Below are 57671 nucleotides of genomic sequence, written 5' to 3' on the forward strand. Positions count from 1 at the left end.
CTACATTTGAACTCTACATTTGAACTCTACACCTTTCTCTTGATTAAATTAGTTAACAACCAATTTAACATAAGAGGCACTAGCAGAGCATTTTTAGTATGATGTGTTCCTTAAAACTTAAAGGATCATCGTTTCATAGTTTTTTAGGCTTAGTTATCGACGATCATGATCCTAAACGGGTTGGGGCGTTGAGATTCTAATTGTTGAAGTTTTGAAATGGAGCTTTCTGTTAGTACATGCCCCTTTGGTAGTAGCATAATCCCTTGAGCGCTATGCATTGCTAAACCGAGTTCCATACCAGGTTTAAGCTGTTGAGCGGTGAGTATACTCATACTTCCGACTTTTTCTGTTTCAGTCTGATCTTTTGATAGGACCGAAAGTAAAGCCTCTACAATTTTAGGGTGATAAAAGCTCCCGCCATACATCTTTATGATCTCTAGCGCATTTTCTTTACGTTCAGACATAGGGCGTTGACTTTGATAAAGATGATCAATGTAATCACGAGCTACAGCCAAAATTTGCGCACCAATAGGGATATCTTTTCCTTTTAACCCTTTAGGTACACCTTGGCCGTTATACTTTTCAAACTGACTGTAAATAGCTTCTGCAACATCACTTAAATGCTGTGCAGGCATTAGCATTAATTGCGCAGTTGATGGGTGAGTTAAAAATACCTTCTTTTTCTCAGGTTCAAGTTCATGAAATGGCTTAGAGTAAAGGGAAGGGTCCATCGCCAATAATCCCACTTGCGACAAATATCCTGCCATTCGCGTCATATCTGCAACTTCCGAACTCAAAGATAAGGCTTTGGCTAATTGAAAGCACACCTTTGCAATATTTTTTGCTTTTTCGGCGTCTAAATAGGGGTTTGCATTAATAAAGTTGTATAGTAATTCAACCGTACTTTTGTGTTCTTTCTTTTCATTTTCGTTGGCAAGTTCAAGTTGCTTCAGTACCTGCCTAATTTGTGTTGTTCTTTTGTCGACTAAACTTTCTAGGTTTGAGTTAAGTTCTTTTAGCTCGTCGTTTTGCAATCTAACTTTGTTTTGCAGTTCATCATTTTGTTTTTTAAGCTTACTTAATTCTGCAGCTTTATTTATTTCTAAAATCAGGTGTTCATTCTTCCAAGGTTTTTGAATATAACCATGTATCCCACCGCCATTTATCGCATTGATGGTATCTTCTATGTCAGAATATCCAGTAAGCAATATGCGCCTTGCATCAGGGGAAATCGCTTTCGCATTAGTTAAAAACTCAGCGCCGTCCATTTTTGGCATTCTCATATCTGAAATTATGACATCGAAAGATACTTCCCGCACACGCTCTAACGCTTCTAAACCCGATTCAAACAATTCAGCTTTAATTCCATTCTGTCTAAGTAGTCTGCCTAATGAATTTAAAACGCTCTTTTCATCATCTAGACACAAAACAAGTATTGGATCATCACTCATAAATTTAGGCAGCTCCATCTTTAATTAAATAGTTTTGTTTATAGTCTTAAAATTAGACTAAACTTCAATAAGAAACAACAAAATAGGTTCACTAAATATGATAAGGAAAGCTTCTAGGGTCTTAATTATAGACGATGATAAATTGATGTTGCGCGCCTTATCAAAAGCAATATCAAGAAGCTTAACTGTATCAGATGTGGTAACTCTAAACGACCCACTGTTAGCCGAAAGCTACCTATCTACAGAACAAGCAGACTATGATCTGATAATTAGTGACTTTCAGATGCCCCAATTATCAGGAAAAGAGGTTCTAACAATCGCAAAACATTGTAAACCCAAAGCGATGAGAATAATTGTTTCTGGAGACATTGCTGAAAACCTCATTTCTAAAGATGAAGTACCTGCGAACTATTTTATGCAAAAGCCTTTTAGTAAGCAGGATTTAAAATTACTCGAGGAATTTCTGCAAAGAGCTGCGCAGCTTAGCTATTCGGACGAGCAACAAATAATTTTGGGTATGCTCCCTTACTTCCCTTTTCCAAGCTATGAAGTAAATGAAACTCTAAACCAGATAAGCTCACTTAATAACATACATGACAACCAGTTACTTAAGCTCATAGAAAAAGCGGTCAATGTATTTAAGACGGAAAGCGCTAAACTTGACTTCACACCCAATATGGTACGTTTTGTCGCTACAGCGTATTTTATATCTATCGACCTTATGCATATTATTGGTGTCGGTCAGCAATATGAAGTCATTAATGATTACCTGACATGGTCAAGTCAAGCCTATTCAATAGCCAGTGATACAGGTAGTTCAAACGAGATATGCGAACTAGTTTATTTGACTGTATTTACAGGTTATATAGAGTTTTTGATACAACAGTACTTTTCAATGAAGTCGAATATTGATTACGAAAACAAAGCTCAATTGTATTCTAAATTTTTATTAATTTGGGGTATAGATTCCCATGTAGTTGAGAACAGGTTAAAGCTTATTCAAACTTCTTCTCACGAAAAGTACGAAGATCTTATTTCGAACTTGTTTATCAAATTAAACCCTCACCAAACTGCCATTAACATCTCGCAGGTCAATGAAAAAGGGACTAGTAACGGTAAAATGGTCACGGTAATTGAACATCTACGCAATAAAAAGCTCGTGTTGGAGGAGGTATAATGAAGGGTATCATATTTAGATGTCTTGAAGAGCTTGTAATTGAGACAAAAGGAATGGATATTTGGGAGCAACTCTTGGAGCAGCATTGCCCCGAAGATCGTGTGTATGTTAGTGCTAAATCTTACCCAGATGAAGAATTATTTGGCTTGGCAACGAGTGTTTCTCAAGCACTTGGTTTGTCGATGCCAGAAACACTCAAAGCATTTGGTACATACCTCTTTGGCTTTTTGGCCAAACGTCATAAGTCTATTATCCAAGAGTTTAGTTCTTTTGAGCAATTAATCGTTTCAATTGACGAGGTGATTCATAATGAAGTCAGAAAACTATATGAAGAACCCAATTTACCAACAATAGAAGCAAAAGTTCAAAACGAGGGCACTATACATTTAGTCTATCGCTCACCGAGAAAGTTGTGCTTTTGTGCTGAAGGGCTCATTTATGGCTGCGCAGAACATTTTGACAAACAAATTCAAATAGAACACCCAGAATGCATGCACAATGGCGATGAAGCCTGCTTTTTAATCATAACCTATTAATAATATGCAAAATTACTATAAAGCTTATCTGAGAGAAAAGACCGCTAGAGATGAACTAGAGGAGCTGCTTGAGGAGAAAACAAGTAAACTCTATGCGCTAAATGTTGAACTAGAGAAAAAGCTAGCGCTTTTGCAACAGCAGCAGCTGGCTGTTGTTCAATCAGAAAAAATGGCAACACTAGGGACCTTGTCTGCTGGGGTTGCACATGAAATCAACAACCCGCTCGCTTATTTGACATGCAACCTAGAAACGCTCTCACACTATAAAGATGATATTACTCAGTATTTAGAGCTAGTTGTAAAACATAAAAATGAGAGCATATCAGACAGTGCGCTAATTGAAGAGCTGCAGAAACTTAATAAAACTGTCGATACAGAAGAACTAATTCAAGATTTAGAAGACATATCTGAAGACTGCCAAGAAGGTTGTAGCAGGATATCAAGTATTATTAAAAACTTATTAGACTTCGCTAAGCCAAAACAAAGTGACGAATCAGAGTTTGAAATCATCGACGTAATAGAACATGCAGCTAAATTACTAGAAAACAAACTCAAACAAATTAGCCTTGAAGTGTCTTGTGGCCCAGGTTACTTAATAAGTGGTAGCAAATCCAATATCACCCAAGCGTTCATTAATATCTTTGTGAATGCGATAGATGCTTGCCGAGAAGCAAAGGAAAAAACAGAAATTGATAGAGGAACCATACATGTATCAGTTTCTGGTTCTGGTGATAGCTATATAATCACATTTCAGGACAATGGAATCGGCATACCTGAAGATGCAATCCCGCATGTTTTTGAGCCATTTTATTCGACCAAACCTCTTGGCGAGGGCACGGGGATGGGCTTAGCTGTTGTTTATGGCATTCTATCAAACCATCGAGCTACAATTTCACTGGTCAATAATGCGAAACAGGGTGTCTCAGTAACAGTAGTAATTCCTAAGACTGCGCAATAAAATTCTACAGCACTTATATACCTAATAACTTCAAATGCATTAGTGGTTTAGACTTTAGTCTATACCACTCGGCACTCTATTTTGTTTTCAAATTGGTTCCGCACTGATTTACGTCAATTTAAAAAAAGATTTCTTTACTAAATTATATAGCCATTGATTATATGTTATAACCAAAATAAGTTTACGTGTACGTCAACATTCGGATTAGTTAAACTTATGTGAAAGTTTACATTTAGGTCAAACAAAGGTACAACCTTTAACTAACTGGCTGTTATATATGCAATAGTATGTATTTTGTTCATTTTTTGAGATGAATTCGATTCATATATTAAGCTAGCGCATCAAAATCAATTATTTTCACTTTGCACCAAAAAAATCACACCTTTAGTATTAGAAAGCAACCTTCAGTGATTGTTTTTTAACCAGTGACACATTGACGTGTTTAATTTCTATGTTAGGTTTATTTAACAAATGTTAATCACAATTAATGTAAAGGTTGGTGATAAAATGAAAATGAGAAATCATATTAGAAATGTGCTCAAGTTAAGCACGCTAGCAATTGCGATTAGTACAACATACTCGCATGCTTATGACTGTACAGGTCTTGCTGAATGGCAACCAGGTGGTACTTATGTTGGTGGCAATAAAGTGCAACAGAGTAATGTCGCTTATGAAGCTAAATGGTGGAATCGTACAGAACCTGCAAGCCACTCAGGTCCTCATCAAGAGTGGAAAAAACTCGGTGATTGTGCGGGCTCTGGCACAAATACGCCTCCTACAATAAGCCAGTTATCACCACTAGACGGTTCTCAATTTGACCAAAATGACAGCGTTGCCATTAGCGCAAAAGCGGTTGACGTTGACGGAAACGTAAGTAAAGTGGAATTCTATGTTGACAATACATTGATAGCGACTGATACGACTGGTGTTGCGGATATGTTCGATGCAGTTTGGACAGCTGGCCAACCTGGTGTATATCAACTAAGTGCAAAAGCATATGATGATAAAAATGAAGCGTCACAAACGATTACTAACTCAATTACTGTCAGAACGGGTACACCTGTAAACGAAGCACCAACAGCCACACTAAATATCAAATCAAAACCTGTAGAATTGGTAGTTGGCAGCAGCGTAGTATTCTCTCTCGCAGGCAGCGACACTGATGGTACGGTCAATAAGCTTAGCTTTGCAGTGAATGGCGTGGAGCTTGTATCAACTAATGGTGCACCTACAGAGCATACATGGGTTGCAGAAGCCGATGGCAATTATACATTCACCCTTACAGCAACAGATGACAAAAATGCATCGACAAGTGTTAGTACCCAATTAACCGTGGGTGCACAAGTCCCAGGAGACCGGGATGCGTGTAAGCCGGCAGGTTTATATCAAACACCTGGGGTGAATACACCTTACTGTACTATCTATGATGCGAATGGTCGTGAAGAAATGGGCGCTGACCACCCAAGAAGGGTTATTGGCTATTTCACGAGTTGGAGAAATGGCGCTAACGGCCAGCCTTCATACTTGGTTAACGATATTCCGTGGGACAAGATCACGCACATTAACTATGCATTTGCACATGTTGATGCAGCAAACAAAGTCTCAATTGGCGATCCAAATGCAGCTGGTAACCCAGCAACTAACATGGAATGGCCAGGTGTCGCAGGTGCAGAACTAGATCCGACTCTACCGTACAAAGGTCACTTTAACCTTCTAAATAAATACAAAAAACAGCATCCAGATGTTAAAACACTAATCAGTGTTGGTGGCTGGGCTGAAACTGGCGGATTCTTTGGCCCAGATGGCAAGCGTGTTAACAGCGGTGGTTTCTACACGATGACTACGAATGCTGATGGTTCTGTCAATAACGCTGGGATTGAAACATTCGTTGCGAGCTCAGTAGACTTTATTAGAAAGTACGGCTTCGATGGCGTCGATATCGACTATGAATACCCTTCTTCGATGAAAGATTCTGGCCATCCAGACGATTTCCCAATCTCTAACGCTAGAAGAGCGGGCTTAAACGCTTCTTATCAAATCCTTATGAAGCGCTTACGTGAAGAGTTAGACAAAGCAGGTCAACAAGATGGCCAACACTACATGCTAACAATTGCTTCGCCATCTTCGGGCTACTTATTGCGTGGTATGGAAACATTCCAAGTAACTCAGTACCTAGATTACGTCAACATTATGTCTTATGACTTACACGGTGCTTGGAACTCACACGTTGGTCACAACGCGGCATTGTATGACACAGGCGAAGATTCTGAATTAAAAGCATGGAACGTATACGGCACTAAAGAGTTTGAGGGTATTGGTTACTTAAATACTGACTGGGCAGTTAAATACTTCCAAGGTGGCTTGTCCGCAGGACGAATCAATATCGGTATTCCGTACTATACACGTGGCTTTAGGGATGTACAGGGTGGTACGAATGGTCTTTGGGGTCAAGCGCCCCTGCCTAATCAAGCTGATTGCCCTCCTGGAACAGGGTCTGGTGAAAAGAACAAATGTGGTAATGGCGCCGTAGGCATCGATAACTTGTGGCACGACAAAAACGATGTCGGTCTAGAAGTACCAGCTGGCTCAAACCCTCTTTGGCATGCCAAGAACTTACAAAATGGTGTTCTACCAAGCTACCTAGGGGATTACGGTCTCACACCTGATACGGATCCAGCAGATCAGTTAACGGGAACTTACGCACGTAACTACGACGCTGTGGCGGTTGCTCCTTGGCTATGGAACGCGCAAAAGAAAGTATTCATTTCTATAGAAGATGAAGAGTCAATGGGTACCAAAGTTGATTATGTAATCAATAAAGGTCTCGGCGGTATCATGTTCTGGGAACTTGCTGGTGACTTTGATTATGACGCAGCTAAAGGTGAGTACTTCATGGGCTCAAGCATGACGACTTTGGCTTACAACAAGTTCAAACAGTCAGGCGCTCAATACGATATTCACAGAGGTGATGTTGCTTTCCAAGTACCAACAGAGCAGGTCAACGTAACATTTGATGCGAAGAGCTTCCCAGTAGGTGATGACAATTACCCGATTGCACCAACGTTTGCATTCACAAACAACTCGAATATTGACTTGTCGGGCGCAAAAATTTCGTTTGACGTACCAGTTTCAACTTCAGCAATCTTTAAGTCTAACTGGAATGCTCAAGAAAAACTCGGCATGGCAGTGGATGTGAATAACTCAAACGCAGCTGGCAACAATATCGGCGGATTCGATAACGATTTCCATAGATTCTCTATCACGCTGAAAAATGAGTGGGGCAATACTCCTAAATCGTTTGCACCTGGAGAAACAGTAAATGCTCAGGTTATGTATTACATGCCTGTAACTGGCCCAGTAAACTTCACAGCTGAGAAAGATGGCAAGCGCTATGCGTTTAAATTTGAGTATCCGACATTACCAGCAGCAACACCTGGTGATGGCAATGGTGGTCCGATTACACATTGCGAAGGTACACCGATTGCCGACATCTCTGTTTATCCAACATTCCCAAGAGGCACCCATGCCGGAGCTGGAGATTTAATTATCGACGGTAACGGTGTTTACAAGGCGAAGTGGTGGAGCAATAAGCAGCCATCAACAAGCGCTGATTACCAGAAAGTTTGTAGTTTATAAAACGTAAGTTAAGTGGAGGCTCCCCCTCCACTTATTTCTGACAAGCAAATTTCTTTTAATAAAAGCGAAAAGCTACAAGAGGTGAGCGCGATGAACGTTCTACAAGGAAAAATTTTAACTGCTCTATCAATTGCATGTACTACATATGTCTCTATTTATGCGCCTTATTCTAGTGCGCATGGTTTTATGGATTTTCCAAAAGCAAGACAATCAATCTGTGAAGCCCAAGGTGGCTATTGGTGGCCTGATGATGGCTCAAATATTCCTAACTTAGCTTGTAGGGCCGCTTTTTTAGAATCCGGCTATGTTCAGTTTGTTCAAGAACATGAGTTCGCGTCACTTATCGCTGATTACAACAATCAAGCTGCTGTCGAAGCAGCTGTACCAGACGGTAAACTTTGTGCAGCTGGGTCGAATGAAAAAAGGGGTATGAACCTTCCGCATACGGAGTGGCAAACCACAGACGTAAAACCAAGCCCAAATGGTGACCTTGCCGTTAGATTCAGAGCAACTACACCTCATAACCCAAGTTTCTGGAAATTTTATTTAACAAAGCCAACGTTCAACGCAACGACGGACGTTTTGAACTGGGCTGACCTAGACCTGATTACCGAAGTAGGCAACATCAATTTTGTTACTGACCCCGATGGCAAAAAGTTTTACGAAATGACCGTTAACATACCTCAAGACCGCAGCGGGCGAGCTATTTTATATACTCGCTGGCAGAGAAATGATGTAGCCGGTGAAGGTTTTTATAATTGCTCTGATATCAACATAGTAACTGATTCAAAACCAGTAGATTGGGTTTCAGCTGGGTATTTTGTCAAACAAGGCCAAGATGCACAAGTTAGCGACACTGTTTGGGCTCGCGTGTTTGACAGTAACGGACAAGAAATAATAAAGCAATCTCTCAAGATTACAGACACTAATGTAAACACCTGGCAAAAAGATCTCGCAACCATTCTAAACACTAATTTTGCGTCTGATGTTCAGGTGGGCGTAAAAGACAGCGCTGGTAATATTGCTTTTGACGAATTGAACCTATTGAGTAACGAGGTATTTGTAACAAGTGCATCAAATACTTATAACCTGACCATTCAGGTTCAACAACCAAACACGCCACCAACGGTGCACAAGCCTGATCCGATAACGATGAATGAGGTATCTCAAACCCAACTTCATGTACATGCTTTCGATGATTACACCATGGACTTGACTTATGTTTGGGATGTTCCAGCAGGGCTGACATTCTCAGGTTCGGGCGCAACAATTACTCTTTCAGCAGCTGCTGTTGATAAAGATATGGTTTATACCGTGGGTGTAACCGTGTCCGATGGCACGCTGTCTAGTTCAACATCTGCACAAATAACAGTAAAAGATGTGCCAAATACGCCAGCACCATGGCGTGCAAACGCAACCTATGTCGGAGGAGACAAAGTTTCCCACAACAACAAGGTATATGAAGCGAAGTGGTGGAACAGAGGCGAGGAGCCCGGCACAACTCAGGTTTGGAAAGAAATTCAATAAGATGTAAAGGTCACTCCAATTCGTTGGGGTTTGGATATAACATGTAAAATAAGGTTGAGATAGTAATGAAAATTAATAATTTAACAGCAGCTATAGGAATAGCGTTAATGTCGGCAGGTGCCATCGCAGCGCCTTCTGCACCACAAATTAGCTGGGAACCACAAACATACTCATTTGTTGATGTGAACCTTGATGGTAACGGCTCATACAAGCAGATTGTTAAAGCGAAAGATGTAGTAACTGTAAACATTAAATGGAACTCATGGAGTGGTACAGGCGGAGATAGCTATAAAGTTTATTTCGACAATCAAGTGGTCGACCAAGGGGCTCTTGCCGCAGGTACAAAGAGTGGTACTGTCAGTTTCCCTTATACGAAGTCAGGCCGCCATACACTGTATCTAGAACTTTGTGATGCAACAGGTTGTGCAAAGAGCGCTGGTAAGCCAATTGTAATCGCCGACACTGATGGCGGGCACCTACAACCGTTAACTATGGACGTAGATCCTAAAAATAAAAATAACGGTACTATTCCTGGAATGGTGACTGGTGCATATTTTGTAGAGTGGGGTATTTACGGAAGAGATTTCGACGTTTCAAATATTCCAGCACATAACTTGTCACACCTTCTATACGGGTTTATTCCGATTTGTGGCGCAAATGAATCGTTAAAAGAGATTGAGAATGGCAATAGTTGGAGAGCATTGCAAAAAGCGTGTGCCGATTCACAGGATTATGAAGTTGTCATTCACGACCCTTGGGCTGCGGTACAAAAAACATTGCCAGGTACTGACAACAATGATCCAATTCGAGGTACTTATGCACAGTTGATGGCATTAAAGCAACGCTACCCAGATCTTAAAATCCTACCTTCAGTAGGCGGCTGGACATTATCTGACCCTTTCCATGGCTTCACAACTAAAGCGAATCGTGACACATTTGTCGCATCAATGAAGCAATTTTTGAAAACTTGGAAGTTCTATGACGGTGTTGACATCGACTGGGAATTCCCTGGCGGCGACGGTCCAAACCCTAACCTAGGCGACCCAGTAAACGATGGTCCGGCATACATTGCATTAATGCAAGAACTAAGAGCGATGCTTGATGAACTTGAGCTTGAAACTGGTCGTAAGTACGAACTAACTTCAGCTATTGGTTCTGGTTATGACAAAATTGAAGATGTTGATTATCAAGTTGCTCAGCAGTATATGGACTACATCTTTGCGATGACTTACGATTTTTACGGTGGTTGGAACAATGTTACGGGTCACCAAACGGGTATCTACTGTGGCTCACACTTGAGTCAGGGCGAGTGTGACGGTACAGGCTTAGATGATAACGGCGAGCCTCGCAAAGGCCCAGCATACACGCTAGACAATGCGGTTAAAGCACTACTAGCACAAGGTGTAGACTCTAAGAAGCTTGTTGTTGGTGCAGCTATGTACGGCCGTGGTTGGGAAGGTGTGTTTGATTCAAACACGACTATCCCTGGCAACCCTGTAACAGCACCGGGTAACGGGAAATATGCAGGTTCTACAAGTGAAGGTGTTTGGGAACCTGGCATAATGGACTACAAGGCCATTGCTAAAAATCTAGTTGGCGCGAATGGCACCGGTATTAACGGATTCACAGCTGGTTATGACGACCAAGCAGAAGCTGCATGGGTTTGGAATCCAACGAGCGGTAAGATGCTAACTTACGATAGCCCGCGCTCTGTATACGCTAAAGGTCAATATGTTAACCTACACAATTTAGGTGGCTTGTTCGCTTGGGAAATCGATGCCGACAACGGTGATATTCTCAACGCAATGTATGATGGCCTAACTGGTGGAGTTCCAACAAACAGACCTCCTGTTGTATCTGTTGATGCAAACTTAACTCTTAACTCTGGTCAATCTGTAAACCTAACAGCCACTGCGACTGACCCAGAAGGCGCGGCAGTAACATATGCTTGGACAGCTCAAGGGTTAACATTAACGGGCGCAAACACAGCAACGGTTGGTATTACTGCACCTAATGTAACAACCGATACTACATTCTCATTGAAGATAGCGGTGACAGACGATAAAAATGCGACAACAGAAAAAACTGTTTCTGTACTTGTCAAAGCTGAGGTACCAGCAGGTGCGCCAGTCGTATCGCCAATCGCTAATGCAACTGTAGAAGAGAATAAATCGGTTAACGTGTCTGTCGTAGCAACTGATCCAAACAATGACCCATTAACGTACACTTGGAACGCACCAGCAGGATTAACCGTTTCAGGCAATGGTGCAAATGTCTCAATTGCAGCAGGTGAAGTAAGTCAAGACACTACGTATACAGTAACAGTTGATGTATCAGACGGAACATATACAACATCTGTGTCCTTTGATGTTACGGTTACTGATACTGCATCTAGCGTAGCACCTTGGGATCCGGGCAAGGTATATGTTGGTGGAGACTTAGCGTCACACAACGGTAAAGTGTACCGCGCAAAATGGTGGACAAGAGGCGAAGAACCAGGAAAAGCGATGGTTTGGCAAGCTCTTTAAACGACTATGGGTTGATATTTAGAAAGCCTTTTCTAAATTGACAGATGGACAGGCCAACCCCCAATAAAAACAAAGGTGCTATGCACCTTTGTTTTTTCTCCCAAATCTTTCATACTATGTAAATGTCTGACAAACGTATACAAATGTGAAGCGCCTTTTATTACTTGTAGCCTTTATCTCATTTTATAGCTCTTCCAATGAGCGTTGCCTATCTGAAAAAAAGATAGGTATTGGGAGTAGTTGGCCGCCATACGTAATGTACAATGGCGACAACCCGTTTGGCTTAGATATCGAAATTACAAAGCTGGTTTTTAATAAAGCGAATGTCTGTTTTAAATTTGTTAGGCTGCCAACATCTGCAAGAGGGTTAGCAGAGTTATACAAGGGTTATGTCGATGTGCTCCCCTCCGCTAGTTTCAATATAGATAGAGCCAATAATGCACACTTTAGCGTCCCCTACAGACGTGAACGTATGAGGTTATTTACTCGCCTTGAATTGCCACCAATCAAAAGCCTCACAGAGCTCTTCGCAGATGAATATACATTTGTTACCAACCCAGGAGCCTATTATGGCGAAGAACTGAGGCAAATATTACAAATTAGTTGGTATCAACAGCGATTGGTCGAAGTGGCTAGCGTATCAAGGCGTATTGAACTAGTTAATAAAAAAAGAATAGACTTTTTAATCGAAGATGAATATACAGGTTACTATTATATCAATCGATTAGGTTATGAACGGTTAAGGTTACACTCATATATTGTCAACGATAATGCCATTCACTTTATGCTAAGTCGGATAACTTTTAAAAAGAATGAAATCAGCGCAATCAACGAAGCGATAGAACAATTACAGCCAGATATTAAAGCCATATTAGAAAGAAGACCTACCTCCGCACAAACAAAATAACGCATGGAGATAAAATTGATAAAAGTACTCTTACCATTGGTTATGCTAACTGGGGTTGCCCAAGCCAAAACCGATAAACCATTTACAATAGACAATACACAAATATATACCGACACTACATTATTTTATAGCGACAAGAATATTCGCCCCCAAAATAGTGATTTTAAGGTAAAAAGTGCCATTACTATGTCTAATGAAGATGGCGAGCGCGCCGTTTTACTTAGCGTTGAAAACTTATCGTCCGGCAGAAGGATCCTCGAACCACACCATTTAATGGTAACTTACGCAGATGGAACCGCAAAAGTGTTGAATAGCTTACCAGATAAACTGTCGTTTAAAGGCGGTGAAATCATAAATGTCACCGTGAACTTGGGGAGCAGTCTATACCCAGTAATTTCGTTGGTAACGAGTAACAACTTACGATAGCAATTATGAACCCATACATAAAATCTCTATACGCGCTCAGCGCAAAATCAGATCGAATCGTGCTTGGCTTGATGAGCGGAACATCTCTTGACGGTTTGGACCTAGCCCTGTGCAAAATATCTGGGAGTGGCACTGATACACAGTGTAAAGTTTTAGCGTTTGAAACTGTTGATTACACTCAAGAGACAAAATATAAAATATTGCGAGTATTCGCAAAAAAGAACGTGGACTTACAATATTTAACGCTGCTGAACCCTTGGTTAGGTGAATTGCATGCCGACATTATAAACAAACAGTTAAAAGCGTGGGGTGTTTCTAATAACGAAGTAGATTTAATTGCTAGTCATGGCCAGACAATATATCACTGCCCTAAGCATTTTCACGACCTTCCTGAATTTAGTAACGCCACTTTGCAGTTGGGGGATGGGGATCATATCGCTGTCAACACAGGTATCATTACTATATCGGACTTTAGACAGAAGCATATTGCTGCAGGCTATGAAGGTGCACCGCTCGCACAGTATGGAGACTTTTGCCTTTTTGGAAGTGATACATCCAATATACTACTACTGAATATCGGTGGCATAGCAAACTTTACTCTTATCAAAAAAGGGGCATCTCTCGAAGAGGTTATGTGTTCCGACATAGGTCCTGGGAACACAATGATGGACCAATACGTCAATGCGCACTTCAATTTAGCGTACGATCGCGATGGCCTTATTGCTGCTTCGGGCAAAGTGAATAATACGCTGTTAACAGCTTTATCTAATATCGATTTTATAAATCAACCAATGCCAAAGACCACTGGTCCAGAGCTTTTTAACCTTGAATTACTGAACAGCTGTATTAACTCGGCATCGCCTGCCGATATAAGTAAAGAGGACACAATGGCAACACTGAATGTGTTTACAGCTCAATCTATTGTTGACCATATCCATACACTTAACATATGCGGCGAACTTAAAGTTTTAGTAAGTGGAGGAGGGGCCCATAACAGCACTTTAATGAAAAATATCGCACTTTTGTTAGACGAAAATATCTGTGTCGATAAGTTAAATTTAAGCGGGATTAATGCTGATTCTAAAGAAGCAGTTCTTTTCGCGATATTAGCAAACGAATGCGTTGCCGCGGATAGCAAAAGTGCGAGTGGGTTATCCCTAGGTAAGATAAGCCTACCAACAGGCGGTTAAGCCATTAGCAAATCGCTTTTCCACTCTTTTAGCTTAGATACGATTGTTTTAATTGGGCTATTCTCTTTGTAAGTTGTCTTACTGCTTGAGTCCAATTCTAAAATTGGGTGTGCAAGTTCTACTTGCGCATCCACAACATTTTTTACTCCACCGGTAAGCCCTGTCAAACTTAGCTGTGTCATATATGTGCCAGCTTCACCATGGCCTTTTAAAATAAGCTCAATAGTACCAGTATTTATATCTTGCTCTTTTAATTCATAACTGCCACTAAAACTTACATCTCTTTGTAACTCATGCGTAGCTGTAGCTTCGATCACGTTACCCGCGGCTGCGTCACTAGGTAAGAGGCAATCGAGTACTAACTCTTGGCCCTGTGTATCGAACTTGATTTCATCTATTGCTGACGCGCTACCAGTCGGAAACATTGGGTCACAATGTGTGTAAAGTTCAAATTGAATTGTTCTAGAAGTTGCCATACTTGAAAACTAAAGTTATTGAATCAGTGTTAGTGTGCACAATATTTATTGCATATATATGAACAAACCCCAGAAAACATCATTATGTTTTCTGGGGCAGCTAGTATTTGCTACTGATTAACGAACAGCTAGCATGATAAGACCTGGAACAACAAAGAATGAACCTAGTACATATCCAAATGCCGCCGTTTTGTTTCTCGCACCCACTTCAGCAAGCTTCTCAGCACACTTAATTGGAATTTCACGAAGAAGCGGTAAGCCGTAGATAAGTCCAACAGCGAACACATTAAACATTACGTGAACAAGTGCTACAGTAAGTGCTACTTCGCCAGCTGGGCCAGTAATTGAAGTGGCAGCAAGTAACGCAGTGATAGTAGTACCAATGTTTGCACCCAAAGTGAAAGGGTAGATTTGACGAGTTGTAAACACGCCACTACCTGCTAAAGGAATCATTAAACTTGTAGTTGTAGACGAAGATTGAACCATTACAGTTACAACAGCACCAGAGCTGATACCAGCTACCGGTCCACGACCAATTGCACCGTGTAATAGATCTTTAGCTTTACCAACAAGTGCTTGTTTAAGAAGCTTACCAAGTGTTGTAACTGCAAATAGAATCATCGCAATACCGATTACAACCATTGCAACGCCAGCTGCTGTACCTTCTAAGAAACTAACACCATCTTTCACAATGCCTACAGCAGGCTTAACTAACGGCTTAACAAAGTTGTAGCTCTTAAGCGATAGGTCAGCGTCGCCAACAAATAGGTGCGCTAAACTCGCTGAGAACTTCTCTAGTAAACCAAACATGATTTCTAACGGTAGGAAGATTGCGACAGCAAACAAGTTAAAAAAGTCATGTACTGTAGAAGCTGCAAAAGCTCTTTGGAACTCTTCCTTTGAACGAATATGGCCAATTGATACAAGTGTATTTGTAATAGTGGTACCGATATTTGCACCCATTATCATAGGAATTGCGATTTGAAGCGGTAAACCACCAGCAACTAGACCGACGATAACAGATGTAACAGTTGAAGAAGACTGTACTAGTGCAGTAGCAAGTGCACCTAATAGAAGGGCTACAAATGGATTTGTAGCAAAAGCGAAGATTTCTTTAGCTCCCTCGGAGCCGCCTGACGCAAGTTTAAAACCACCGCTTACTGTACCAACGGCTACAAGTACCAAATAAACTAGAAATGCAATTGCACCCCAGGTTAGTAACTTAGATGGAAATGACTTTTCGCTGTATTCACTCATTGATTTATCTCGTTGTGTCAATGCCGTAACTTTATGGCATTTTGATGACGTTTTTATTTCAGGACGCATTTAACCAGAGAAATATGACAGAAATATTTCAGTTCGAATATTCACACCAATCAATACTGAAGGAAGTGAACCTAGTTGTATACTTTACGTATACGGTTGGCATTCTAGGGCAAGCACCCTCTTGATTATAATGAAGTTTTTATTAAAACTTACTTGTTACAATCATTTACAATTAGCTATTGAGTAAACAGCAATCATTCTCAACCTCCATATTCTCTACATGATTCAACGCTAAAATTAATAAAAAATAAATAAGAGAGCGAGTAATGCGTAGTTTGTTACTGATACTGATTGGTTTTTTTCTCATTCCAGCAGCTGCTGATGTACTACCAAATGTAAAACCAACTAGTGTTAACAAAGACACGCAAGTCGTAGCGATTAATAAAGCAGCGCGCTTCTATTTCGATTACGATGAAGAATTTCACAGCGCCTTTGACTTTGATTCCTTTTCACAGCAATTTAGACCAATCAATGACTTGAATAAAAAGCCCCAGAAAGAAATTTACTCTAAATGGGTCTACTTTAAAGTTGATAGAAAGACAGAAATTAGTGATTGGATGCTATCGTTCGGGTTTCCGAGGTTAGCGAAAGTGTCTGTTTATCAAAAGATGCCTTATGGATGGTTAGATGTCATAAATCTCACTGAAGCTGACCCTTTTAGTAAAAGGCCTATACAGGATCCACAGTTTTACTTACCACTAAAATTACATGAAGGGGAGAACACATTCCTCATCGAATATCAGACTTTTGCAAATGCACCTGCAAATATCAGATTGCACTCAAAAGAAAACTTTCTATTAGAATCACACAAAAGTCTAATAACCAACGCAAGTTTGGCGGGAGTAATCGCTGCAATTTTATTAATTGTATTGGTAAACCTTTTCTTCAATAGAAATAGCACTAATGTCTATTATGCGACATGGACTTTGCTGTTTTTTATGATCGTCATAGACACTGCTGGGTTTACATTCCAATACTTTTGGCCTGAACATAATGCATTTTCAGGAAAATTTTCGATTTTCTTAATGGCAACGGTCCCGCTATTTCATTTACTGTTTGTGAGAGGATTTTTGCAGCTTAAGCACTATCACCCTACGCTGAACAGGGTATATTGTACATTTATCTGTATTTACGCGGCACTCGTGCCAATCGCTTTATCTATTAACAGCGTATATTTTAACCTAATTCTGAGTACACTAGTCATACCAGTATTTGCATATACTTGCATGTGGAGTATAAAACAGAAAGGTCCTGGGATGAGGACATTTACATTTAGCTTGTTAAACCACTTACTGTTTTTGAACATTTTTACAATCGTTGGCGCAAGCTATGGCAATTTCATAGATGTGTTCGACATAACGTCATTTATAAAGATTGGGTATTTGATTGAGGTCTTGTTATTCACAATAGCACTTGCACTTCAACATAAATCATTACAGTCAAGATTACTTCATCAACTACAACATCAAGTACACGCTCTCAACCAGACTGTTAATACCAAACACAAAGAGGTAAATGACAAAGAAGTTCAGTTAAAAGCCAAAGAAGAAAAGCTATTTACTGATCTATCTCACGAACTGAGAACACCGCTTACCGTCATGAAAATTCAAGTCGAGTCTTTGCAATACAATATTGTCGATAACGTCCAAGACTCATACAACAAACTCATGACCAAAATCGACGAGTTACACGCGTTTATTGATCAACTAATGTTAGTTACAGACGATAAAGATATAGCAGCGTTACTGAACAAAGAGACCCTCAATGCAAAGGTATATATGAATGAAGTTTTCCAAACATGTATACAAGAAGGCGATCCTAAAAAGTCTAAGTTTAGCATCGCAAACTTCGTTGACGACCAACTTTCCATCACTGTCGACAAACAAACAATGGAAAATGCGATTCTAGAAGTTGTAAAGAACGCCTTGCGATTTGGCGGCGAAGATGTGGAAATTTCGCTCACGACATTGCAAGATGGGCATAATCTTATCGTCAAAATAGAAGACTCTGGCATGCCTTTATCCTACGAAGCACATCAGCAGTTATTCCAACCTTTGTTTAGAGACGAAGTATCTAGAAGCGCTATGCTTGGTGGTAAAGGGATGGGGTTAGCAGTTTGCAAAAAGATTATAGAATCCCATGAAGGTAAAATTGACTCTCACAATAGCTTACTCGGTGGGCTATGTATTGAAATCTCTTTACCAATTGAGGGAGTCTCCCAACAAAACTACGCTGTTGGCTAATACTACGAAGTTTAAATTTTTGCGCTATAACTTTTGTTAAAGTAGAATTCACCGTTCGAAAATTTGGGCGTTAAGTATGAGTAGTGTAGAGTTTTGGGAATCCAAGTCATTGGAACAAATGACAACAGCTGAGTGGGAGTCAATATGTGATGGTTGTGCAAAATGCTGCCTACATTCATTCATTGATTCGGATGAAGAAGACGATTTTGAGAGTACGGATTTTCTAAGAGAAGGTGAAGAGCTTTTATATACTAATGTTATTTGCCAATATAGCGACATAAATACGGGCGGATGCACGAGATATAGTGAACGACAAACGCTGGTCCCTAGCTGCGTTCAACTTACCAAAGAAAATTTGAAAGATATTTTTTTCATGCCCAAGTCGTGCAGCTATCGACGACTATATGAGGGAAGGGGGCTGGCCTCATGGCACCCACTAAGACACCAAGGTTCAAAAAGCGTAATGCACGACGCAGGTATTAGCATTAAAGACAAAGTAATTCTCGAGACCCAAGTTAATTTGGAAGAAAACTTTGAAGATCATATTGTAGAATGGCCTGAGCACGATCAAAACTGACACGACTTCGGCAAATCAAATCTATAAAATTTGTGTTCAATGTCTAGTTTGTAACTACAACTTAAAAGTATGAAAAAAGGTAGCTTGTTAGCTACCTTTTTTCATTTACTTGCTTTCGTCATCAGGCAAAGTTACGTTTAGCTCTAAAACGGCTAAATCGTCTTCATTTTGCTCAAACTGCACGTTTACAGCGTTTGAATCAACTTTTACGTATTTGCTGATCACTTCTAATATATCTTGCTTCAGTTGCGGCAGATAATCGGGCGTTCCCCTTTTAGAGCGCTCATGCGCAACTATTATCTGCAACCTTTCTTTTGCTAAAGAGGCGCTGCTTTTTTTCTCCGAACGGAAATAATCTAGTAAAGACAAATTAGCCTCCGAATATTCTTTTTAGTAAACCTTTCTTCTCGACATTTAAAAATCTAAAGTCGATTATCTCGCCCAATAAGCGATCAATTGCATCACTATAGGCTTGGCCAGCATCTGACTCGGAATCTAAAATGACTGGCTGACCAGAGTTAGACGCATTTAAAACAGCCGTTGACTCTGGAATAACACCCAGTAAGTCTATTGCTAAGATCTCTTGCACGTCTTCTACCGACAACATTTCACCTGTTGCCACACGCTCTGGATTATAGCGAGTTAATAAAAGGTGCTCTTTAACTGGTGACAAGCCTTCTTCAGCTCTTTTAGACTTACTTTGCAGGATACCCAGAATTCTATCCGAGTCACGAACTGATGAAACTTCTGGGTTTGTAGTAACAATCGCTTCATCGGCGAAGTAAAGCGCCATCATCGCACCCGCTTCGATACCAGCGGGAGAGTCACAAATAATAAAGTCGAAGTCCTCTTTTAACTCATTGAGTACTTTTTCGACGCCCTCTCTAGTTAGTGCGTCTTTATCACGCGTCTGAGAAGCCGGTAGAATAAACAGCTTTTCGACTCTTTTATCTTTAATCAGTGCTTGATTTAGGTTTGCTTCACCATTTATTACATTAACGAAATCATATACTACGCGTCGTTCACAACCCATAATAAGATCTAGATTTCGAAGGCCAATATCAAAATCGATAATGGCTGTTTTATACCCTTTAAGCGCAAGCCCAGTACCGAGCGCTGCACTTGATGTAGTTTTACCTACACCACCTTTACCGGAAGTTACGACAATAATTTTTGCCATTAGATTTATCCTTTGACCAAAGCTGTTAATTCTAAAGATTCATTTGTTTGGGTAATTTGACAAGGGTTACCCCAATACTCTCCCTGCAGAGAGTCGCTGATCCAGTAACTGCCGTTTACAGATACTAGTTCAGCTTCCAATTTTTGACAGAAAATACTTGCATTATCATTACCCTGTGCGCCTGCAATGGCTCTTCCACGCAATGTTCCGTAAATGTGAATATTGCCATCTGAGATAACTTCAGCACCATGACTGACCGCACCAATGACAATCAAATCACAGTCTTTCGCATAAATTTGTTGACCAGAGCGTACCGTGCCGTTGACGATCTTAGCGGGAACATAAACTTGTTTTTCAACAACTTCTGTCGTGGTTTGCGTTTTGATACTAGGTGCAACGTCTTTTGTGTAATTCAGAACAGACATGCCAATTGACTTGGCTTTTTCATTATGTTCTTCATTACCATTGCAAATACCAACAGGGTTTAATGACAAGTCACATAAAATGGATTTTAGATCAGACAAAACCAGTGGTTCGTCTTGAATCTGTGCTAAGTTAATGACGATTGGCGCACCTTTGAAAAATTTAGGCGCTTGCGATATTTTTTCACTCAGTTGTTCTTTTACAACATTCAAATCAGCGTTTAATAACTGCAGCACTGACAAAGTAAAAAGGTTTCCCTTTAGTTCAAAAGATTGTGTAGACATAAGCGCTCAAATATAACTGCGTACTCTTTATTAAATCTTATTCTGACCCCGTACTGTGTACGTTTGAGAGCAGCAAAACTTTCCAATTACTATATATGTCATGGTATAGTGCTGCTCTAAGATAAGCAAGAATTTATAGGGTTATAATGCTAAGTGCAGTTTATAAAAGTAGTAAAAAAGCCGATACCTACCTTTTTATTGAAAAAAGAGACGATTTCAGCAAAGTTCCAGCGCCTCTAATGAGCACTTTTGGCACCCCCATATATGTAATGTTAGTTGATCTTGCGAAAAGAGAAAAACTTGGGGTGGCAGATTTGGCATCGGTTAAGGAAAAATTAATCGAACAGGGCTTTTACTTACAGATTCCACCTCCACAAGATAACCTTCTGGATGAATTTAAAAAACGAAATGGAGCCAAGAGTGACTAAGACTTTAAAAGTATTACTTACTTCTCTGTGTTTTTCAGCTTCAGTGAGTGCAACAACACAAGCTGAATTTGATCTTTATCTCGACAAACTAAAAGCAGAAGCAATTCAAAAAGGGTATGAACAAACGCTTGTTGATACAGCCTTCGCAACTGCAAAATTTAAAAAAAAGGTCATCAAAGCTGATAAAACACAGCCTGAAATTGTAGAAACACTCGAAACCTATCTTCCTAAACGAGTTCCCGACTGGAAAGTCAAACGCGCAAGAAAACTCTACAAAGAAAATAAAGAGCTTTTAGACAAAATAGAGGCAGAGTTTGGCGTACAAGGACGATTCATAATCGCCCTTTGGGGCCTTGAAAGTAGCTTTGGACGAGTGCAGGGTGGTTACCCGGTAATAAGCTCATTGGTCACGTTGGCATTCGACGGACGAAGAGAAGCACTATATAAACGACAACTGTGGGCCGCGTTAGATATATTACGAGACGGCCACGTTGAAATAGACAACTTTAAGGGTTCATGGGCCGGAGCTATGGGGCAAACCCAGTTTATGCCAACGTCTTTTAAGTCATACGCTGTTGATTACAACAAAGATGGTCGTAAAGACATTTGGACTACCAAAGAGGACGCATTTGCATCAATCGCTAACTACCTAAAAAGTGTCGGCTGGAACAATAATCTAACTTGGGGAAGACAAGTTAAATTACCAGACGGATTCTCAGAAAACTATGTATTGAAACGCGGTACGCGTAACCATAGTCAATGGCTAGAATTCTTTTCGAACTCTGAGCGCACACTTGAAGATTGGCAAGCACTCGGTATTCGCCGTACAGATGGTACTGACCTTCCAAAAGTGAATATCACAGCAGCACTAGTCATGCCAGATGATATTAATGGTCGTATGTACCTTGCTTACGACAATTATAAAGCCTTGATGAATTGGAATAGAAGCTACTATTTTGTAACTAGTGTGGGCTATCTATCAGACAGGATTGGCTACCCAAAAATCTAACTCGACATTTTAAATGTGATAAAAAAGGCAGCTAAACTTCGCTGCCTTTTTGGTGGGCTAAAGAATGAAATTAGTAGTAAGTTAATTCTTGTGTTTTTCCCCAAAATACACGGTATGAGAAAATAGTGTATCCAATGATCGCTGGCACAACTAAAACGACCCCACATAACATAAATGTCAGCGCACTAGGATCAGCCAGAGACTCATATATCGTTAATTCATTTGGCACAACATAAGGGAAAAAACTGTACACTAAGCCGATGAAACACAATACGAACACCCCGCAACTCAAAGCAAAGGGCTTCCAGCTACCTTCTTTAGCACTGACGTTTCCCAAAATAGCAAGTACTCTGTCTTGAAATATAAACAGAGCGATACAAGCAAAAGGGATAGGGAGTAAGAGTACAGATAACTCAGTGCCAAACCATTTATCAGCTACAAAATCGTTGATAAGTGGGTTAACTAACGACACAGTAACAACACCGACTAGTGCAACCACATTAAAGCGTCTGCACCAATTTATTGACCGCTGATACACCGCGCCTGAAGTTTTCATTACTAACCAAGCCGAACCAATGAGCCCGTATGCGGCAATCACACCGATGCCACTTAACAATGCGAATGCATAGCTTTGTAAACTTGTATCAAAAGACATTACATACAAGCCAAGCATAAACCCTTGAGAAAATGCTGTAATAATGCTTCCGACTTTAAAGCTTACATCCCAAGCATCTCTGTATTTTGTTTTCGCTTTGGCTCTAAAATCAAATGCCACACCTCTTAATATTAAACCAAGTAACATCACAGCGACTGGCAGGTAGAGTGCTTGTAAAATAACAGAATGAGCTAAAGGGAAAGCGATAAGAGCCAAGCCAACTGCAAGCACGAGCCAAGTTTCATTAGCATCCCAGAAAGGGCCTATAGACGCTATCATGGTATCCGCTTGAGACTTATCATCTGTTGGTAACAAAATACCCACACCGAGATCATAACCATCGAGAATGGCGTAAACGAGTACAGCAAGAGCCATAAGCGCACCATAAAATTGTGCAAGAAAGTCAGCACTAAGCATATTGGCCTCCTCTGACATTGTTATTTAATTCATACTCTTCAACTTCAACGGCTTTATCAGCGGTATAGAATAACGTTTTAATATAGGCTGCTAGTAATAGCGCATAGACACTGAGGTAGCCAATAAGTGTGTATAATACGTGCTGGGCGGGTACCTGTGTCACTACCTCGTCGATACGAAGTAACCCCTGAACCATAAACGGCTGTCTACCAATTTCTGTAACATACCAACCAGCAAGCGTTGCAACCCAGCCAGAAAAGGTCATAGCAACGAGTACTTTTAATTGCCACTTAGGAAGGTTATCTCTCCTAAATAAAACATAGCGAGTAGTAGCAGCAACTAAAATCATTAATAATCCAAGACCGACCATGATTCTAAACCCAAAAAACACTGGCTTTACGGGCGGGTGCGCTCCCTCAAATTCATTAAGACCTTTAATTTCGCCGTCCATTTCGTGCGTTAGAATTAAACTGGCTAAGTTTGGTATCGCTATTTCGAATTCGTTTTCTCTAGTTTTCTCGTTCGGTATTGCAAATAGTAGTAGTGGAGCCCCTTTTTCAGTGTCCCAAACACCTTCCATTGCGGCTACCTTTTGTGGTTGATGATTAAACGTATTTAATCCATGTAAATCGCCAACAAAAGCTTGCAATGGCGTTAGTATAACAGCAACCGTGAGTGCTACTTTAAGCGTTAGCTTTGGTGCATGTTTATGATCATCTTTCAGTAATCTATAAGCGCTGATCCCTGCGACTAAAAATGATGCAGTAATCCCAGATGCTAATAACATGTGGCTTAAGCGATAACCAAACGACGGGTTAAAAATAATTTCAAACCAATCCTTCGGGTAAAAAACACCATCTATAATTTCGTGGCCTGTAGGTGTATGCATCCAACTGTTGAGAGATAAAATCCAAAAAGCAGAAATAGTGGTGCCAATTGCGACAATAACTGTAGAAAGGGTGTGTACCGAGGGGCTTACACGCTTCATTCCAAATAACATTACGCCTAAAAATGTCGCTTCCATAAAGAAAGCAGTCAGTACTTCATATCCAAGCAGCGGTCCAGCAATGTTACCTACGCGCTCCATAAAACCAGGCCAATTAGTGCCAAACTGAAACGACATAGTGATGCCACTAACAACGCCAAGCGCGAAGGTGAGGGCGAAAATTTTCACCCAAAACCGATAAGCCCGGAGCCAAACGGGCTGATTTGTTTGAATATATCTGACTTTAAAAAAAACCAAGAACCACGCTAAAGCAATGGATATGGTCGGGAAAAGTATATGGAAGCTTATATTAGTCGCGAACTGAATTCGCGACAGCAATAAGGTATCAAGCATGACACACCTCTGTTATTTACGACTTTTTCAATAACTTGTCCTTGAGGTCGATCACCTTACTTACTGATGAGCCAAGTTTCATCAGTGATTGCAATTGTTCAGGTGTCAACCTTTGCAATTCCGCCGACCACTTAGTTACTGTTTCAAGTAGATCGTGTATGGATTGCATTTGCTCCTGAGCGTACTTTTCTTCTGGTGAATTTGCTGAGTCCAATATTTGATCACGCAGCAATGTGAGAGTAGGGTCGATTTCTCGCTTACGTCTTTCTTCAAAAACTTTGTTAGCAAGGTCCCATATAGTACCGTTCGGAGCATAATATTCTTTTCTATCGCCAGGAACATGGTGCACTTTGACTAATTGCCAGGACTGCAACTCTTTAATACCCATGCTCACGTTACCGCGAGAAATTTTTAGCGCTTCAGCTATTTGATTCGCAGTGAGTGGATGCTCATTTATTACAAGCAACCCAACCATTTGCCCAATCGTTCTGTTAAATCCCCAACGACTGCCCATTTCACCGCAATGGAGCACGAAGTTTTCGATTTTTGGTGATAAGTTCATAATTCTAAACGTTCAGTAATTATTGAAAGTTAAATATATAAGGGTATTTGACTCAGATCAACTGAATTTTCAATTTTTTTTGAAAGTTCAACAAATCAACTTGTGTTTTATTTAACACAAATGAGCCAGTACCCATTCCCAGACTGTAATCTAGTCGCTTTTGCATAGTTTGTATATTGTGAAAGACACAACTTTTACATGTTTTGGTAAATATTGAAATTTGTGACGGATAATTAACCAAGTTTGTCTAGTTTTGGGTTTAGATTCTAAAGTTGAAGCGCTTGATAAGGAGTTTTAAAAGAGGTGTCTAGCGCACCTCTATTCTTGAATTGCGTTGCTTAAAAAAGCGAATTGTGATTATCGAAAATCAGCTAATCGACCAATTTTCCAACAAAAAAAGACTTTGAACAAAACACGATTACCCTTGAATAGAGACAACCTTTAGATAAGTTTTGTTTCTTCTAATTTTCTTAGCGCAAACCTGCCTCTTTCTGCTACGGCTGTAGATTTATCTGAGGCAAAAACGCTCGCAAAGTAAAACGCTTCTTCGCCCAGATTTTGAAGGTCTCGAATTAACATTTCTGCCGCAACGCGCCTAACAATCGAAGACCTATCAGAAGCAGAACTATTTAACAATTCGCTAAAAGATATATCAACATTAATTGCCCGCTTACCAATTACAGGTTTCATTTCCTGTTTGCAGAATCTTTTGTTGGTCCACTCTAACTGTCGCCTTTCTAACCATACCATCTTTTTCTCGAATAGGCTTCGATAAGCCCTTCCACGCACTGATGGCTGTATTGCATTTAAAGCTATTTCCATTAAACAACTGTCTAGTACGTCGATGCGCCCAATTTGCGCCATAAGATAAGTCATAGCCCCAGAGGTCGATGAAATAATTACCCCTTTCAATTCTCGAGCAATCATAGGCTTAGATACTATTTCCATAATTACATCTTTGTCTTGCTGCTCGATCCGTCCCCAAGAACTCCAAGTAAATAAAGTCGCTACAATTGCTTGTGCTACGAATTGTGGTTGCGAGTGCTCAGCAACTAATGGCAGCTGTCTTCTTGCTGCGCTTCGTACCTCAGATGACCAATCGTTTAGCCTTCTAAGTGCTAACGCGAAGAAAAAACTGTTAGGGGCTGGACTGCACAGTGCGCCAATTACATATTCTCTTTCAAACCCGTCTTTACTGATTAGATTTAGCCATGTCACCATGGGTTGATTTACTGATTTGTAATCGGTAAGAGAATTGTTACATTCATTCGTGTTTTCATGATATGTAGAACGTATTAATCTTTCCCAATAATCTAATTTAGTCAGTGGGATGCGGTCCGTGGCCTTTATAAGTACTGCCATATCGGACACGACTGTATTTCTTAAATTTATGCTCTTTGTATAATATGTAACCGCAGATAACACCGCGCGCTCTAGGCTCTGGTCACAAAGTTCATGCTTACTATTTATGTGTAATCGCTGCCCAGCTGCAATGTTAGTTTGTGCAAAATCAAGTTCCATACCTTTATCTATATTCTGAATTGAAGACGCTATGTTTTTAAAGCTGATAATAGTATCTGAAATAATTTTGCTGTATTGCAATTCTAGCTCGGATTCAGGTTTTGGGTGCTTATCGATTGTGTTTTCTAAAGTACGTTCAATTTCACTCGAAATTTTTTTTACTCTGTTTAAAGTCGTGACTAATTGGACATGCTGACGTAAAGCCGCAAAAGCAAATCTAATGACAAAAAAGGCGAAAATGCAAAAAGCGAGAATATGAAGCTCGATAAATCCCATTAAAAGTTGTCTTCTGATGTATTACACTGCAACGGATATTACAGACTTAATCACAATACACAAACTCCAAAAGCCAAAACAAAGCTATTGGCTCGCATTTAACAACATGGGTTGGCAATTCCATTCTAAGTACTTGTTGTGTAGTACGGACCTAGGCAGGGCGACTTCCAATAGTTTTAATTGTAAGAAGTCCATATTCGCCTCCACCAGATTCTAGGCGCTTTTTTATCCGTTGGTTAGTTCATAGCAAGGCCAATACTTTTTAATTCCCTTTATAATTTCACTCAGCTTATAATTAAACGCAACAGGACACTGCAATAAAGAAATCTATGGCTACAAAAACCTCTGAAATAGCACAGCTAGGACACCCAATATTGATGGAACACGCTAAGGTAGTTGAGGATATTAGTTCAAATCAATGTCAAAGTCTTATATCCGAAATGATGCGTACCGTTGAGCAAGCTGGTGGGGTTGGTATCGCCGCGCCACAAGTTTTTAACAGTGTGCGAATTTTTATTGTGTGTTCAAAACCTAATGCACGCTACCCAGATGCACCTTTAATGGAGCCAACTGCGATCATTAACCCAGAAATCATTGAATTTAGTATCGATAAGGAGAAGGGTTGGGAAGGGTGCTTAAGTGTACCGAGCATACGTGGGTTGGTGCCAAGGCACAAACAAATCAAAGTAAAATACTACGACCAACTGGGTCAACAACATCACGTAGTATACTCAGATTTTATTGCGCGAGTTTTCCAACATGAAATGGATCATCTAGACGGTTTAACTTTTGTAGACCGAGTAGAATCTGTACGTGACCTAGTGAGTGAAAGCTATTGGTATGAGCACTACGCACCGAGTGCATAGGATGACACTGTGTCGTCAAATCATCCCGCATCACCTGAATCACGCGTGAATTAAACTCTTCACCCAAAAACTGCTGCTAATGGTCCACGTTTTCAAAACTATATAAATGTATTTCTAAACGCATTACAACAGCCAAAGTTTAGGAATTTTAACTCCCATAGGAGTAAACCGTTTCTAATAAACTAAAATAAACAGATTAACCAGATGCCCATTAAAACTGAAAACATGCCTAACACGAACAAAACCTTTTTTGAGGCAGAAATTGACAAAATTTATGAAAGCGGTCCCTTTAGTCGCCAAATGTATTTGCAAGTAAGGCAATCTAAACACTTTATGGAGCTTTACTATATGAATAAACTAGAACTAGATGACCTTGCTAACGCGGCTTTTTTATCGCGCTTTCACTATGTAAGAGTATTTAAACGTATGTACGGACTAACCCCAAGAGTATACTTAAGGAATTTGAGGCTTAACAAAGCCAAAGACCTTATTAAAAATGGAATTTCTATAACGACTGTTTGCTTCGATATTGGCTATGAGAGCCCATCGACGTTCTCTTCAGTTTTTAAAAAGTGCACAGGCTACTCACCCAAGGAGTATCAGCAACTACATAGCGCAATCTAGAATAAGTTTTTTATCTAGGCTCAAGTTAACCTAAGGCTGTAATCATCATCAAGATTAAGGTACTAAACATGTTGAAAATCTATGTAACGAGCATTCATGTCGATAACCAAGAAAAAGCGTTAAATTTCTATACTAAGATTTTGGGTTTTATCAAAAAAAATGAAGTGCCGTTAGGTGAACACAAATGGTTAACCGTTGTTTCGCCTGATGAGCAATTAGGTGTTGAACTTTTACTAGAGCCAATGACCTTTGAACCAGCGAAAGTGTATCAAAAAGCCCTCAAAGAAGCTGGAATTCCTTGCACTTCATTTGAAGTTGATGATTTAGAGAGAGAGTTTGAAAGGCTAAAGCTATTGGGAGTGCAATTCTCCATGTCCCCAAAGGAGGCGGGGACAGTAAAAATAGCAGTACTAGATGACACTTGCGGTAATTACATTCAACTAATGCAGCAGTTGTAATTTTCAACCAAGGTAGCTTATTTGATGTACCGAGAAAAACTTCAGTCTTGGGCACTGCCGTTGAGGTCGTTGGCTATAATGGCAAAGTGATATAGCAATACGAAGATTAATACTAATTGAAGTCTAACTTTAAGTCCTGCAGGTCATTTCTCACTACTATTCAATACGTAGCTGGTTAGATAAAAAGGCTCACCCGGGCGAGTGAGCCTTTGGTCGTTGAGATGTAAAGGTTAGATTATTGATGTTTTCCAACTTCCCAGTTGTTCTTATGTAATAGAGTTTCACCAGCGTCTATTGCACCTGACTCAAGCGTTGTGCCCATCGAGTCATTCCAGCGGTTTAAGTAGCCAAATAATGATATTACACCTAGGATCTCGACAACTTCACCATCATCCCAGTGTTTCTTAAGTTCAGTTTGAATATGCTCATTTACAGCGTTAGGGACACTTGAGGCTGCTAATGCAAATTCGAAAGCTGCTTTTTCAGCTTCGCTAAACACGTCATTTTCTCTAAACTGCCAAATTTGCGCGAGCCTTTCATCTGTACCGCCATAGCGCTGCGCAGCTAGGATTGTGTGGGCTTCACAGTAACGACAACCTGTATTGGCGCTTGTAATGTAACCGATGAAACGTTTAAGTTCTGACGTCACTCTTCCGTGATTTTCCATAACCGCTTTATTTAGATTAATAAATGCGCGCGCGATTGCTGGCCTAATCTGCATCGTCAACACACTATTAGGACAGAACCCCAATGTTTCGTTAAAGAATTTTGCAAGCTCTGTCACTTCTTGGTCATGATCTTGTGAAAGGGGTGTCACTAAAGGCATAATCAGCTCCTGTTGAATTTCATTTTTTGTTGCATATGCAACACAACATAACCTCGGAGAAGTAAATTGTCCAGCGATAATCCATATAAAAACTCATTAAATAATCGACTTAAGGCATTTGAGCTATCCGATTCAGAGCAGAATCAACTCGCATTAGATACGCACATTCCCTTTCAAATAGCCGTTGTTAGTAACTTACTGTCAATTTCTAGAGACCCAATTATTAGAAACTTAACAGACTTGGATACACGAGAGCTGCGCATTTTGGTCAACATTGGGTCATATGGGCCAATCGCTGCTTCTGATATTGCTTATCAATCTAGACTGGACCCTTACTCAATTACGAGAGCCATTGCCGCTTTAGCAAAAAAAGAACTTGTTACATATCAAGAAGGCGCTTCCAGAAGCAAGCCTGTTTTGCTTACCGACCGAGGCAGAGAAATTTACGAGAAAGTGATTGAACATTTGAAAGCGAGAGAGGAAAAACTGCTTGTCCCCCTTTCCGTAAACGAGCAACAATTATTGCGAGATTTGCTACAAAAACTAGAATTAAACGCTGAAGCTTTGCTAGCGACGGAGGTTTCAGACTGTCAAAGGGAAGGGCTAAGTGTCACGCGAGACCACAAAGAAATTGAGCGTTGGTTCAAACGGACTAAAAAATGACCAATTAACACATAGTTAAAAAGCGTACACACTTTTTGCACATTAAGTTGCCACTCTTTAAAACAGCAATATCATTGAGGGGCAACACATGAAAAAGTTTAAATTAAATGCATATGGTTTATTATTGTGTGCAGTAGCACTCAGTTCAGCTGCTTTAGCCAAACCCGAACAGCGAAAAGACCGTACTAACAAGAGGCACGAAAAGCAACCGATAGGTGTCTCGCTTCCGACTTTTAGCGAAGAAGACCTAACACTTCAACAAATCATTTCTAATCTGAATTTGGTCGAAACCATACCTGATGTTAGTAGTTTGCCCCATATTTCTGAGCCCATACCTCAGCTGGGTATGAAATTATTTTTTACCAAATCACTAGGGGGCGAAAAGACGGTCGCGTGTGCAAGCTGTCATCACCCCCGCTTAGGTGGCGCCGATGGCCTATCGCTGCCCATTGGCACCAATGCATTAGAACCAGATGTTGTTGGGCCGCTTAGAGTTGTAAATGGAGAAATAAATATTCCAAGGAATTCTCCAACCATTTTTAATTCAGGCCTCGCTGAATCAAGTTTATTTTGGGATGGCAGAGTCGAGAAGGTAACATCAACAGATAATTTGGGGAATGAAATTACTTTCATTAGTACACCAGATTCTGGCTTTGGTCAGCCGGACAACAACGCAAGCTCAGACCTGGTCTCAACACTTTCTCGTTTTCCGGTTACGTCTGTAGAAGAAATGCGAGGCGCTGCATTTCCGAATGCGCAAAATAATGAGTCGGTGCGAGAGCATATAGCGGCGAGATTAGGAAATTACGGCTCTGGTACCAATGATCTGGAAAAAAACACATGGTTACAAGAATTTAGAAAGGCATTTAATAGTCAGCAAGGCGCCGAATCACTCATCACCTTTGATAGTATCGCAATGGCACTTGGACAATACCAATCTTCGGTCAAGCTCGTCAATACACCTTGGCACAAGTATTTGAAGGGAGAGCTAAGAGCGCTTAGCGACAAACAGAAAAGAGGCGCGTCGCTCTTCTTTACTCAAATTTCAGAAGGTGGAGCGGGTTGCGTAAACTGTCATGGCGGGACGAGATTTAGCAATGACAGATTCTTTAATCTCGCATTTCCACAATTTGGTATCGGATTAGACGATCAAAATACAGACGTCGGAAGGTTCGCTATTGACGCACAACAACAGCATATGTTCGGTTTTCGGGTACCCAGTTTGCTAAATATCGAGCTTACAGCGCCTTATGGACACTCAGGCGCTTACGAGTCTCTAGAGGAGGTCGTAGCCCATTATGTAAACCCAGTAAATGCCATAGACGCTTTTTTTGCAAAAGGCGGGGCGTGTGGACTAGCGCAATTTAAACATGACCCTAATTGTGAAACGTTAAATGTTAACGCCATAGAAAACAGCCAAGCAGCACTTGCGCTTTTACAGCTTTCACCTTTTGTTGCGCCACCACTTGATTCCGAGCAACAATCTGATTTAGTTTCGTTCTTAAAGTCGCTCACCGATGATTGCGCAAGATCGCCCCGATGTGTTCGTCGTTTTGAGCCTGGCCCGCACACTTTAGATCCTGATAATTTAAGATTACGAGTCCAAAACGCACTTTTAGGAAGAATTTAAACACCGTGGGTGACAACACACGACAAATGCAACAGTCTATAATTGAGCTTGATGAATGCATTATATTCTCAAGCTCACTCCCTCTAATCTTTGGTTTTTTCTCCTACACGCTCAATCCACTTTCAATGATTTAAAAGTAGCGGCACTAAAATATACTCTAAAGTTCTCCTTGCGCAGTACAAGATGCCAAACGATAGGCGTGCTATCAATTAAGTTTAATAGAGTAAGGACTATTGCCATCTATCAACGCGCTTCATATCTTTGGCAAAAGTGGACGAAAATGCCCGCATCTTGGCCTTTAATAATGACTCTCTACCCATAGCATGCCTTGTATAAATCAATTCAGCCGAGCCCACATACTTAATCCATGCCCGGACAAAAATTTCGGCATATTCTTTTTTAACACCAATAACGTTCGGCACTGCATGATAGTCTTTTCGAGCCCACCCCAAAAACGCGCCCTCGCGAACAACTAGATATCTTGGGTTATCGATTGGCGCAAGTACTTCTGCTACCGTATCTGCAAACAACGATGACTCATAAAAAGTGCCCCCCGTTAAAGCAATCATTAAACTACCATCTGGCAAAGACGCAGTTTTTACGTCTAACGACCTCAATGGGGTAACCAGTTTGTCGGTTTTGGCGAGTGACTCCAGTACCGCTTTTCCGATTTGCGCGAGAGAACCATCAACAGGCAAATGCAGCAAAGCAACACGAATTGCACTAATTGTACTCGGTAAATTTGCGACAAACACATAGCCTAAACCGGCTGCTACGCACCAAAGCGCGACTGTCAGCGAACGAAAATTCACTAACATCGAAGCACCCGTAGCCAACACACTGCACGAGCCTAGCACTAATTCCTTAATCAGATACTTGAATGTATTTTTCAACTGATATGCTTTAAAACTTTCAAGCTTTGGTGTTACTACCGAGGGCAGTGTTCGACCACTTGTTTCCACTACCAGAGCATCACGCCATTTAGACGGCAATGATTCTATACGGTTAAACCGCGAAAGCATTTGCTTGTTATTTGCATAAACTGCATATTTATTTCGCTTGTGGTTGTTTAAATACGTGGACAGTTTAGTATTTAGCCTTTCAAATCCGCTCTCTATAGAGTTGCCTTTCTCAGACAAACCAACAAAAGTTAAAAATCGTTTTTGAAGATTGTTAAAATCAATCAGACCAGAATAGCTCTCTCTATCGACCGCCACTAAATGCCAAACACTACTGACCTTGTCAGTATTTTCTTTGTCAATCCTTATTGCTCTGCCTCGCATCTGGTTAGTGAGCATGAAAGACCCAACCGAACTGGCTAAGATTAACGAATTAACTGCGGGGGCATCCCAGCCTTCTCCCAGCAATGCGCGAGTACCAACCAGTGTTTTAAGATGGCCACCACACAGTAACTTGGTAAAGAAAGTGGTAAGTTGATTTAGTGGCCCTTTAATTTCATGAAAATCCAACAAATCGTTGATCGGTACAGATGACAGCTTACTTGCGTTCTCTTCTAACTCAATTAAGTGCAGTTTACTTTTATGGATAATAGATAATCGACCAGTTAGCAATGCGATGTCTTCGCTTGCAGGAGAGCTCTGGACCAAACGTTCAAAAATAGGCCAACTACCGAGGTTTACTTTACCTATGTTTCTGTCTGCTGATAGCGCTTCATCTCTGATATAGTCGGTTAATATAACTTGTCTTAAATTGCTTGCTCTTTTTTTTAACTCTACTCGGTGAATGTCGAGACAGCCATTAATTTTAGCCACACTTAATGACAATGATCTTTCAAGTTTTTTTGAATGCTCTAGCGTGAGCTCTCGTTTATAGAGTAACTCTGCCGCTCTCAACTGCTTTTTCAAATCTACCACGAAAAGGCTCTGAGTCTCATTCAAATCAAAGGTAGATGAAAACAATATGCCTTCGATTAATTTTTGCCACCAATGCCGACTCAAATGTGGAATGTCTCTATGCTCTAAGTCTAAGAGCGCAAGGCAAGCCTTGGAAACTTGGATTTGCTTAAATTTTAGAAGTGACAAAATAGCTATTAGCAGGTTTGGGGTTTTTACAATATCTTTTGCGTACTCCTCTGGTTGCTTCAGCCATTTATGTTCCATGCATAGTTCAAGAAGCGTTTCATCGTTTAATAAGCTGTCACACAACTGTTTAACACGGCCATCGAATTCTCGTATCTTTTCCTTTTCGCCTGCGGTCACATCAACTGCCCATACATAGTCTTGGTGTGGGCATAGGGTACGGGCTTTAACTAGTTCAGGAACTGAAATCTCTTCGTCGATTGGACCGCAAAGCTGCTCATATTTACTCCATTCATGTCCACTAGCGTCGTAAGGTGGGGTAGCTGTTAGTGACACCAATATGATATCTGGAATTGCTTCAAGAACGTTAATCAGTGCTTTCCACCACTCTTGCCTCAAGTGATGTGCTTCATCTAAGATCAGAACTTTAATATTTGAACTTTTAAGGTGGGCAATAAAATCGTTTAACTCCTTTGTATTGAGACAAGCTGTCTCCGATTCTTCGTTCAAATCATCATCGATGTCATCAACACCCTTCATCTTTGCATGTAAAGCTTGATAGGTTATGGATGTAAAAACTTTTGGCCAATCTAAATTATTGCTAGTCCACTCCAACTTAAAAGGGTCGTCGCAATCAATAAAGTCTCTGAGTCTATCTATCCATTGGTCCCGAATAACTCTGGTTGGAGACAATATTAATGCGCGCTGCCCAAGCCTTTTGAAAACTTCTATCCCTAATGTCGTCTTACCAGCTCCAGGCGCTGCGACTATATGCAGTTTTCTGTCATCTAGGTGCTCGTTTACAGCATTTAGTGCACGCTCCTGATAGGGACGCCAATTAAACTTGAAACTTAATTGATTGAAATCCATATAAAATACAATACCTTTACCACGTTACAACAATGGTAAATGCTTCTGTCGTTCATTCCAACAACTGTATTCGCTATTTTATGTCGGGCTATCATGCCAATAGCAAATAATGCCTTGTTAGATAAATAAAAGGGGGCAATGAAACCACATTGCCCCCTTTTATTTATCATTAAGCCCTGTCTATTGCTTTATTTAAATCGATTATTTAGAAATACGATAACTTAAAGTCACATTCTGATAGGGTAAAAAGCCTCTGATCCCAACATGCCAAACCCCTGGCTTTGCATTTTCAATGTTACAGGTTTCGCGGCTTCCCCATTTATACGGTCTGCAATCGAACCTAAAGAATCGCGGTTTTTTGTTGTTTCTTAAGTACAGATCGGCTTCACCCATACCATCTATCGAGACTTCTAAGTTAGAGTAACCTTCCGGTACCTCAAACGAGAACCTTTGCCACCAAAACCATCCAAATAAACCTTCTACTTTACCTTCAATGGTAGGAAATGGATTTTCGGTCTGAAGCTCAATAACTATCGGGTCGTGATCTGAAGAGCGATAGCTGTGCTGCGCATATAACGACTGAATGTGTTTATCAGATTTGTACTCAACATTGTAGTCAAGTGCGACAGGCTCATCGGCATTGATATGCCAATTGGATACGGCAACGACTTTATCCGCCATAGAACTGCTTGCGAACGCATGATCTAAACTGCCAAGGCGGCCCTTAAACACATAAGAGTAACCAAGGCTATCACTCGTTAAGCGTGAGCTTAGGTTCTCATAGCCCAAATTTACCATTTCAGTAATAGGGTCTTCCATCGCATAGGCGTTAAAGTCACCTAACACAATGGTATCTTCGTCAATAACATCTGTTGGATTGGTTGCTATCCAGCGGTTGAATTCGTTTACCGCATTAACCCTTGTTTGATTCCAGCAACCTTGTCCATCATTTTGATCCTGATCCAGTCCTTCAGCTCTACTACAACTTCCTTTGGAGCGTAAATGATTCACAGCTACATTGAATACATCCCCTGTGGCTAAGTCTTCAAAGCTTTGAACTACTGGTGGGCGATTTCCATAATCAAATGGAACTGCGTCGGTGTAAGCCGCTTGGCCTACTTCTTTGACTTTGTTAGAACGATAGACAATGGCAGACATAATCGCGTCTGTGCCTATCTTTTCTACATTAAATTTTACGTACGTGTAGTCATTGTTTGGGTCGTTCTCTGATAGTGTTCTGGTAAGTTCTCCAAGCGCGCTTAAATCACCAAAGCCATCGTTTTCCATTTCAAGAATACCGACAACGTCAGCATCTAAGTTTATCATTGCATTGACGAGTTTCGCTTTTTGACGCTCGTACTCTATTGCTGAATCGGCACCGCGTTCCGTCGGAAATCCACCACCTAAGCCATCGCCATTAAAGAAGTTGAGTACGTTGACACTTGCAATACGTAAGTTGCCATCTGCTGCTAAAACAGGCTGTTCCGGTCTGTTATTTGTGCTAATAAACTGTGGTGAGCTAACTGGGTGAACACGGTATTGCCCGTAGCTGTATCCAATAACACCTTCAATATTTGTTACTTTATCTCCGAGTCTAACTGTATTGTAAGCGTCTAGTTCAGGAGTAGGGTAGGGAATTACCTCTGGGTTTTGTAATGTAGAACCATCATCTAGTGTAATTTCTTTGAGTTTATTTTCAGCCTCGATACGGTTTGCGACCTCGCCCGGCGCTCCGACTTGGGTTCCCTGATACAGTCGCTCGGTACCTAGCTTTATTTCGCCATAGCGTTTTAGGCCATAAGTATCATTCACGACCATATCATTGGTGATATTGACAAGCATGCCTTCATACGGTTCTAATCCATCAGTTGAAGGGAGAGTGACGTTCGAGCTAACCACAGGTGCACTGCCACATAACGCAATACCTGTGACATTATTGAGTTGAGTTTGTCCATAAACTTCCTTAACCGTACCCGCTACTTTTACTACATCGCCAACATTTACGGATTCAGCCGAATAATTTACAAAAACCCCCTCAGAGGTCAATGCGTTGTCATCTTGATCATTAACTTCTTCTTGCAGGAAAAAGCCTTTTAGCTGATTGTCCTGTTGCAAAGATGCAGTAACTACACCTTGCACCTGAACCATCTCATCTATGATTGGACTTGAATCAAATTCACCCTGTATATCATGAATAAATACATTCTGTTCGTTACAAACAATTGTTGGAGGCTCTACAGGTCCGCTAGAATTGTGTTCACCAACGTTAGAAAAGTCATCCTTATCTAGTGCAATCCACTGCACTGAAGGAATGAATTCGTCACCAGGGTTGTTATCACCTACCGCAACCGTACTGGCTCGAACCAAACTCTTGTCTTTTGTAGATACACCTTGATCTGACCAAGCAGAACCTGGGTCTACACCCACTTGGCCGAGACTGTCTATTACAACGCCGTTATGTTCTAAGGTGATTGCATCATCACCATTGTACCAACTGCCATCTTTTTGTTGTTGTGCTTTTAATCTCAATGCATCAGTTGCCCTTGCATGAGCGATGACGTAAGTAGCTTTTGGTTCAATGCTACCTTCTAAAGTAATTGTATTTCCCGCCGTACTTTTACCGTTAAAGTAAAACTTTAACGCATATTCACTTAAATCAATTGCACTGTCGGATGTGTTGTAAATTTCTATCGCTTTGTTGTAACTACTTCCTTCAACATATTCTGACACTATAAGTGACGCTTCTGCCGGTGCCATCATGCTCGCAATGGCCGAAGCCAAAAGTGTTTTTTTTAACATAGTTATTTTTCCATTTGCTTAAGTTAGGCATAAATAAATTAATTTCCAAACACGACACTCTATATGAAAAATATTTCATTTGTAATATTTTTGTACATTTTTTGATAACTTAGAGCACGCTTTTAAAGTTAAAAATCTTCAGCTTGAAAGGTTAAGTAACCACTAAGATTGGCAAGTTTTAGGAGGTAGCATTTAGAACCTTTCATATTTAATCAACAATAACATGGAGTTGTAATTACAATTTGTTATTAGGCCGCAGCGAACAGCCATTTTAAAGTAATATGTTATAACAACCTATTCCAACACATGTGTGTATATTTTTTGACCGAACCTTTCTTCTACGTTAGTGTTTTAAAGTCAAACCAATTGACTAATTATGAAGCGGGTTTGACAACACAACAACATGTAAAACTTATACAGCATTAAAAGGAAAAATTAATGAATCCGATACGACTAGCTCAGCTTGGTGTGGTTGCCACCTGTTTTTACAGCACAGTATCAGTCGCACACACCGATGACGTTCAGCTTACTCATCACCGGCCAATAAAGCAGATTACCAAAGAGATTAAATGCACAAATAATCCACAAGCGCTAAGCAACGCGCTCGAAAAAGCGTATCAGTCGCAAAATATACGATTTGTGATTTCAGGTGAGTGCCGTGGACCTATCAAAATTCAAAGATCTGGTATTGAAATTGTAAACGACAGTGGCATGTCTGGCTCCCTGCGAGTCCGCGCTAGAGACAAAGGGGTGGGCAGTGCGATTCTCATAGAATCTAGCTCTGTAAAGCTGGACAACTTTAATATCGATGTGCCAAATGGTGTGGTAGCTGTTGAAGCAAAAGCAAATGCAACGCTGACGCTAAACCATATAACAACCAATGCGAAGGCCGCTGAGCAAACCCCATTTTATCAGTTTGTGATCAAAGACAATAGTACAGCCTACCTATCTGAGCTTTCTGGTAACACAGTCGGCATATACAACAGTTCATATGCAAACTTTATTGAAGACTGCGACCAAATAAAAGTAGATGTTTATGACACCTCTGCGGGATACTCAAAAAGTGAAAATCACTTTCGCTCAGTGCAAGTAGCAGGAAATGGTTATTTTTTAGCTGATGATGAGAGCCACATTAACTTGCTCATGGTTTGGAGTAAAGGCGCCGCTGAAATCAATAATGAGAGTAGTGTTGGAGCACTTCAAATGGGAGGCCAAAGCCTCTTTGCAGCATATAAAAACTCAACAATTTCTGGCCCTTATAGCTTATGGGGCAACATTGTTTTCGAGCTTGAACACTCAAAGGCCTACAACTGGAAAGCGGTTACCAAACCAAATTCTATTATTGCTGGGCATAACGCGACGGTAAATGGTATTTTTTATCCAGATTGGCAGTGGACAGGGCAAGATAGCAAATAACGACTGTTTATGTATAAGCGCCTCTCGGCGCTTTTTATACGCTAACTGAGGTAATCAATATAAATACAGATCTTCGCACATTGTGCACTAAAAGAGGGAGATGCCGTGATGACCGCATTATGCTCTTGCTCTAACCAGTCTTTACCTTTAAACAATGCTATATCACCATCACATAAAGAGTTAACATCACTGCTTTTTGGCTGAATAATAGTTGGAGAAATTTGGTTTTTCTCTAGTGGTGCATATTTAATAAACTGTTTTTCTACCCATCGCTCACCACTACCGCCCAATGTTGATACCATTTTAACAACCCCATTTTGCTCATGAAACGCAGGGCTTAGACCTTGTATGCATGGTAATATCCTTAGGCCTATTTCCTTTGGTTCCAATAGTGCCTCAAACATTTCACACATTAACGCGATATGTTGATAGATTAAATCGCCATGAGTCGTGGTCTTAAAAAGCAATTCAACTTCTTTTAACAGCTCTTCACTGATTGTACCTTGATATTGAAACCCTTCATAATTTGCCTTTTTAACATAACTCTGGGCAGCTTGAGTCAGAGCCCAAGAAGAAGAGGAACAATAACACGCAAGCGACGTATCTATGTCATATATATTTGAAAGTACGCCTGCTACTTCGTCGATAAGATATTTAGGGCCATTTACCACTTCTGTGGCCTGTGCTGTGTCGAGCATATAAAATTAATTGTTATGTGATAATGTTGCAACATTAGCATTTAATGACGCGCTAATAAAGATAGCAAGTTAAATTAATTACGAATAGGAATTAATATCATCAAGAAAGGTAACAAATGTCGCCAAAATTAGCTTGGCAGACTTAAAATCTGCCAAGCCAGTATTGATGTGTCTATCAGACCAAAACGCTTATAACACGTACACGCAAGAAGAGTGCACAATGGATAATTAAATTAATCAATTTTAAAGTTGTCCATGGTCCGCTGCAGCGTATCACTGTTCAATTTCATGTCAGCAAACAGTTTCTTCAATGCAATAGACGTTTCGAGCTCATCATTAGCAGCTTCCAAAACTGCGGTGGTGCTGGTGGATATATCTTGCGCTACGGTAGATTGCTGCTGCGCAGCGGTCGCAACCGAGGTGGTAAGTTGTTCAACATGTGTACTGTGTTGGCTTACCTGCATCGAAACGCCTCGAGTTTCTTCAACTTCTTTCATTATTTCACCAGCAAGCTCGGTATTATCTTTAATCGCATTTACAACGCTTTGACTGATATCGTTGAGGTCGCTGAGTAACGACGAAATCTGCTCCGAGGATTCTTTACTATTATTTGCAAGCCCTCGAACCTCGTCAGCTACAACGGCAAAACCACGCCCATGTTCACCAGCCCTTGCAGCTTCGATTGCAGCATTCAATGCGAGTAAATTTGTCTGATCAGCAACACTGCGAATTGAGTCCAAAATGGTGTTAATTTCACCCACTTGTTTTTCCATATTCGCGGCCAGCTCATTTACATTGTCCATGCTATCAGACAGCGTATTCATTGCGTCTAAGTTTCTTTGATTGTCTTCTAGAAGCTTTTTAGACTCATTATTTAATTGATCACTCGCATTGAGGGTATCAGATGCTGAGCGAGCAATTTCCTCACTCGTGGCAGCCATTTCTTCTATCGCGGCTGCAATACTTGACGCCATGCTTTGCGTACGTTGAGCATCTTCATTCACATGACTCGCAGCCTTATCCATCTCTTCACCTAATTGGGTCCCTACATTTATGGATTTAGACAAACCAAGTAACAAATCCTTAAATGCGAATACAGTATTATGGATAGATTCTGATATTTGACCTAGCTCATCACTGGTTTTCAATCGAACATCTAGGGTTAAATCACCTTCTTTAGCCACCTTTTCCAAAATACCGGTTAAATGGTTCAATTCATGTTTCAATGATGTGACTAAATGTAGGTTAATCATGATGATGACAGTCATCGCAATGATAAATGCCACAATAATAAATAGGCTTTGCTCGGTCAGCTCGCCTTTAACAGCAGCGCTATGCGCCACAGTCAACGCCCACTGGTTTTCGAGCACTTTTTTCACCGCCACAATTTGCTGTGTTGCTTTTGGAAACCATTGCGTACTAGGAAGTAGCGAGTCAAAATTAGGGTTATCTTCTTTTATTAGGTAGTTAATGACGCTATCGAGTTCCTTTGCGCGGCTGTCAGACATTGCTTCTTTGTATAAGCGTAATTGTTCTCCCTCTAATGCAGCTTCTAGTTGTTCCTTCAAAATTCCTAGCTGTGTTTGAAAGTAAGTCAGCTCTCCACGTACCTGAGAGTTAATCGTTTTTTTAGCAAGCACACCATTTATCTTTCCTCTAAGCTGCCCTTTGCGCTCTTTGCTCTTTGCGAGTAAAAATGCCAGTGACAATTTTGAGGCTAAGTCCCGATTGCTGATATATGCCTGCATTCTCGTTGCGGTATCAATTGCAACCTGATTTAAATGACTGTAGTACTTAAATGCGTTTTTTCCGTTTTGCCTATCAACTTCACGTCTAATTGCAGCTTTCTGGCTCAGCTCGTTAAAAAGAAAAGGAAGCCACTTTTCAACCTTTTCATCATCTGGAAACTGTTCTTGAACCATACCTCTTACAACTCTTTCAGACATATCTGCTTTAATCCTTTGCGCATCTACTAATTGCTTTTTTTGAGGGGAGAGGCTTCCGAGATAACCTGCTGTTAGTCCTCGTTCGACAGCATGATGATGGGCTACTTTTTCTATCGCATCTAATAATTTAATATACTCGATGTCTTGGTTAGTAGATGAAAAATCTTGCCAATACTGAGTCGCCACTTTAGCAAGCAGAATAAAAATAAAAGCGATAAGGGCAAGAGAGCTAATAATTGTAAGCTGCAAGATTGATAAGCGCTTAAGAAAGTGCATTTATTTCTCCGAGGCGTTAACCAATGCACATAAGTACAGCAATGTGCTGATAATTTTTCCTTAAATATAAGATAGTCAAAAATCGCTAACCTATATAATTTTCATTACAAATTTCGCCGTTCCACACCCATCATTAGAAATGTTAACACTATGTAATAATATGTAATAGCAACGCAATATGCTTTCGCTACACTCCCATGTGCAACATTTAATTAACTTATGTTTTCAACGAGTGTTGCAAAAGCTCGCCTCCTATTAGAGGCATTTTTTATATGAACAAGGAGTTTCATTATGAAAGTTTTAACTGGTTTATTATTCGGCACTTTGGTGTCTGCTTCATTCTCAACTCTAAGCGCGCCTGAGTCCTATGGCATATTGTTTTTGGACAGAAGTGGTTCAATGATGATCAAGCGTCCAGACAACCAATCTCGTTGTGCTTTTTCTAAACAGCAGGCTATCAGTAAAATGAGTAAGTTCTTTCTAGATAGCTCTATTAATGGCCAAAAGTTGAACATCAAAACGTTTGCTTCTGGTGGTCAAATCCAATCAATCACCAATGGCTTCGTTGATTTTTCATCAGCATTTATGGCGCTTTCACAGCTAGATGGTGAGGGTTGTACTGGTATGACGGCCTTAGCAGAGGCAATGTGTGATGGTGCAGACGAACTGCGCTTAAACTACTCTGTAGAAGCAAGCCAAGGCGCAATTTTGCGCGTTTATGGTTCAACTGATGGCGATGAAAATCACAGCCCAGTGAGTAACTGTGGTGGCAGTGGCTGGCAAGCAGAAGTCGCAAACAAGTATTTATATGAACAGCCGCCTGTACAATTTAACGCTACAATCTATACAGGTACGGTTCAATCCATTGCAAATCTCAATAATAAAATGGACGCTGCGATAGCAAAAGACTTGCCTGCTTACGCGCTTGCACCAAAGCATTACGCACAGTCTTTACCAACGTTCGATTTCTTGAAGAAGCTAGCCGCTCAAACAGGTGGTACAGTTGAAGAGATCAGTGACAATGACGGTAACCCAGGTGAGTGGTAAGAATTGCCTGTTAACTTAGAGCTATCTTAGAGCTATAGTCGACATAACAAGGGGTATCAAGAATGGTACCTCTTGGGTCGCTGTTCTTAACTTATTGAATTGGTGTTATTTACAAATACGTTTGGTATATTGGGACTAATAAGAAAAACACCCATACAACAATGATCAAGATAACCCTGCTTTTTATTTTAAGTTTCGCTTCGTTTTCTGTCGCTGCACAACCTCTCACGGTCACTGATGTCAAATTTGTAGAAGGTAATCGACACCTCAATCAGATCCTCATTACTTTCAACCAAGCAATAGCAAAGCATGGGCAAGTACCGACATCAGCACAAATAAGGGCAATAGAGCTAGACGAAAAACTCAAAAAGCAATGTCGTTGGCGCTACCAGAGGTTAAATCAAATCAGTTGCGATACTTATGTTAAAACACCAGCTTACATGCCAATAAAGGTAGCAGTGACAAAGCATTTTGTAGGTAAAGGCAAACAAGTAAACAACCGTTTTCAACACATATGGGTGAACAAACGCTTTCCCGTAGATGAGACTAAAGTAAATGAACATGAACTCTCTGTCACTTTTACAACCCCGTTTGAAGCGGATCAACAAGCAATTGCAGCCATACTCGATGCAGTGCGCATTAAACTCGACCGCACAACTACAAAGCCCTCAAATACTGAGCTGATACGTATAAATGACACACAAACAAAGCTTGTTTTCAAATTTAAAGAGCCTATAAACAAACTGAATATTGAACTCGTATTACCTCAAGGGTTTAAAGCGACAGAAGCTCATCAAGCGACGTATTCAAAAACTGTGTTATATCAGCAAAAAGCTTATTCAGATACCCCGAAATTTATTGGGCTTTTTTGTGAGACGTCACATAATGATAGGACTAATACACGATTCACTTTAATAGAGAGCGCGAGCGAGAAGTCCTGTCCACCAGAGAATCTAGCATTTGCATTTACACATGCACTTAGCAACAAACATGACTTATCAAAGGTTATAACTACATCTTTGAATTCACACCCGATAAAAGTAAACAAAAAGTCTAAAGAGGATCGCTTTCACTATTATAGTGTTAACTTACAAGGCGACACCGAATACCAATTTGACTTATCAGCCTTGACCACGGCGGGGGGCGAGGGCTTCGAAAATACAGGTTTATTACTTTCATATAAAACGGGTAAAGAAAGTACTTACTGGCGCACGCGTGACTATTTAGGCAAGCAGTTTAAATCAAACGAATCCGCGACACTTCGCCTTGAGCATAGAAATGCAATGGATCTCAAGGCACAGTATTTTCCGGCCACAAACGCGACAGAATTGCTAAATTTTCTGAACACTAACAATAAACAAAGTTTATTTACGCCCACGCAGCTAAATTCAGCAAATGACAATAAACTTCGTCATCAACACCTACCAGTCGCCGAGCACCTGAGTCATTCTAGTGGTGTCATCATTTACAATTTGACAGGGCAGAGTAGTAAAAGTCAGTCTCAGTCCGAGACAGGCTTTAAGAATAAAAGCGTCGCGTTAAGTGTTTCAGATTTTGAGTTAAAAGCGTTTATGGGTGCTGGGTTGTATGTTTCAACAACGAGTTTTGAAACAGGTTCGCCAGTCCAAGCAAAAATAAAGCTTGTGTGTCCGAACATGTATAAACCTGCATTGATTGGTTCAACTAACGTTGATGGTGAACTTAATATCTCTTATACAAGTTGGCTCAAATTTGAGGGCAAATCAATGCAAAATTGCTGGCTTTGGGCCACCAGCAAAGAGTCAAAAGCGGTATTGGAAATAGAACAACGCCCTGAAACAAAAATTGTTGCCAAGGCTGTTTTTAGCCAACCCGTTTATACCCCAAATACACCTATTGATTTTACTTTGCTTGCAAAAAGGCACACTGAAAATGGCTTAAAAACGCTCAAAAACAATCTCAATATCACCATACACCGGTTCAACAATAAGCTTCACACGCCAATTGAAATAGAAGCGACCGCAATATCCGAACACGGTTTAATGCAATTCGAGCTACCCGAAGGATTAAGTGAAACCGGGGTTTATTGGTTAGAAGCTCAATACAATGGCTCACCCACAAAAGTAAACGGGTATTTCAAGGTTACGGAATTCATTCCACCTGAGGTTGAATTTAACTGGCGTCATTCAGATAGCGCAACAAAGTTGGCACCTTTTACTGTGCAAGTGACAGGCAAAACCTTTAATGGATTTGCTGTTCAAAACTTTTCAGGCGTACTTAGCCATCAATATGACCACATGTACCGAGCCCCAGATGGCTGGCCTGCGAATTTTGAGTACAGTGATCGCGATGAGTTAGCAGCCAACTTAAGAAGGGCTGTAAAAACCGAATTGCAATCAAAAGGAGAAGTCGGTGAATTAAAGTTAAAACTAAAACCAGATCTACCTCTAGTCCAAATTAGGCTAAATGGCACCGTCATTTCTGAAACTGGGGAAAGTACGTTTTACAGAGCAAGCATACCTTATTTTTCTAGGGAACATTATATCGGCACAAAACAGCAAAACTATCAATTCGATGTCATTGCAGTAGAGCCGTCGGGCAAACAGATTCAAACTCAAACGCACGTCAATATTGTTCATGAAGATGGGAAGGCCACCGAACTATGTTCTGGGAAGACCCCATTTAGTTGCGAAATACCTGCGGATCTTTCGGGAAGAATCACCTTTGAATTAGTGAGCGCTGATGGTAAGTACACGTGGTTACGTTCACATTATGTATACCCAGATCAACCAGATGACGAGGTAAAAACAGCCCCCTTAGAGCTCGAGGGTAAAGCACAAACAGTGGTGGGTAGCGATTATGAACTCAGTATAACGTCGAATAGAGCAGGGGATGCACTCCTTTTCATTAATGCGGGTGAATATAAAAAAATAAAACACATACATTTAGTTGAAGGCAGTAACTCTGAACAAATAAACATTTCTCAAAAACACCTGCCAGGAATCAAGATTCATGTCTTTATGCCTTTTAGCCCCCAAGCGCAAGCGGAGCTTAAATCCCTGCATAGTGACCAGCTCAAATTGCTGTTCGATAAACTTAAGTCACAATACGAGCATTTTCCAACAAGTCAAAACAACTTTGTATTGCCCAAAAAGCCAAGTATTTTGGGCGAAATAGACAGTAAACGCGTTAGCGTCATTACAGCAGACCCCCTCGAGCTAAAGGCTACTCACGCAGTTACAACAAAATCAAATAGTGTGCTGTCAGTGACGCTTGAAAGTAATCAAAACACAGACGTGCAACTTTGGCTCGTGAACGATGCGCTTTTTGATGTTAGCTACACCCGCGCCGAAGATGTTTCTTTTGAAGATTTATACAACGCGTATTTGTATGAGCTGCCTTTTAAGCCAGCCCATAACTTAAAAGAGTGGATGATTGCACCTGAATTCACTGAGCACTCCGAGATGCTCGCGCATTTTGCGTCCACGCATCATGACGTTCAAATGCGAAGGCGGTTAGCTTCTATGCCTCCCTCTCAGTCTATGTCGCCTTTAGCCCAATCGGTATGGCTACCACCAATTACATTAAAAGCGAAAAAGTCACGGACGATAGACGTGCCGTTACCACAGTTAATTGGACGTTGGAAACTATTTGCACTTGGTGCAAACGAGACGAACCATGCAAGATATGAGGGGGATATAACGACTTCAGCCGCAATAGAATATAGCCTTTACGTACCACCTAAGGTTTTTAAAAACGACAAAGCGGTCATGAGAGTCGTTGCAACTAACCGCACAAACCGAGTATTACAAGACCGGCTAGATATTTCCATAAACAACAGTGGCGCTAAAACATACGACATTGACCTGCATAAACAACAAAGCTTCACACTCGACATACCGATCAAGACTTCGGACATGGGTCACTACCAAATTGCGCTTAAAAGTGAGCAAGACAGGACACGAAATCAAATCGCTAACTACGAAGTTTTATCAGCCACATACCAAGACCTACGCTCGGTAAAAATGGCTCCGAGCCAAACAACGCCGAGCATTATGCTGCCCTCCAATGAAAAAGTATTAAAAAGCTATGCAATTCCAACTAATCAACTCGCACCGGATTGGTCGGGGCTTTTGAAGTACCACACTCGTTATCCGCATCAATGTTGGGAGCAAACACTATCTAGAGCAGTCAGCCTCACCAATAACCCAATGACTAGAGAAACGAACGTAGCTTTGCATAAGACTCTACATGCTAGCAATAAACACAATGCTCGAAATGACGGGTATAGCTACTTTCTAAACGCCAAAACAGACCCTTTTTTAACTGCTTATACGTTATTGGCAAATCAGTGGTTAAAAGACTCTGCCTATCAGTTCAATGTAGACAGAAGTTTAATCGACACGCAAGTCAATAGGTTCTCAGATACAGATACAAATCAAACTCAAATTGCTTATACGTCTAAACTAACCCCCTATGCAAACGATTGGTTATTGTGGGCACTAGCAGAACAGGGAGAAATAAATTTAAAGGACGTTAAGAGGGTTAGGGCAAAAGGCGTTTTAGATAGCACAAGTAACTTGATTCAATTGCTGGCGATGAAATCTGCTGGTGGTGATCAGGCTCAAATTGAAAAAGCGTTAGAGCGCATTGTATCTGACGGTTATCAAGACAGTAGTTATACATCTTTAAATTCTAATCAAGATAAGTGCTTGGCCGTTATGCTCACTGAACGCCAAAGCCTTAAAGACGACCTTGCCAAACAAGTGATAAGCAAACAAATTCAAGTTGGGCACTTCGGCAACACCTTAAACGATGCACTGTGTACAAGAGCACTTAAAAATAGGCCTGTCACAGAGGCTTTGCACGTAAACCTGCGCGCAGAAAACACCCACAATAAGGTGACCGAGTATAAAATACATACGAACCAAGTTAATGCGGGTTTTTATCTCAATATTGACTACGAAAAGCACTATATTAGCGATAAAGCGTCGTTCAATGGCGTTGGCATTTCCAAAAAATTTCAAGTAATGACTGGAAAGGAATGGCAAGAAGTTTCTGAAAACGAGATTAAGGTTGGCCAATTGGTTAAAGTGCGGCTTTCTGCGTTTAGCCCAATTCCACGAACCCATGTCCTAATAACGGATACCCTGCCAAAAGGTCTTGTTGCCCTAAACCCTCTACACAGACAAAAGCATTACGCGAATTGGTTAGGAGAAAGTACTGTACAAACCTTGCCGAATATAAACAGCAAGGGGCAAATAGTCTGGCACAGGTATCAGATTTCGGACGGCGTAACAATATTTGAATACTTGGCTGAAGCAAGGTTTAATGGAGACTACATATCACCAGCCGCGAACATCGAGCTTATGTATGCCCCAGAGATAAACGGTAATTCAGACGCTAAAATGATAGCAATTCAAAGAAAATAGCTGGGTAGTTATAACAAGCACGTGTTTTCAATTTTCGTATTCAATGGATTTAATAATGAAGAAGTTTTTATATCTTTTAGTTTTTTTATTTTCGTCTTTTCAGTTACATGCCATGGATTTGTCTGACACCGCTGCACAATGGAAGGCCCGATGTGCAGGTGAAAGTCAAAATGAACTAGAGACACCACAAGCGGCAATCTATATATGCACAATGAGCTTCGTTTACTATTTAACAGGGTTAGTTGCCCCCAATATTCCAGCAGAAGAAATGCTAGTGCCCTGCGCTGAATTTGATATAACTGAAACTGCTCCTGAATTCGTGAATTTTATAGAAAATAATAGCGCATATGAGCAAGAAAAAATGGCCGATGTATTACCCAAGTTCTTTCAACTAAGTAAAAGTTGCACATAAAAAGTTAAAATAGCATGTTGGTTCAAAGGAGTTGATAAAGCATTGCTAATGTGCTTTATCGTGGAATATAAAATTTAGCAATATCAGTTTACGTTCTAAAAGAGGTTAAAGCGAGATGCAGGCCTCTGATATTACTTGCTTAAAAGAGCTTAAAGATGAACCCCATAAACACAAAGGTATGTTTAAGAAGCCCCGTTTAAAGCCCCGAGCCAATGGGTTATCTTGAGCTAGCAAAGCTATTAACAATCTATATTAAAACTAGCAGTTACAAAAGACCAACCGAAATAAAATGATATTGTAACCTTCACTCAAAAAGCTAAATGCCTCTTTACTCACTTAATGCTACAAAATATAATTCGCGCCCCCCAATTTTGCAAAAATATTATATGAGATTAATTTTCGCGCTATTTTTACTTTTATCTGTATTTAGCAAGCAATCTATTGCTAAAACAACATGGATACCAGTGAGCACCGATTCTATTATGGTACTAATACCTTTTGTCCCTAAATACCAGTTGCCTGCGACCACCAGTATTAATGTCGAAACCTTAAACGGGAAAAAGACATTAGTCTGGGATGATGTGCTTCATGCTAGTACTTATGTAATTGAAGTATTAGACCAGAATGGAAACTGGTTGTACAAAACAACCACATCCCAAACCTACATCGTATTGGATGAAAGCTACTCTTCTTATTTCCAAGTAAGAGTGCAAGCTTGTAACTATTTATCATGTGTAAATACGGGCATACCTTCCGCTGGTAAAACAGTCGGTGAAAACGTTATTTATATCCACACTGACCTTCTCGGCAGCCCACTAAAAGAAACTTACTAAGAATCCGCTCAAATTTAAAATGAAAATAAAGAATGTAATTTTTGGCGCAATAGCAGCGAGTGCGTCAATTAATGTATCTAGCCAGACACTAACTTATCTCGAAAAAGATACCGAAACTCGCGCATTAAGTGCAACTGCAGAGAGTTCAAGTGGTGACGCTTATGACCCCATCAGTGGTTCGTTAAGTTTTGCTGTAACTGATGTGTCTTTACCAGGTAACTTCGAACTACCCGTAGAGTTTAGACGTACTTTTAGCCCTTTTTCTTTTCAGTCTGCTCTTGGAGATTTGAGCTCAACAGGAATGGGGCAATGGCTAATAGATGTGCCCTATATTCGAGCACATTATGTCGACACCAGTGAAAATATCTATAACTATAATTTATACAAAAGTGGTAAAGGGTGGGGTAATGGCTATGAATGTACTCACACTTCAGAAGAGTACACATATTCAGTGAGATCTGGCAGCCAAAAACAGATCTATCCCCATACATTTTGGCAGGGAAAATTATTACATATCCCGAATCAGATTTCAGAGCCGTTAGTTAAAGGCAAAGGTGAGTTTGAAGGCAAGCAAATCACAAAGAGCCAGTACCTAGTTTCGAGTTGTTTTACTCGTACAGATGGAGACGGTCAAGGTTTTATCGTTACGTCACCCAATGGCGTAAAATATACATTTGATCATGAGATAACTCGGCCCCACGGCTTATCACCTCCAATTGGCAATGCAGGTCGACGTGGCATGATGATGGCCACAAAAATAGAAGATAAATTTGGTAACACTGTTCATTATCATTATTCTGGCAATAAATTAAACAAGATATCGGCATCGGATGGCCGTGTTATTACAATACACTATTCAGGCGATATGATATCGAGAGTGTCAGCAAATGGCAGAAGTTGGTACTATGGTTATATCAATAACAAACTCAGAACGGTAACATTACCAAATAATACGAGTTGGACTTACCCGTCAGCATTTTACGAGCAACAATACCGTGCAGTGGCGAAAACGAAAAGCGCCTCATATGACAATCCTGGTGTATGTGATATCAGTGATACACAGGATACCAGTGTAAAATCGTTTACGGTCGCTACGCCTACTGGGTTGAACATTAAGTATGGCCTGCAAAACATATTTCATGGCAGGCATGATGTTTTCGCCCATGTAAATAACCCCAACCACTTAGATTCTATACCGACTTACTATTTCACTAATTTAAATTGTAGTGTCAGACGCAACCTTGTATTCAAGTCAATCTCGGGCAATATCGACAAAGATATTAATTGGCAATATAGCTACTCGCAAAATGCGGGTCTTTACCAAAGCAATGGCAACGACATTCCAAATAAAGTCAACAGTGCGATTACTCGCCGTATTGACGTCCCCATGCCCTATGGTAAGCCTGACTCTATATCCTCTGCTAATGATGTCAAAACAGTGACCATTACGGGGGAAGGCAAAAAAACTGTTTTTTATATCAATAGACATACTAACAGTTCTGTCGAAAATCGCATCGTAGCTGAAGACCATGTAGAGCTAGAAAGTAATAAATTACTAAAGCGGGTAGTGTACAACTTTAAAATAGGTGATAACTTTTGGGATACCTGCGGAAAGTTAGATGCCTTGAACTCTTCTCTACCGTTTTGTGACATGGTGACGAACGAAGCTGCGCTAGATAATCGAATTAATTTATACCAACGTACTGAAAAAATTTATGACGATTCAGCCAGCTCATCAACGGTATATAAAACGACTTACAAATCCTATGACAAATATGGCTACCCGCTAACCATTATTTCTGGGAATAATAAACCAGCTTTAAGTAGCAGGCCAAATCGTTATGATACATATAGTTACCAACACAACACAGATATCTGGGAGCTTGGGAATATTAAATACCACCGAGTTCAAAACTACGAAACACTTGGTACAGCGGTAAGTCATACAAATTATTATTCTTTTGCTCCTTACAATGTCAAATATATTTCTAAGTATGGAAAAGTTCAAAAGCGTTTTGTTGCTTATCACACTGATGGAAACATAAAACGTATTGAATTACCAAATACGCTTAGCTCTGGATCAGGGAATCAGTACGTTGAATATCAACTCTACAAACGCGGTATACCTAGAAAAGTAGTAGTACCTGAACCTAAATCAAGTACACGCATGGCCAGATTTACAGAAGTTGATGACAATGGGTGGGTTACTAGTGAAACAAACTTTAATGGAGTAAAAACGAGTTTCGACTACGATTCGATTGGAAGGTTAACTGCCATTGACTTTCAAAACGACGATAAGAATACATGGCTTGACTATAAAATCACTTGGAGTGGTAATACACAACAAACAATTGAGCGCTGTGCACTAAACTCATATAAGACTGCTTGTAGTACAGGGGCGAAATTTAGAACGATTAATCAGTTTGATGGTTTAGGTCGGCTTACTAAAGTTACTGACTCTGACTTATCGGACCATAGGGCTCCTCTATACAGAACACGCTACAAACGATTTAAATACAATCATTTAAATCAGAATACGTTCACCTCTTATGTTTCTTCATCAGCAGTCGAGTCTAAAGGCATCACAACTACTTTTGATGCCTTGGGAAGAATAAAGACATCATCTAAAGCTGGAATGGGAACCGTAAACTATGAGTATATATCAGGTCATGAAGTTAAAGTAATTGATGCAAAAGGGAATGAAACAAAAAATACTTATCATGCATATAGTTCGCCCGATTTCAATAAGCTGCGATTAGTTGAGTCTCCTGAAAATGTAACCACAGAAGTTCAATATGATGTTTTTGGTAAAGTCAAAAGAGTTACCCAATCTGGAAATGGCATTTCTTTTAAGGAAACTCGATATTACAACCCCGCTCATCAGTTATGTTCAATTGTTCGCAGCGATACTGGCAGTACTACATACTTCAAATATACCGATGACGGACGCCTTAAATGGAAGCAGGTCGGTGATAGTTTAGGCTGTAATAGAAAATCGTCGGCTGCTATTACTTATACCTATAACAATCTTAGCAAGATCGACTCTATTAGTTACCCAAAACTACCAGATACCAAATTTGACTACGACAAGCAAGGAAACCTTATATCCCTAGTATCTGGAGGGATTAAACAAACCTACAACTACAACGGGTTAAACCTAGTAGAAAGTGAACAACTGACAATAGATAGTAAGCCAACTTTAAACATAGAATATGGTTACGATGGCTTCGCAAATCGTTCATTTATAAAGTACCCTAACGGTACTCACCTGAGCTATAAAATGAACGGATTTGGCGAACCTACTCAAGTTGCTTCGCTCAATAGCGCGGGTTCGACCAAGCAGTTTTATGCCGCACAAGTCCAGTATTACCCTCATGGCTTGTTAAAGGGGTTCACTTACGGTAATGGAGTCAAACACTCATCTAACATAAACCCTTATACATGGCTTCCTGAAACAGTTGAAGATTCAAGGGGATCAACCGCTATAGTAGATTTGCACTACAGTTATGATAGCAATAGCAATGTTACTAGCTTAATCAACTCTGTTGACCAATCACTAAGCTTAACACATCTAAGCTATGACGGTTTAGATCGCTTAGTTAGTACAGCAGGTGGAAGTAAAATAGGTGGTAGTACTATAAGATACGATGCTCTTGGTAACATAACTTATTATAAGACAAAGCGTTCAACACTTACTTATAATTACAATTACACAAATAACCGTCTTGAAAGTGTCTCGAATGGCAGCAAGAACGTTCGCACTTTTAGCTATGATCATGCAGGCAATGTAACAAACAATGGTCAGTATTCTCTTAGCTATGCAGCTAATAACCAAATGCTAGAAGCCAATGGAAATAGCTACAGATACGATGGGTTCAATAGGCGTGTAGAACGCAATGAGAAAGGTTCGTTACACTATAGCTTTTACGGGAAGAACGGCGAGCTTTTTTATACGGAAAAAGGCAATGTTAGTGGAGAAGGTGTAAATTACATCTACCTAGGGAAAAAGCTGATTGCTAAAACGGGTAATGTAGTACCAAAGCAAAATACGGAACAACAAGGTTACTTACCTTATGGAGACTCTGTTTCTCCAAGTCGGGACGACATAGGATATACCGGCCACAAGTTTGATACAGACCTTGGATTGGTTTATATGCAGGCACGATACTATGATCCGGTTATAGGGCGGTTTTATTCGAATGATCCTATTGGGGTCCGTGATATTCATAGCTTTAATCGTTATGCTTATGCGAATAATAATCCTTATAGGTATACAGATCCAGATGGCAAAAGTTCAAGGCCAACATTGCTGAGAAGACCGTCAAAAGTTGCAAGAGAAAACAATATTGTTGCGGAAGCAATTACTGGAGTACTAGCGGAGAACCTTCCCGATGGCGCAGCAAAGAACTTTTTTAAAGACACTAACAGTGCTCTAAAAACTCTGAATAAAGTTGGCCGAAGCGGAGCCATGACTCAAGCTAAGAAAGATGCCAAAGTCCCAAGAACTCAAAGGCCACTATCAGTTGATAAAGTCAAGATGACAGATGGCAATGGACAAACCATGAAAGACTCTCAAGGTAATGTAGTTTACACTAGAGAATATACGCACCAGACCACAAACGGTAAAACTGTAGTCATCCAAGACCATTCTGCTGGTCACGAAAAGGGGGGGCAAGGTCCACATTTAAATGTAAGGCCTATAGAAAATACTCGAACAGGGAAAGTTGAAGGTACAAAAGCTCATTATGAATTTGATAAATAGGAAATATTTCTGATGTGGACAGATTACTTGCAAAACAATAGATCTATTAAAGCAATCTATGATTTTGAACCATCGTTGCAAAATATAGAAGTACATGAGTTATCCTTTAAAAGAGACGGCTCCAGCATTTATGTAAGGTTGGATCTGAATGAACTACCAAAGACACTTCCAAAAAAATGGCAGATAGGTAAATTTAATACTGTGCAGTTAACATTTGATTTTTTTGAAGTATCAGAAATATCAATGAATGGTTGGGGAAATAAGATTAAGGCGACAATTTCTCTGGAGTCAGATGAAAAAGGGTTGCATGTGAACATTAATGGTGACTTTAGCTTAAATTTCATTGCCGCTGGCGTCGATTTAAACTGTATTTCTGCATATTGTGACTCTTTAAAAGAGCATTCAGAGCAACCCGAAGCTTAGAATAAATAGATATATAGGTTATTTTTCTATCTCGAATCCAAAGCCTCGCACTCGCGGGGCTTTTCTGCACCTCTAATACGTAAGGGAGTAAATATAATATTGCCCCTGTAGGTAAATGTTGATATTTTGAACAAGTGCTTTTCAGAATACTGATAGTGCGACACAATTTTACTTAATAATGCTTTGGCTGAAAGCTAATGTGCTAAGGAAAAATATGAACATACCAGAAGTCGATTTGGTGTTAGCTAACACCAATGCAACGGTTGTAAGACAAAAACTTCCTCGTACCACCTACGGTTCAAAAGACGCCATAATTCAGATCATTCGTGACGCTGTTGATATGGAAGAATCCATACGAAACATTTATGCTTTTGCTTTAGAGGGTAGACCAGATGCTGGCCGTGATAGTTATCTTGCATTCCTAGTTGAATATCAAAATGACCACTTTGATTTATTTGACGACAGCGAAATGAACATGGGTAATACATCAAGAGAGTACGAAGTCATATCAATAGTGCAACATATGTCACTGTTGGCAAATCCTAACCATCTGCTTTATTCAGTCAAGCGTTTGCCATACCAATTAAGAGATTTACCGCCACTTCAAGCCGCTTGCTTGGTTAAGAGCCAGTCATTCAAACCCTTATTGCCCAATTGGCAAACATTTCTGGCTACTTTCAACAAAAACATGCAAATATACTCCAAATCAGTTTATCAAACAGAAAATTGGGAAGTTCTTTACGATGAAGCAAAAGCAGCTTTAAGAGATATCAATGTGTGCTCTATTCATCAGTTTATTTGTAACCTAACAGAATATGCGCAGCTAAATTTAGGGCTGATTCGAGGCCATGAATTGCGAGTATTTATTTGCACCAAGGGGAATGAATGCCAAATTTGTTTTGTGCCTGTTGAAAATGCTTACACTGTTTACCAGCAAATAGAAAATCATTTAACTGAATTTGTATACGGTGATTTTTTACCCGAGTCTATCATCCGAAGCCCTGGTCAAAGATTGTTGTCGCTCAGTAAAACAGAACTAATGCCCGCTTGCCAAGATAATTTGTGTTGGGTGTTTAGAGAAAACCAATCTGAGTTTGATGATTAAAAGCAATCATAATAGTATCTTGCTGAAGTATACATTGTTGCAGTAAGGTACTTAAAAATTACAAGTGATATCCACCTTAAACCTCGCGCCTAAATTTAGCTATTATTAGCTCATTTAATTCTATAGATCTTTTTTACCTTTTATTGCGCCTACTATGCTGAATTTAAATGGAATAGTTTGCTAATTTAAATTGGATCTGATGCTGACTTTGTTTGGACTTGCTGCTGAAAGTGATTGGATTTTGCACCCTTTATTTATTAAGCTAATATCCACCGTAGTAAAACCGCTGAAGAACTATTTCAAGTGTTCGATATCCGAAACATCTATCGCTCTGATGGATTGAGTGCAAAGTATGTGGCCAAAGCAGGTTCAACTTTACAATCAGAATAACTGCGAGTGTCGCTGATAAAAGTTACTTTTTTGAGCAAGCTCATGCAGACCGAGTTAGCTTGCAAACCAGAAGCAAACTTATCAAAAATCATTAGCCTTAATACTCCTGCTGAATTTTAATATTTCCAACGCGAGTTGGTACTTTTACTACTAGAGCGCCTGACAAGATCAGATGTAACGGGTTAAATGAACGGCTATTCTTAATGTGATTTATGCCTTCTTTTCGCCTAGTTAAGCGCAGTCTTGTCATATTGAAAAAATTACAAAGAACCCCAAACTAGTCATTTTTTGTTTTTTCTGTGACTTTTCAACTTTTCTCTTTGCTTGCGACCGACCCAAAATAACAGATAAATCGCAACGATAATGAGTATAAGCGCTAAGCTTCCGGCATTCGTCATAAAAACCATAAGCAAAATCCGAAATCAGTTTAATGAATAAACGATAGCGCACTTTGCTTGAGTTAGCATTGCGCCTAAGTCATTTTCAGGCGCTAAAAAGCTCAATACACAGCTCGTATTAGGCTCTACCTGTCATACGCTTTAACGTGTCGTCTTTATCAATGACGTGGTGTTTTAATGCGCCTGCGACATGAAGCAAAATTGCAGCACTCAAACAGTAGCCAATTATCCAATGGCTTGCTTTAGAAATTACGAATATTGACTCGTTATATGGCACAATACTGTTATCAACAACATTTTCGCTGACTAAAGACAAACCAAAAATATCAACGCCATAGCCACCAAAGCCCGAATATAACATGCCACTTACTGGCATCATGAGTGTACCTATAAGCAAAATCCAATGGACTAGATGAGACACTTTTTGTTCCCATTGGCTATGAGCACAATTCGCTTCTGGGAAGCCTTGAATGAGCCTGTAAATAACGCGGGGGAGAATCAGTAACAGCGCCAAAACTCCCATGCTTTTGTGTATGTCATATAATGCCCAGACCTCAAAATTAGCCATGTAAATACCAACGATGATTAGGCTCAGCATAGTTATACCGACCAGCCAATGTAATGAGCGGGTCGCTAAAGAGAAGGATGTATTTGTCATAATGTGTTCCTGTCTAGATACTTTAAACAAAGCCTAATGACAGGGCGAAGCAAAATAAAGCGAGCTGGG

43 protein-coding genes are annotated in these 57671 nt (G+C 40.3%); 26 read left to right on the top strand and 17 right to left on the bottom strand.

The features are described from left to right. Positions 1 to 149: 149 nt before the first annotated feature. Positions 150 to 1451: an HD domain-containing phosphohydrolase gene (locus N480_RS02340; RefSeq protein ID WP_231102213.1), complete on the bottom strand. Its 1302-nt coding sequence runs from the start codon at positions 1449 to 1451 to the stop codon at positions 150 to 152. Between the two features lie 97 nt (positions 1452 to 1548). Between N480_RS02340 and N480_RS02345 the strand changes: the two genes are divergently transcribed. From N480_RS02345 to N480_RS02385, 9 genes are all read left to right on the top strand, one after another. Further along, positions 1549 to 2628, top strand: coding sequence for a response regulator (locus N480_RS02345; protein WP_063370931.1), 1080 nt, complete (start codon positions 1549 to 1551; stop codon positions 2626 to 2628). Further along, the gene (locus N480_RS02350; protein WP_063370932.1) at positions 2628 to 3164 is read left to right on the top strand and encodes a heme NO-binding domain-containing protein; all 537 of its coding nucleotides are present in this window, start codon (positions 2628 to 2630) and stop codon (positions 3162 to 3164) included. Before N480_RS02345 ends, N480_RS02350 begins: the two co-directional genes overlap by 1 nt. A 4-nt stretch (positions 3165 to 3168) precedes the next feature. Beyond that, positions 3169 to 4122, top strand: a complete 954-nt coding sequence (locus N480_RS02355; protein WP_063370933.1) for a sensor histidine kinase — start codon at positions 3169 to 3171, stop codon at positions 4120 to 4122. A gap of 513 nt (positions 4123 to 4635) precedes the next feature. Beyond that, complete coding sequence (locus N480_RS02360) at positions 4636 to 7758, top strand: glycosyl hydrolase family 18 protein (RefSeq protein ID WP_063371214.1); 3123 nt, start codon at positions 4636 to 4638, stop codon at positions 7756 to 7758. 90 nt (positions 7759 to 7848) lie between these two features. Next, positions 7849 to 9285 (top strand): lytic polysaccharide monooxygenase, encoded by a 1437-nt coding sequence (locus N480_RS02365; RefSeq protein WP_063371215.1) that lies wholly within the window; start codon positions 7849 to 7851, stop codon positions 9283 to 9285. 65 nt (positions 9286 to 9350) lie between these two features. Continuing rightward, on the top strand, positions 9351 to 11813 hold the full coding sequence (locus N480_RS02370) for a glycosyl hydrolase family 18 protein (protein WP_063370934.1): 2463 nt from the start codon (positions 9351 to 9353) through the stop codon (positions 11811 to 11813). Positions 11814 to 11958: 145 nt separating this feature from the next. Next, on the top strand, positions 11959 to 12720 hold the full coding sequence (locus tag N480_RS02375) for a substrate-binding periplasmic protein (protein WP_063370935.1): 762 nt from the start codon (positions 11959 to 11961) through the stop codon (positions 12718 to 12720). Between the two features lie 15 nt (positions 12721 to 12735). Next, positions 12736 to 13146, top strand: a complete 411-nt coding sequence (locus N480_RS02380) for a hypothetical protein (protein WP_063371216.1) — start codon at positions 12736 to 12738, stop codon at positions 13144 to 13146. Between the two features lie 5 nt (positions 13147 to 13151). Beyond that, on the top strand, positions 13152 to 14336 hold the full coding sequence (locus N480_RS02385) for an anhydro-N-acetylmuramic acid kinase (protein ID WP_063370936.1): 1185 nt from the start codon (positions 13152 to 13154) through the stop codon (positions 14334 to 14336). On the opposite strand, the gene N480_RS02390 is transcribed toward N480_RS02385, so the two are convergent. Then, the gene (locus tag N480_RS02390) at positions 14333 to 14812 is read right to left on the bottom strand and encodes a hypothetical protein (RefSeq protein WP_063370937.1); all 480 of its coding nucleotides are present in this window, start codon (positions 14810 to 14812) and stop codon (positions 14333 to 14335) included. The genes N480_RS02385 and N480_RS02390 overlap by 4 nt on opposite strands. 117 nt (positions 14813 to 14929) lie before the next feature. Next, positions 14930 to 16069: a Na/Pi symporter gene (locus N480_RS02395; protein ID WP_063370938.1), complete on the bottom strand. Its 1140-nt coding sequence runs from the start codon at positions 16067 to 16069 to the stop codon at positions 14930 to 14932. Between the two features lie 335 nt (positions 16070 to 16404). On the opposite strand from N480_RS02395, the gene N480_RS02400 reads away from it, so the two are divergent. Both N480_RS02400 and N480_RS02405 read left to right on the top strand, forming a co-directional pair. Next, complete coding sequence (locus N480_RS02400) at positions 16405 to 18381, top strand: 7TM diverse intracellular signaling domain-containing protein (protein WP_063370939.1); 1977 nt, start codon at positions 16405 to 16407, stop codon at positions 18379 to 18381. Between the two features lie 76 nt (positions 18382 to 18457). Then, a complete protein-coding gene (locus tag N480_RS02405) occupies positions 18458 to 18958 on the top strand; it encodes a YcgN family cysteine cluster protein (protein ID WP_063370940.1) in 501 nt (166 codons plus the stop codon). A 105-nt stretch (positions 18959 to 19063) separates the two neighbouring features. On the opposite strand, the gene minE is transcribed toward N480_RS02405, so the two are convergent. From minE to minC, 3 genes are read right to left on the bottom strand one after another with little or no spacing between them, the layout of a single operon-like run. Next, complete coding sequence (gene minE, locus N480_RS02410; protein WP_063358211.1) at positions 19064 to 19327, bottom strand: cell division topological specificity factor MinE; 264 nt, start codon at positions 19325 to 19327, stop codon at positions 19064 to 19066. A gap of 1 nt (position 19328) precedes the next feature. Beyond that, positions 19329 to 20138: a septum site-determining protein MinD gene (gene minD, locus N480_RS02415; protein ID WP_063370941.1), complete on the bottom strand. Its 810-nt coding sequence runs from the start codon at positions 20136 to 20138 to the stop codon at positions 19329 to 19331. 5 nt (positions 20139 to 20143) lie between these two features. Beyond that, positions 20144 to 20845, bottom strand: a complete 702-nt coding sequence (gene minC / locus N480_RS02420; protein WP_063370942.1) for a septum site-determining protein MinC — start codon at positions 20843 to 20845, stop codon at positions 20144 to 20146. Between the two features lie 146 nt (positions 20846 to 20991). Here minC and N480_RS02425 point away from each other — a divergent pair, with 146 nt between their 5' ends. Together N480_RS02425 and N480_RS02430 are read left to right on the top strand one after the other, a co-directional pair. Further along, positions 20992 to 21273, top strand: a complete 282-nt coding sequence (locus N480_RS02425; RefSeq protein WP_063370943.1) for a YcgL domain-containing protein — start codon at positions 20992 to 20994, stop codon at positions 21271 to 21273. Continuing rightward, on the top strand, positions 21266 to 22282 hold the full coding sequence (locus tag N480_RS02430; protein WP_063370944.1) for a lytic murein transglycosylase: 1017 nt from the start codon (positions 21266 to 21268) through the stop codon (positions 22280 to 22282). The genes N480_RS02425 and N480_RS02430 overlap by 8 nt, the downstream gene beginning before the upstream one ends. A gap of 70 nt (positions 22283 to 22352) precedes the next feature. Here the strand turns inward: N480_RS02430 and cydB are convergent, their stop codons facing one another. From cydB to N480_RS02450, 4 genes are all read right to left on the bottom strand, one after another. Continuing rightward, entirely contained in the window at positions 22353 to 23354 is a 1002-nt protein-coding gene (gene cydB / locus N480_RS02435) for a cytochrome d ubiquinol oxidase subunit II (RefSeq protein ID WP_063370945.1), read from the bottom strand. Beyond that, positions 23347 to 24693, bottom strand: a complete 1347-nt coding sequence (locus N480_RS02440) for a cytochrome ubiquinol oxidase subunit I (protein WP_063370946.1) — start codon at positions 24691 to 24693, stop codon at positions 23347 to 23349. The genes cydB and N480_RS02440 overlap by 8 nt, the downstream gene beginning before the upstream one ends. 16 nt (positions 24694 to 24709) lie before the next feature. Then, entirely contained in the window at positions 24710 to 25255 is a 546-nt protein-coding gene (locus N480_RS02445; RefSeq protein ID WP_063358218.1) for a GbsR/MarR family transcriptional regulator, read from the bottom strand. A 441-nt stretch (positions 25256 to 25696) separates the two neighbouring features. Then, positions 25697 to 27052 (bottom strand): hypothetical protein, encoded by a 1356-nt coding sequence (locus N480_RS02450; RefSeq protein ID WP_081231714.1) that lies wholly within the window; start codon positions 27050 to 27052, stop codon positions 25697 to 25699. Between the two features lie 329 nt (positions 27053 to 27381). On the opposite strand from N480_RS02450, the gene def reads away from it, so the two are divergent. The 3 genes from def (at position 27382) to N480_RS02465 (ending at position 29000) form a co-directional block, all read left to right on the top strand. After that, entirely contained in the window at positions 27382 to 27918 is a 537-nt protein-coding gene (gene def, locus N480_RS02455; RefSeq protein WP_063370947.1) for a peptide deformylase, read from the top strand. Positions 27919 to 28266: 348 nt separating this feature from the next. After that, positions 28267 to 28542, top strand: a complete 276-nt coding sequence (locus N480_RS02460; protein ID WP_196761436.1) for a helix-turn-helix transcriptional regulator — start codon at positions 28267 to 28269, stop codon at positions 28540 to 28542. A gap of 68 nt (positions 28543 to 28610) precedes the next feature. Further along, positions 28611 to 29000 (top strand): VOC family protein, encoded by a 390-nt coding sequence (locus N480_RS02465; protein ID WP_063370948.1) that lies wholly within the window; start codon positions 28611 to 28613, stop codon positions 28998 to 29000. 235 nt (positions 29001 to 29235) lie between these two features. Here the strand turns inward: N480_RS02465 and N480_RS02470 are convergent, their stop codons facing one another. Further along, positions 29236 to 29826, bottom strand: a complete 591-nt coding sequence (locus N480_RS02470) for a carboxymuconolactone decarboxylase family protein (RefSeq protein ID WP_063370949.1) — start codon at positions 29824 to 29826, stop codon at positions 29236 to 29238. Between the two features lie 66 nt (positions 29827 to 29892). Here N480_RS02470 and N480_RS02475 point away from each other — a divergent pair, with 66 nt between their 5' ends. Further along, positions 29893 to 30489 carry a MarR family winged helix-turn-helix transcriptional regulator gene (locus N480_RS02475; protein ID WP_063370950.1) on the top strand — a complete coding sequence of 199 codons (597 nt, stop codon included), beginning with the start codon at positions 29893 to 29895 and terminating at the stop codon, positions 30487 to 30489. 88 nt (positions 30490 to 30577) lie between these two features. Then, a complete protein-coding gene (locus tag N480_RS02480) occupies positions 30578 to 32119 on the top strand; it encodes a cytochrome-c peroxidase (protein WP_063370951.1) in 1542 nt (513 codons plus the stop codon). 230 nt (positions 32120 to 32349) lie between these two features. Here the strand turns inward: N480_RS02480 and N480_RS02485 are convergent, their stop codons facing one another. Further along, positions 32350 to 35028 carry a DEAD/DEAH box helicase family protein gene (locus tag N480_RS02485; protein WP_063370952.1) on the bottom strand — a complete coding sequence of 893 codons (2679 nt, stop codon included), beginning with the start codon at positions 35026 to 35028 and terminating at the stop codon, positions 32350 to 32352. A 201-nt stretch (positions 35029 to 35229) separates the two neighbouring features. Next, positions 35230 to 37827 carry an ExeM/NucH family extracellular endonuclease gene (locus N480_RS02490; protein ID WP_063370953.1) on the bottom strand — a complete coding sequence of 866 codons (2598 nt, stop codon included), beginning with the start codon at positions 37825 to 37827 and terminating at the stop codon, positions 35230 to 35232. Positions 37828 to 38265: 438 nt separating this feature from the next. Here N480_RS02490 and N480_RS02495 point away from each other — a divergent pair, with 438 nt between their 5' ends. After that, positions 38266 to 39243, top strand: coding sequence for a hypothetical protein (locus N480_RS02495; protein WP_063370954.1), 978 nt, complete (start codon positions 38266 to 38268; stop codon positions 39241 to 39243). A gap of 41 nt (positions 39244 to 39284) precedes the next feature. On the opposite strand, the gene N480_RS02500 is transcribed toward N480_RS02495, so the two are convergent. Then, the gene (locus N480_RS02500) at positions 39285 to 39941 is read right to left on the bottom strand and encodes a DUF1826 domain-containing protein (RefSeq protein WP_063370955.1); all 657 of its coding nucleotides are present in this window, start codon (positions 39939 to 39941) and stop codon (positions 39285 to 39287) included. Between the two features lie 233 nt (positions 39942 to 40174). Next, complete coding sequence (locus tag N480_RS02505; protein ID WP_063370956.1) at positions 40175 to 42163, bottom strand: methyl-accepting chemotaxis protein; 1989 nt, start codon at positions 42161 to 42163, stop codon at positions 40175 to 40177. A 291-nt stretch (positions 42164 to 42454) separates the two neighbouring features. Here N480_RS02505 and N480_RS02510 point away from each other — a divergent pair, with 291 nt between their 5' ends. The 7 genes from N480_RS02510 (at position 42455) to N480_RS02540 (ending at position 56156) form a co-directional block, all read left to right on the top strand. Next, complete coding sequence (locus N480_RS02510) at positions 42455 to 43210, top strand: VWA domain-containing protein (protein WP_155732741.1); 756 nt, start codon at positions 42455 to 42457, stop codon at positions 43208 to 43210. A 161-nt stretch (positions 43211 to 43371) separates the two neighbouring features. Next, on the top strand, positions 43372 to 48621 hold the full coding sequence (locus tag N480_RS02515; RefSeq protein ID WP_063370958.1) for a hypothetical protein: 5250 nt from the start codon (positions 43372 to 43374) through the stop codon (positions 48619 to 48621). A gap of 55 nt (positions 48622 to 48676) precedes the next feature. After that, entirely contained in the window at positions 48677 to 49033 is a 357-nt protein-coding gene (locus tag N480_RS02520) for a hypothetical protein (protein WP_063370959.1), read from the top strand. Positions 49034 to 49419: 386 nt separating this feature from the next. Beyond that, the gene (locus N480_RS02525; RefSeq protein WP_155732742.1) at positions 49420 to 49866 is read left to right on the top strand and encodes a hypothetical protein; all 447 of its coding nucleotides are present in this window, start codon (positions 49420 to 49422) and stop codon (positions 49864 to 49866) included. Positions 49867 to 49885: 19 nt separating this feature from the next. Next, on the top strand, positions 49886 to 54628 hold the full coding sequence (locus tag N480_RS02530; protein ID WP_063370961.1) for an RHS repeat-associated core domain-containing protein: 4743 nt from the start codon (positions 49886 to 49888) through the stop codon (positions 54626 to 54628). Between the two features lie 12 nt (positions 54629 to 54640). Then, positions 54641 to 55051 (top strand): Imm50 family immunity protein, encoded by a 411-nt coding sequence (locus N480_RS02535; RefSeq protein ID WP_063370962.1) that lies wholly within the window; start codon positions 54641 to 54643, stop codon positions 55049 to 55051. 214 nt (positions 55052 to 55265) lie between these two features. After that, positions 55266 to 56156: a hypothetical protein gene (locus N480_RS02540; RefSeq protein WP_063370963.1), complete on the top strand. Its 891-nt coding sequence runs from the start codon at positions 55266 to 55268 to the stop codon at positions 56154 to 56156. A 323-nt stretch (positions 56157 to 56479) separates the two neighbouring features. Here N480_RS02540 and N480_RS25190 read toward each other — a convergent pair whose 3' ends face one another. Together N480_RS25190 and N480_RS02545 are read right to left on the bottom strand one after the other, a co-directional pair. After that, complete coding sequence (locus N480_RS25190; protein WP_155732743.1) at positions 56480 to 56638, bottom strand: hypothetical protein; 159 nt, start codon at positions 56636 to 56638, stop codon at positions 56480 to 56482. Between the two features lie 424 nt (positions 56639 to 57062). After that, complete coding sequence (locus N480_RS02545; RefSeq protein ID WP_063370964.1) at positions 57063 to 57602, bottom strand: cytochrome b; 540 nt, start codon at positions 57600 to 57602, stop codon at positions 57063 to 57065. Positions 57603 to 57671 lie beyond the last annotated feature (69 nt).

The sequence above is a fragment of the Pseudoalteromonas luteoviolacea S2607 genome, assembly GCF_001625575.1.
In the GTDB taxonomy this organism is placed as follows: Bacteria; Pseudomonadota; Gammaproteobacteria; order Enterobacterales; family Alteromonadaceae; genus Pseudoalteromonas; species Pseudoalteromonas luteoviolacea_E.

Coding starts and splice junctions, on each gene's coding strand:
- N480_RS02340 (WP_231102213.1), bottom strand. CDS start 1,451: ATGAGTGATGATCCAATACTTGTTTTGTGTCTAGATGATGAAAAGAGC.
- N480_RS02345 (WP_063370931.1), top strand. CDS start 1,549: ATGATAAGGAAAGCTTCTAGGGTCTTAATTATAGACGATGATAAATTG.
- N480_RS02350 (WP_063370932.1), top strand. CDS start 2,628: ATGAAGGGTATCATATTTAGATGTCTTGAAGAGCTTGTAATTGAGACA.
- N480_RS02355 (WP_063370933.1), top strand. CDS start 3,169: ATGCAAAATTACTATAAAGCTTATCTGAGAGAAAAGACCGCTAGAGAT.
- N480_RS02360 (WP_063371214.1), top strand. CDS start 4,636: ATGAGAAATCATATTAGAAATGTGCTCAAGTTAAGCACGCTAGCAATT.
- N480_RS02365 (WP_063371215.1), top strand. CDS start 7,849: ATGAACGTTCTACAAGGAAAAATTTTAACTGCTCTATCAATTGCATGT.
- N480_RS02370 (WP_063370934.1), top strand. CDS start 9,351: ATGAAAATTAATAATTTAACAGCAGCTATAGGAATAGCGTTAATGTCG.
- N480_RS02385 (WP_063370936.1), top strand. CDS start 13,152: ATGAACCCATACATAAAATCTCTATACGCGCTCAGCGCAAAATCAGAT.
- N480_RS02390 (WP_063370937.1), bottom strand. CDS start 14,812: ATGGCAACTTCTAGAACAATTCAATTTGAACTTTACACACATTGTGAC.
- N480_RS02395 (WP_063370938.1), bottom strand. CDS start 16,069: ATGAGTGAATACAGCGAAAAGTCATTTCCATCTAAGTTACTAACCTGG.
- N480_RS02400 (WP_063370939.1), top strand. CDS start 16,405: ATGCGTAGTTTGTTACTGATACTGATTGGTTTTTTTCTCATTCCAGCA.
- N480_RS02405 (WP_063370940.1), top strand. CDS start 18,458: ATGAGTAGTGTAGAGTTTTGGGAATCCAAGTCATTGGAACAAATGACA.
- minD (WP_063370941.1), bottom strand. CDS start 20,138: ATGGCAAAAATTATTGTCGTAACTTCCGGTAAAGGTGGTGTAGGTAAA.
- minC (WP_063370942.1), bottom strand. CDS start 20,845: ATGTCTACACAATCTTTTGAACTAAAGGGAAACCTTTTTACTTTGTCA.
- N480_RS02425 (WP_063370943.1), top strand. CDS start 20,992: ATGCTAAGTGCAGTTTATAAAAGTAGTAAAAAAGCCGATACCTACCTT.
- cydB (WP_063370945.1), bottom strand. CDS start 23,354: ATGCTTAGTGCTGACTTTCTTGCACAATTTTATGGTGCGCTTATGGCT.
- N480_RS02440 (WP_063370946.1), bottom strand. CDS start 24,693: ATGCTTGATACCTTATTGCTGTCGCGAATTCAGTTCGCGACTAATATA.
- N480_RS02445 (WP_063358218.1), bottom strand. CDS start 25,255: ATGAACTTATCACCAAAAATCGAAAACTTCGTGCTCCATTGCGGTGAA.
- N480_RS02450 (WP_081231714.1), bottom strand. CDS start 27,052: ATGGGATTTATCGAGCTTCATATTCTCGCTTTTTGCATTTTCGCCTTT.
- def (WP_063370947.1), top strand. CDS start 27,382: ATGGCTACAAAAACCTCTGAAATAGCACAGCTAGGACACCCAATATTG.
- N480_RS02460 (WP_196761436.1), top strand. CDS start 28,267: ATGAATAAACTAGAACTAGATGACCTTGCTAACGCGGCTTTTTTATCG.
- N480_RS02465 (WP_063370948.1), top strand. CDS start 28,611: ATGTTGAAAATCTATGTAACGAGCATTCATGTCGATAACCAAGAAAAA.
- N480_RS02470 (WP_063370949.1), bottom strand. CDS start 29,826: ATGCCTTTAGTGACACCCCTTTCACAAGATCATGACCAAGAAGTGACA.
- N480_RS02480 (WP_063370951.1), top strand. CDS start 30,578: ATGAAAAAGTTTAAATTAAATGCATATGGTTTATTATTGTGTGCAGTA.
- N480_RS02485 (WP_063370952.1), bottom strand. CDS start 35,028: ATGGATTTCAATCAATTAAGTTTCAAGTTTAATTGGCGTCCCTATCAG.
- N480_RS02490 (WP_063370953.1), bottom strand. CDS start 37,827: ATGTTAAAAAAAACACTTTTGGCTTCGGCCATTGCGAGCATGATGGCA.
- N480_RS02495 (WP_063370954.1), top strand. CDS start 38,266: ATGAATCCGATACGACTAGCTCAGCTTGGTGTGGTTGCCACCTGTTTT.
- N480_RS02500 (WP_063370955.1), bottom strand. CDS start 39,941: ATGCTCGACACAGCACAGGCCACAGAAGTGGTAAATGGCCCTAAATAT.
- N480_RS02505 (WP_063370956.1), bottom strand. CDS start 42,163: ATGCACTTTCTTAAGCGCTTATCAATCTTGCAGCTTACAATTATTAGC.
- N480_RS02510 (WP_155732741.1), top strand. CDS start 42,455: ATGAAAGTTTTAACTGGTTTATTATTCGGCACTTTGGTGTCTGCTTCA.
- N480_RS02515 (WP_063370958.1), top strand. CDS start 43,372: ATGATCAAGATAACCCTGCTTTTTATTTTAAGTTTCGCTTCGTTTTCT.
- N480_RS02520 (WP_063370959.1), top strand. CDS start 48,677: ATGAAGAAGTTTTTATATCTTTTAGTTTTTTTATTTTCGTCTTTTCAG.
- N480_RS02525 (WP_155732742.1), top strand. CDS start 49,420: ATGAGATTAATTTTCGCGCTATTTTTACTTTTATCTGTATTTAGCAAG.
- N480_RS02530 (WP_063370961.1), top strand. CDS start 49,886: ATGAAAATAAAGAATGTAATTTTTGGCGCAATAGCAGCGAGTGCGTCA.
- N480_RS02535 (WP_063370962.1), top strand. CDS start 54,641: ATGTGGACAGATTACTTGCAAAACAATAGATCTATTAAAGCAATCTAT.
- N480_RS02540 (WP_063370963.1), top strand. CDS start 55,266: ATGAACATACCAGAAGTCGATTTGGTGTTAGCTAACACCAATGCAACG.
- N480_RS25190 (WP_155732743.1), bottom strand. CDS start 56,638: ATGATTTTTGATAAGTTTGCTTCTGGTTTGCAAGCTAACTCGGTCTGC.
- N480_RS02545 (WP_063370964.1), bottom strand. CDS start 57,602: ATGACAAATACATCCTTCTCTTTAGCGACCCGCTCATTACATTGGCTG.